49 protein-coding genes and 1 riboswitch (1 of these 50 only partly in view) are annotated in these 57174 nt (G+C 63.7%); of the genes, 21 read left to right on the forward strand and 28 right to left on the reverse strand.

Annotation, left to right across the window (positions count from 1 at the left end; genetic code table 11):
• On the reverse strand, positions 1–239 hold a 239-nt coding region (locus LPW39_RS21780), incomplete at its 3' end, for a hypothetical protein (RefSeq protein ID WP_230780355.1).
• Between the two features lie 147 nt (positions 240–386).
• Positions 387–527 carry a hypothetical protein gene (locus tag LPW39_RS21785; protein ID WP_230780358.1) on the reverse strand — a complete coding sequence of 47 codons (141 nt, stop codon included), beginning with the start codon at positions 525–527 and terminating at the stop codon, positions 387–389.
• Positions 528–737: 210 nt separating this feature from the next.
• Here LPW39_RS21785 and LPW39_RS21790 point away from each other — a divergent pair, with 210 nt between their 5' ends.
• Positions 738–980 carry a nitroreductase family protein gene (locus tag LPW39_RS21790; protein WP_230780361.1) on the forward strand — a complete coding sequence of 81 codons (243 nt, stop codon included), beginning with the start codon at positions 738–740 and terminating at the stop codon, positions 978–980.
• Positions 981–1074: 94 nt separating this feature from the next.
• Here LPW39_RS21790 and LPW39_RS21795 read toward each other — a convergent pair whose 3' ends face one another.
• The 8 genes from LPW39_RS21795 to glmS form a co-directional block, all read right to left on the reverse strand.
• Positions 1075–6828, reverse strand: coding sequence for a PilC/PilY family type IV pilus protein (locus tag LPW39_RS21795; RefSeq protein ID WP_230780364.1), 5754 nt, complete (start codon positions 6826–6828; stop codon positions 1075–1077).
• An 82-nt stretch (positions 6829–6910) separates the two neighbouring features.
• Positions 6911–7471: a pilus assembly PilX family protein gene (locus tag LPW39_RS21800; RefSeq protein ID WP_230780367.1), complete on the reverse strand. Its 561-nt coding sequence runs from the start codon at positions 7469–7471 to the stop codon at positions 6911–6913.
• 35 nt (positions 7472–7506) lie between these two features.
• On the reverse strand, positions 7507–8652 hold the full coding sequence (locus LPW39_RS21805; protein WP_269075920.1) for a PilW family protein: 1146 nt from the start codon (positions 8650–8652) through the stop codon (positions 7507–7509).
• A 26-nt stretch (positions 8653–8678) separates the two neighbouring features.
• A complete protein-coding gene (locus LPW39_RS21810; protein WP_230780373.1) occupies positions 8679–9146 on the reverse strand; it encodes a PilV family protein in 468 nt (155 codons plus the stop codon).
• A 71-nt stretch (positions 9147–9217) separates the two neighbouring features.
• Positions 9218–9730 (reverse strand): GspH/FimT family pseudopilin, encoded by a 513-nt coding sequence (locus LPW39_RS21815; RefSeq protein ID WP_230780376.1) that lies wholly within the window; start codon positions 9728–9730, stop codon positions 9218–9220.
• The gene (locus LPW39_RS23550; RefSeq protein WP_330166628.1) at positions 9730–10254 is read right to left on the reverse strand and encodes a type IV pilin protein; all 525 of its coding nucleotides are present in this window, start codon (positions 10252–10254) and stop codon (positions 9730–9732) included. Before LPW39_RS23550 ends, LPW39_RS21815 begins: the two co-directional genes overlap by 1 nt.
• Before the next feature lie 1249 nt (positions 10255–11503).
• Entirely contained in the window at positions 11504–11794 is a 291-nt protein-coding gene (locus tag LPW39_RS21830; protein WP_230780379.1) for a putative quinol monooxygenase, read from the reverse strand.
• A gap of 44 nt (positions 11795–11838) precedes the next feature.
• Entirely contained in the window at positions 11839–13728 is a 1890-nt protein-coding gene (gene glmS / locus LPW39_RS21835; protein ID WP_230780381.1) for a glutamine--fructose-6-phosphate transaminase (isomerizing), read from the reverse strand.
• A 124-nt stretch (positions 13729–13852) separates the two neighbouring features.
• Between glmS and LPW39_RS21840 the strand changes: the two genes are divergently transcribed.
• Together LPW39_RS21840 and LPW39_RS21845 are read left to right on the forward strand one after the other, a co-directional pair.
• Positions 13853–14374: an Lrp/AsnC family transcriptional regulator gene (locus LPW39_RS21840; RefSeq protein WP_230780383.1), complete on the forward strand. Its 522-nt coding sequence runs from the start codon at positions 13853–13855 to the stop codon at positions 14372–14374.
• A 337-nt stretch (positions 14375–14711) separates the two neighbouring features.
• Complete coding sequence (locus tag LPW39_RS21845; protein WP_230780386.1) at positions 14712–15806, forward strand: sensor domain-containing diguanylate cyclase; 1095 nt, start codon at positions 14712–14714, stop codon at positions 15804–15806.
• An 88-nt stretch (positions 15807–15894) separates the two neighbouring features.
• On the opposite strand, the gene glmU is transcribed toward LPW39_RS21845, so the two are convergent.
• Entirely contained in the window at positions 15895–17313 is a 1419-nt protein-coding gene (gene glmU, locus LPW39_RS21850) for a bifunctional UDP-N-acetylglucosamine diphosphorylase/glucosamine-1-phosphate N-acetyltransferase GlmU (protein ID WP_230780389.1), read from the reverse strand.
• 155 nt (positions 17314–17468) lie between these two features.
• Positions 17469–17891 carry a DUF2917 domain-containing protein gene (locus LPW39_RS21855; RefSeq protein ID WP_133857446.1) on the reverse strand — a complete coding sequence of 141 codons (423 nt, stop codon included), beginning with the start codon at positions 17889–17891 and terminating at the stop codon, positions 17469–17471.
• Positions 17892–18162: 271 nt separating this feature from the next.
• Here LPW39_RS21855 and LPW39_RS21860 point away from each other — a divergent pair, with 271 nt between their 5' ends.
• The 3 genes from LPW39_RS21860 to LPW39_RS21870 all read left to right on the forward strand — a co-directional run bounded on the left by LPW39_RS21860 (position 18163) and on the right by LPW39_RS21870 (position 21203).
• Positions 18163–19137, forward strand: coding sequence for a LysR substrate-binding domain-containing protein (locus LPW39_RS21860; protein WP_230780392.1), 975 nt, complete (start codon positions 18163–18165; stop codon positions 19135–19137).
• Complete coding sequence (locus tag LPW39_RS21865; protein ID WP_230780395.1) at positions 19134–20090, forward strand: DUF4240 domain-containing protein; 957 nt, start codon at positions 19134–19136, stop codon at positions 20088–20090. Before LPW39_RS21860 ends, LPW39_RS21865 begins: the two co-directional genes overlap by 4 nt.
• 129 nt (positions 20091–20219) lie before the next feature.
• On the forward strand, positions 20220–21203 hold the full coding sequence (locus tag LPW39_RS21870) for a Bug family tripartite tricarboxylate transporter substrate binding protein (protein ID WP_230780398.1): 984 nt from the start codon (positions 20220–20222) through the stop codon (positions 21201–21203).
• Between the two features lie 133 nt (positions 21204–21336).
• On the opposite strand, the gene tyrS is transcribed toward LPW39_RS21870, so the two are convergent.
• Complete coding sequence (gene tyrS / locus LPW39_RS21875) at positions 21337–22569, reverse strand: tyrosine--tRNA ligase (protein WP_230780401.1); 1233 nt, start codon at positions 22567–22569, stop codon at positions 21337–21339.
• 246 nt (positions 22570–22815) lie between these two features.
• Here tyrS and LPW39_RS21880 point away from each other — a divergent pair, with 246 nt between their 5' ends.
• A complete protein-coding gene (locus LPW39_RS21880) occupies positions 22816–24183 on the forward strand; it encodes a M23 family metallopeptidase (RefSeq protein ID WP_230780404.1) in 1368 nt (455 codons plus the stop codon).
• Positions 24184–24285: 102 nt separating this feature from the next.
• A complete protein-coding gene (locus LPW39_RS21885; RefSeq protein WP_230780406.1) occupies positions 24286–25398 on the forward strand; it encodes an anhydro-N-acetylmuramic acid kinase in 1113 nt (370 codons plus the stop codon).
• A gap of 3 nt (positions 25399–25401) precedes the next feature.
• Here LPW39_RS21885 and mdtD read toward each other — a convergent pair whose 3' ends face one another.
• From mdtD to rplM, 4 genes are all read right to left on the reverse strand, one after another.
• Complete coding sequence (gene mdtD, locus LPW39_RS21890; RefSeq protein ID WP_230780410.1) at positions 25402–26826, reverse strand: multidrug transporter subunit MdtD; 1425 nt, start codon at positions 26824–26826, stop codon at positions 25402–25404.
• Positions 26827–26924: 98 nt separating this feature from the next.
• Entirely contained in the window at positions 26925–27290 is a 366-nt protein-coding gene (gene erpA, locus LPW39_RS21895) for an iron-sulfur cluster insertion protein ErpA (protein ID WP_021026899.1), read from the reverse strand.
• A 192-nt stretch (positions 27291–27482) separates the two neighbouring features.
• Positions 27483–27875, reverse strand: a complete 393-nt coding sequence (gene rpsI, locus LPW39_RS21900; RefSeq protein ID WP_021026900.1) for a 30S ribosomal protein S9 — start codon at positions 27873–27875, stop codon at positions 27483–27485.
• A gap of 11 nt (positions 27876–27886) precedes the next feature.
• Entirely contained in the window at positions 27887–28315 is a 429-nt protein-coding gene (gene rplM, locus LPW39_RS21905; protein WP_230780412.1) for a 50S ribosomal protein L13, read from the reverse strand.
• A gap of 332 nt (positions 28316–28647) precedes the next feature.
• Here rplM and LPW39_RS21910 point away from each other — a divergent pair, with 332 nt between their 5' ends.
• A complete protein-coding gene (locus tag LPW39_RS21910; protein ID WP_230780414.1) occupies positions 28648–29535 on the forward strand; it encodes a 23S rRNA (adenine(2030)-N(6))-methyltransferase RlmJ in 888 nt (295 codons plus the stop codon).
• Positions 29536–29621: 86 nt separating this feature from the next.
• On the opposite strand, the gene LPW39_RS21915 is transcribed toward LPW39_RS21910, so the two are convergent.
• From LPW39_RS21915 to LPW39_RS21935, 5 genes are all read right to left on the reverse strand, one after another.
• Positions 29622–30464, reverse strand: a complete 843-nt coding sequence (locus tag LPW39_RS21915) for a septal ring lytic transglycosylase RlpA family protein (RefSeq protein WP_230780416.1) — start codon at positions 30462–30464, stop codon at positions 29622–29624.
• Between the two features lie 70 nt (positions 30465–30534).
• Complete coding sequence (gene metF / locus LPW39_RS21920) at positions 30535–31362, reverse strand: methylenetetrahydrofolate reductase [NAD(P)H] (RefSeq protein WP_230780418.1); 828 nt, start codon at positions 31360–31362, stop codon at positions 30535–30537.
• A gap of 161 nt (positions 31363–31523) precedes the next feature.
• Positions 31524–32726, reverse strand: coding sequence for a TlyA family RNA methyltransferase (locus LPW39_RS21925; protein ID WP_230780421.1), 1203 nt, complete (start codon positions 32724–32726; stop codon positions 31524–31526).
• A gap of 229 nt (positions 32727–32955) precedes the next feature.
• Complete coding sequence (gene ahcY / locus LPW39_RS21930; RefSeq protein ID WP_230780424.1) at positions 32956–34386, reverse strand: adenosylhomocysteinase; 1431 nt, start codon at positions 34384–34386, stop codon at positions 32956–32958.
• A gap of 74 nt (positions 34387–34460) precedes the next feature.
• Positions 34461–34559: riboswitch (S-adenosyl-L-homocysteine riboswitch) on the reverse strand.
• Positions 34560–34577: 18 nt separating this feature from the next.
• A complete protein-coding gene (locus LPW39_RS21935; RefSeq protein ID WP_230780438.1) occupies positions 34578–35282 on the reverse strand; it encodes a response regulator in 705 nt (234 codons plus the stop codon).
• Positions 35283–35394: 112 nt separating this feature from the next.
• Here LPW39_RS21935 and cobG point away from each other — a divergent pair, with 112 nt between their 5' ends.
• Genes cobG through cobJ form a run of 4 tightly spaced genes read left to right on the forward strand, consistent with a single transcriptional unit; the run spans position 35395 to position 38834 of the window.
• Positions 35395–36657: a precorrin-3B synthase gene (cobG, locus tag LPW39_RS21940; protein WP_269075921.1), complete on the forward strand. Its 1263-nt coding sequence runs from the start codon at positions 35395–35397 to the stop codon at positions 36655–36657.
• Entirely contained in the window at positions 36657–37286 is a 630-nt protein-coding gene (locus LPW39_RS21945; protein WP_230780444.1) for a precorrin-8X methylmutase, read from the forward strand. Before cobG ends, LPW39_RS21945 begins: the two co-directional genes overlap by 1 nt.
• A complete protein-coding gene (cobI, locus tag LPW39_RS21950; protein WP_230780447.1) occupies positions 37276–38037 on the forward strand; it encodes a precorrin-2 C(20)-methyltransferase in 762 nt (253 codons plus the stop codon). The genes LPW39_RS21945 and cobI overlap by 11 nt, the downstream gene beginning before the upstream one ends.
• Complete coding sequence (gene cobJ, locus LPW39_RS21955; RefSeq protein WP_230780450.1) at positions 38031–38834, forward strand: precorrin-3B C(17)-methyltransferase; 804 nt, start codon at positions 38031–38033, stop codon at positions 38832–38834. The genes cobI and cobJ overlap by 7 nt, the downstream gene beginning before the upstream one ends.
• On the opposite strand, the gene LPW39_RS21960 is transcribed toward cobJ, so the two are convergent.
• Positions 38804–39562: a cobalt-precorrin-6A reductase gene (locus LPW39_RS21960; protein ID WP_230780454.1), complete on the reverse strand. Its 759-nt coding sequence runs from the start codon at positions 39560–39562 to the stop codon at positions 38804–38806. The two genes, cobJ and LPW39_RS21960, sit on opposite strands and share 31 nt — an antisense overlap.
• Between LPW39_RS21960 and cbiE the strand changes: the two genes are divergently transcribed.
• From cbiE to cobF, 4 genes are read left to right on the forward strand one after another with little or no spacing between them, the layout of a single operon-like run.
• On the forward strand, positions 39561–40754 hold the full coding sequence (gene cbiE, locus LPW39_RS21965) for a precorrin-6y C5,15-methyltransferase (decarboxylating) subunit CbiE (RefSeq protein ID WP_230780457.1): 1194 nt from the start codon (positions 39561–39563) through the stop codon (positions 40752–40754). The genes LPW39_RS21960 and cbiE overlap by 2 nt on opposite strands.
• Entirely contained in the window at positions 40751–41230 is a 480-nt protein-coding gene (locus tag LPW39_RS21970) for a cobalamin biosynthesis protein (protein ID WP_230780473.1), read from the forward strand. The genes cbiE and LPW39_RS21970 overlap by 4 nt, the downstream gene beginning before the upstream one ends.
• On the forward strand, positions 41227–42075 hold the full coding sequence (cobM, locus tag LPW39_RS21975) for a precorrin-4 C(11)-methyltransferase (RefSeq protein ID WP_230780477.1): 849 nt from the start codon (positions 41227–41229) through the stop codon (positions 42073–42075). Before LPW39_RS21970 ends, cobM begins: the two co-directional genes overlap by 4 nt.
• A complete protein-coding gene (gene cobF / locus LPW39_RS21980; protein ID WP_230780480.1) occupies positions 42072–42911 on the forward strand; it encodes a precorrin-6A synthase (deacetylating) in 840 nt (279 codons plus the stop codon). Before cobM ends, cobF begins: the two co-directional genes overlap by 4 nt.
• On the opposite strand, the gene LPW39_RS21985 is transcribed toward cobF, so the two are convergent.
• From LPW39_RS21985 to kdpF, 5 genes are all read right to left on the reverse strand, one after another.
• Complete coding sequence (locus LPW39_RS21985) at positions 42893–45583, reverse strand: sensor histidine kinase (RefSeq protein ID WP_230780483.1); 2691 nt, start codon at positions 45581–45583, stop codon at positions 42893–42895. The two genes, cobF and LPW39_RS21985, sit on opposite strands and share 19 nt — an antisense overlap.
• A gap of 25 nt (positions 45584–45608) precedes the next feature.
• Positions 45609–47696, reverse strand: coding sequence for a potassium-transporting ATPase subunit KdpB (gene kdpB / locus LPW39_RS21990; RefSeq protein WP_230780499.1), 2088 nt, complete (start codon positions 47694–47696; stop codon positions 45609–45611).
• Positions 47693–48400, reverse strand: a complete 708-nt coding sequence (gene kdpC / locus LPW39_RS21995; RefSeq protein WP_230780502.1) for a potassium-transporting ATPase subunit KdpC — start codon at positions 48398–48400, stop codon at positions 47693–47695. Before kdpC ends, kdpB begins: the two co-directional genes overlap by 4 nt.
• An 80-nt stretch (positions 48401–48480) precedes the next feature.
• A complete protein-coding gene (gene kdpA, locus LPW39_RS22000; RefSeq protein ID WP_230780517.1) occupies positions 48481–50190 on the reverse strand; it encodes a potassium-transporting ATPase subunit KdpA in 1710 nt (569 codons plus the stop codon).
• 120 nt (positions 50191–50310) lie between these two features.
• The gene (gene kdpF, locus LPW39_RS22005) at positions 50311–50406 is read right to left on the reverse strand and encodes a K(+)-transporting ATPase subunit F (RefSeq protein WP_027010947.1); all 96 of its coding nucleotides are present in this window, start codon (positions 50404–50406) and stop codon (positions 50311–50313) included.
• Between the two features lie 245 nt (positions 50407–50651).
• Between kdpF and LPW39_RS22010 the strand changes: the two genes are divergently transcribed.
• The 4 genes from LPW39_RS22010 to LPW39_RS22025 all read left to right on the forward strand — a co-directional run.
• Positions 50652–51650 (forward strand): acyltransferase family protein, encoded by a 999-nt coding sequence (locus tag LPW39_RS22010; RefSeq protein WP_230780520.1) that lies wholly within the window; start codon positions 50652–50654, stop codon positions 51648–51650.
• Between the two features lie 216 nt (positions 51651–51866).
• A complete protein-coding gene (locus tag LPW39_RS22015; protein ID WP_230780523.1) occupies positions 51867–53492 on the forward strand; it encodes a peptide chain release factor 3 in 1626 nt (541 codons plus the stop codon).
• Between the two features lie 137 nt (positions 53493–53629).
• Positions 53630–55351: a hypothetical protein gene (locus LPW39_RS22020; RefSeq protein WP_230780525.1), complete on the forward strand. Its 1722-nt coding sequence runs from the start codon at positions 53630–53632 to the stop codon at positions 55349–55351.
• A 354-nt stretch (positions 55352–55705) separates the two neighbouring features.
• Positions 55706–57174, forward strand: partial view of a hypothetical protein gene (locus LPW39_RS22025; protein WP_230780528.1) — the 5' portion only. It continues 148 nt past the right edge of the window; only the first 1469 of its 1617 coding nucleotides appear in the window; the start codon lies at positions 55706–55708; the stop codon falls past the right edge of the window.

The raw sequence follows: 57174 nt of genomic DNA on the forward strand, positions 1-57174 counted from the left end.
TCGATGGAGACGTTCTCCAGCTTCTGGTCTGCCAGGCCATTGGTGATGACCATCTTGGCATCAAAGGCCTGGCGCTCCAGCGAGAGCTTTTGCTCGATGACAATTTTGACTTCTGCACACACAGCATCCGCTGCCTGCGCAAAGGCACTGCTGATCGAATACAGCAGCCCCAAAACTAAGATGCCCACCACCGTCGCCCAGCTGGTAAACAGCGGGCGGCCCCTCATGTTTTTATACATACCCTGTGTCCATCTTTAGTAGGCCCAGAGTTGCTAACGCCCTTCTGGCCCTCCGCCTCAATTGATGTTCATCAATGAATTCCCAAAATGTATGGATATTTATTGATAGTCTTATTGCATTTTGAGACGCATTTGAAAGAACACTGCTTACATGACGCTGACAGATAGTTTGGTAAACACAACAGAAGAACCGCCTAGGGCATCGGCGTAGTGGGCATGAAGCTCATCAATGCGTGCCATGCAGTAACTGCCCTGAATGGAGCCTTCCTTCGTTTTCTTATTCTTCATCAAGCACTGATGAGTGGAGCAAAAATACTATTTTTTCCAATTTCTGAACAATTGCACCATTGCCTGCTACCAGCGGTGACGAAATCGCCAGTCCGTATGGCTGTTTGTTTGTCATCGCACCACCTATTGGACCTCGGGTTTTGGACTGCCCCAGCGCACCGCCGATGCCTGGGTGGCCCCGGCCATCCAGGCCCATGAGGGAGATGCCCAATGCAGCGCGATGAAGCGTTGCGCTCGGCATCGCTGGCGGCGATGACCTTGATACTGGCAGCGCAAGGCGATCAGTTAGGGTCTTGCGCGATGGTGGGCTTTGATGCTGTGGCGTTGAACCGGGCGTTCGGCCTGGCGCAGGATGAGGTGCCAGTGGTGCTGGTCACCGTGGGCTACCCCGCCAAAAAACAAGGACCTCAGAAACCGCGCAAGGCGGTGCATGAGGTCCTTGAGATTGTTTGAGGCGGGCAGCAACACCGACAACATGCGAGCACAGCGCTGGGGCTGAATCGCAAGAACGGCGGCCATGAGAGACCGCCGCCCTTGCCCTTATGCCTTATTGCTTAACCAGCTCGCGCCAGCTGATGCGCTTGCCCAGCGGTTTGGGCGTTGCAACGGGGATCCGGATGTCGACCGGATTCTCCGGGACCTGGCTGGGAGAGACGTGGCTGGTGACATCGCCGTTTTGGTTGGCACTCAGGTCATTGCCCGAGATCAAGCCATCCACCGATTCACCGGCCATGGCCGTGCTGGTGTTCACAGCCTGGCCCGTTTGGAAGTCCAGGTAGTTGATCCAGCCCTTGCCACCTGCAACGCAAGGCTCGTTCGACGGCACATTGCTCGCGACCACCAAGGTGGTATTGGCCAGGCGCAGATCGACGTTGACGCGCTCGCCGGTATCGGGAAGGTCCACATACCAGCTCTTGGTGGCATCGTTGCACACAGCATCTGACAAGCTTGGCGCACATTGGAGCTTGCGCGTCAGCTTTCCACTGGGGTCTGTAACCTCGCTCAGCACTGACTGTTTCAGGCTGGCCCGGAACGAGGCGCCGCTGTTGCTGTAGCCATCGGCCACATCATCAATGCCATAGATGGTCTGCTGGCCCGTGGTAAGCAGGTCCCCCATGCCCAGCAGCTTGCCGGTAGCAACGAGAATACGTGGCAACGCGCTGGCATTGGGGCTTTGCACCAGTTCCAAACGGGTGGTGATGGGCTGCTCATTGCCGCCGCTGTCCTTCAGCTGCACGACCTTCTTGCCCTGGTAGTTGCCGCCGATCCACTGGTAACGCCAGATATTGCCCTTGATATCACCGCCATAGAACAAGGCGCTGGTGTTGTTACCACTCGGGTCTTTCATGAAGTTGTTGAGGTCTTTCATGCCTGCGCCATCAGGGTTGGTAATGGTCTGGATCACAGCACCTGTACCTGCATTGAGCACGTAGACATAGCCCTTGCCATCGGCGTTGTTGTAGCCCGAGGTGAGCAGCGCCACCCAGGTGCCGTCCGGCATCTTGGTGATCAGCGGTTTGCCATAGCTCTGGCCCATGGTGGACGCACTGACCTCCCACAGCCCCTTGGGTGATTCAGGGTCGGTGATGTCGAGCGCATAGTAGCCGTTGCCGCCCTTGTTGAAGCCGCCCACCAGGATGGTTTTCCAGGCACCATCGTGGAAGATATCGGCCATCACCGGCGATCCATCAACAAAATAGCGGTGGTTGCTGTCGTAGTTGTTGCTGGCCAGTGCGGCCATCGTGGGCATCACAGCCTGGGGTACAAAGGCCCAGGCCTCACGCGCAGCGGGGTAGACAAGCTTGCCGCCGATGGTCTCTTGCTTGGTCAGATCGGTATCCGCATAGAAGGCATGCAGCATGCCATCGTTGCCACCCACGTACACCATGGGCCGGCGGTCCTTTTGCGCCAGGCGGAAGGCGGCGTAGCCGGCATCGCGGTACTTGCGCTGAGGCTTGCTCACAAACAGTGGCTGCGAGCCGATGATGTCACCCAGGCGGCTTTCGCGGCTGCGGTAGAGCTTGGTGTCGTCGCCCTGCACATAGCCTTCCTTGCTGCGGTCGCCGCGCAGGAACTTCACCAGGTTCTCGCCCAGCGCTGCGGTCTTTTGGGTATCGCTCATCTGGCCATACTGCGACAGCAGACCTTGGGCAGCGGCGCCATTGAAATGGCTTTGCAGGCCGCCCAGCGCAGACCAACTGAAATCCTCCAAGGTCGCGCCATTCATGAAGAAAATGCGCCGGTCGTCACTGCTCAGATTGCGCGCATCGAGCTTGGTTTTGGCAGACCAATTGGGGATCAATGTGCGGGCACCCGAGCTCACATTGATTTCATAGGCCTGCACTTCTCCGGACCAACGGCCGCTGCGGTACAGCGCTCCGTAGGCAAAGTTGTTGCCTGTCTCGACCACAGCCGACGACACGGCAACGCCGGCGCCAGAGCCCACAGCAGCACGGATATCGGCAAACACCTGGCCCAGGCCCGACTTGATGGCCTGCGGGTCGTTGGCGCTGAAATAGAGTCCACGGCCATTGACAGCGGTATGCCAGAAGTCATCGATGGACTGGGGCTGCTCGTAGTTGGTAACACCGGGCGCTGGCCAGACCGGCCAGGTCTTGGTGCCGTTGCGCAGTCCGGCGAAGTCGCCTGCACCATTTTTGTAGTCCTTGTCGAACTTCAGCGTGCCGGAGACGCCCATGCCGATCACATAGGTCGCCATATGCTGCCAGGTGGCCTTGTCATCCTCGCCCCCGGTGCCCGCAGGCTTGACCAAGTTGGCCAGCTCGGGGCGCAGATCGGTGGCGTAGTAGTACTGCGCCACGTCCGCCAGCGAGTTGCGGCTGCCGCCAGAGACATTGCTTTGCTCCACCGTATCGCAGGGCAGCTTGGTGCAGGACTGGTGGCCAGCAGGCAGGCTGCTCCAGACTACCGTATTGGTGGGCAAGGGGCGACCGCCAGCAGGCAGGGTCATGCCGGCCGCTTCGGCTGCGCTGTAGCACTGTGCAGGCGATTCCAGATCGGTCACCGGTATGGTGACATTGGAAATCTGCTGTGGCGTGCCCTCCGTCGCGCCCAGCAAATTCACGCGGTGCGTGGTCGCTGTGCCAGAAAACACCTTCTTCTTGCCCAGCACTTGCGAGCAATTGGTGGTTGCACAGTCGGCTGGCTTCTCAGGGGTGAAGACGGGTGTATCACTCTCTACATTGCAGACCGTCACCTTGTGGGTCACTGGATCGTAGCCGGCCGCGCAGGCCTGGCCATGCGGCACGGTGATGGTCGTGGGTCCCTCTTGCTCGCAGATGGTTTCCACACCATTGGCTGCCGTGCCGGCCGTGCAGGCGGCATAGTCGGCCGCACTGCTGAGGTAGTCCACATGCTCCACCTTGGTGCAGGTGGTTGTGGTCCAGCCGTTGTCGCTGGACGGACCTGACTCCACGCAGCTGCCATAGGCCATGTCAGTGGTGGTGCTCTGGGGATTGCAATCGGTCACCGCGCCGCTTTGTGGGCAGCTTTGCACCGGCTGGTTGTACTGGTTGTTGGCCACGCATTGGGTGGTCACCCAGCCGTTGGCTGCCGAGGGACCAGGCGTGGTGCTGCAGCTGGTCGTTTCGACCGGGTCGGTGGTCTTGTTCTCACAGGTCACCAGAAAACAGCCATTCGCCGGCGATGGACCGGCTGCCGTACAGCTTTGCACGGCACCATTGGCCATCGAAGAAGGCGAGCCAGACGCAGGCGTACAGGTGCCGCCGCCGGAGTTGCATTCAGTGCCCGTCCAGTTGTTGGCTGCAGACGGAGCCTGTGGTGTGCAGCTGGCCGCGTAGCCCCAGTCGGAGTACCGCATCTCGCAGACGGTATTGCCGGTACAGCTGGCGGGGTTGACCGCTGCAGTGCCAAATGTGGTCGTGTATGGCGCTTCACATGTGACGATGGTGGGCGATGTGGACGCTACGCAGCTGCTCTGCGGCACGGCTGTGCTGGCGTACAGCTCGGCATTGCCACAGACCTGGTCCATCTTGGTGACGCCATTGGATAGATCAGCGGGGCAGGCATCCACAAACTGCGTGCTTGGTTTCTTGGCACTGCAGACGGTGTACACGTTGGCGCTGCTCACACCTGCGGAGCAGAAGTTGTTGGTGCTGGCCGTACCGTAGGCCTGCTTGGCCACACAGGTGGAGCGTTTGAAGTCCGGCGCCACCGGGCTGGCGTTGACGCACTGTGCATCGGTCACATAGGTGGTCACGCTGTGGCTGCTGTCGCAGCCGCTGAACAGCACCATATTGGCAGTCACGCCACTGGCAGCCAGATCGGGGTGGAGCACGCCACAGGCGGGTACCGGTCCGTTGATCGGCGCCACACTTGCATTGCCCTCACAGGAGATCGTGCCCTGCCCTGGAACAAACTGGCCGTTATTGCTGCAGATCGAGGCGCTGGCGGGCACGTCGGAGGTCTGGCACTCGACCTTGTAGTCACCATCCATGCCTGGCGAGCAGCTGGCGTTGACCAACTGCCACTGGTCATTGCCCACCAGATTGCAACCATAGGGTTCGCACACAGCCTTGTCGGTGGTCTTGAACGGGATCTCACCAATGGCCTGGTTGATATAGGAGTAGAAATAGCGCTTTTGCTCGACACGTTTGTACACGGCCTTGCCAAATGGTTCTTGCTTTTCGGTGGCCCAGGTGGTGATCAAGGCATTGCGGTACTGGCTCTGGGTGATGGAGTTCCAGGTGTACTTGTGCTTGTAGATGCGCTTGTAGACCATCTTGGTGGCAGCCACGTTCCAGTACGTACGCATGGCGTTGGTGTAGCCCAGCTTCTTCTCGGCCTTTTGCTCGGTCCACAAAGTGCTCTTGTAGAAACCCAGCACCGTGCCATAGGTCACCTGCTGCGTCTTCACGCTTTTCTTGGTGATTTTCTTGTACGTTGTCTCGGTCTTGGTGCCACCACCTGGAATGATGGTTTGCCAGCCCAGTCCGCAGGCGTTCCACGCGTAGCCGATAGAGGCATCACGGCGCAGCAGCGATCCGCTGGTCGAGCCGTCATAGATCGGGCGCGGGGTCAGGCCGTCTGGCCCGGTCAAAGGGCGGTTATAGGCTGGATCGCTGTCAGGGCCATCCTGTTGCCCGACCAAGGTGGTGCCATCCAGCTGCATGGGGCCCTTGGTTTCCTGGCCCACATTCCAATAACCGTCAGTGGTCACAATCGCATAGTGGCGCTGGCAGGCGGAGAGCACTGGGTCCGCAAAGGGCGCCATGGCCGTATTGATGCTGTCGCCCTTGTTGGCGTAATAGCGTCCCACCCGGGCCAGTGCTTCGCGGGTGGGAGAGCTGCCCCCGGTCTGGGCCGACTGAATGGTCTGGAACCAGGCTTGTTTTTCCGTGCTATCGAAATCCTTCACAGGCACGAACTTGAACGTGCTGGTGTCAGGCTTGGCGGCACTCAGGAAACCGACACGGAAGTTGTTATCCAGCGCGTTGAATGCCAGGCTGATGGAGGACTTGGCCATGTTGATACGCGTGCGGTAGAAGCTGTACCAGATGGCAAAGTTCTTTTGCTGCGCATCGGTGGTGATGCCTCGGCGAATCCAGTAACCATCAGGTGCGGTCGTGCTGCCGGTGTTGATATTGGCACTGGGCTGGTTGATCAACAGACTGCCGTTGTCAGCCTTGATCGCACTGTTGCTGACCTTGTTGCAGGCGCCAGCTGCCACATCGGCACCTTCGAACGAAGGCGTGACTCCGGTGACACGTGGCACCCATTCAAAGTAGTAGGCCGCTTGGGCAGGGTCGTTGTAGATGGCTTGCTGCTGCCAACGCGTGGAGATGTCATAGGCCTGGAAACTGGTCGCCAGGTTCACGACCCCTTTGGAATGGTTGTAGCCATCAATCCAGGCACTGGTAAAGCTGGGCTGGGCGTAGGCCGTTCCATCGGGCTGGGCTGGCAACTCGTACTTGACCGCAGGGTTGTAGTACAAGGTGTTGCACAACGAACTCTTGTAGCCCATGGGGAAGAAGGTCGCCGAGTAATTGGTCGGGTCCCAGTCATCTGGCATGTGGGTCCACTTCATCGAGTCCGAAGTGTCCATCAACAGCATCACATTGGGCTTGTCCTGGTTGGCGAAGGTGTTGACCGGCACATCGGCAATATCCACCGGGTTATGGGGTGTGTCGGCAATGGCCATGCCGCCGCCCACCGCACCAGCCACCAAGGCTGCGGCTCCCAACGCCCACAGCCGCCTGGGGCTCCATGTGTGCAGCCCGAGCTTGCGGCTCTCTCTATCTGCGAAAGCTATGTTTTTCATCTATTCGCACTCCTCTTGTTCGTCTGAAATTCTTCTGCCTGGTCCCACGCAGCAATGCCCGGATGTGCCATCCGGGCCAGCCTCAGTAGGTACTCATCTGCACATAGCTTTCGGTGTCTCGTGGGCCGGATACCTTGGCAGTGATGCGGTACATGGGCCGTTGCGTGCAACTGGAGACACTGCCCACGGATTCGCTGGAGCCTGAGCAGCCATCGCCCTGTGGCATCACGCAGCTTTGTCCGGCCGCATTGATGGCGCCAGCGCTTCGGCAAAGGCGGTGGATCAGATAGCGCACCTCATTGCCCAGCGCATCACTGGTGGCAGCAACCGCTGCATGGTCCCAATCCAGCGATGAAGCGGGCTGCTTGGGATCGACGCTGGCGTAATAGCCAAAACTGCTGTTATTGGCATCCAACGCACTGGTGCCGGTTGCAGACAAGGCCTCCAGCTTGGCGAGCCCCGTCTCCAGCCCCAGATCGGCGCCCGAGGTCGCTGCCTGCTTGAGTGCCAGACTGCCGGACACACCCGCGCCCAGGGTGCTGGTACGCACCAGGGCCAGGCCGGTGATGGTCATCACCAGCAGCACGACCAATGCCACCAGCAAGGTGACGCCTCGCTGGCCACTTGCCAAGGGGCGAACCATGGATCTGGAGCCATGACGAAATGGCAGGTGATTGGTCATTGTTGTTGCCCCCAAATCGTGTTGCGCAGCGGGATGGCGCTTTCATAGACGCGGTAGCGAAAGTGCTTCCACTCGTCATCGCTGCCCATGGGAAATGCTTTGCTGCCGTTGGCCCAGCGGGGCTCTGCAGCGGTCACCTCGTCGCGCTCATACTGCGAACTGCGCACCAGGATGGCGACGCGTACCGCCATCAACCGATCCATGTTGGCTACCGGTGAGGTCGACCCGGGATCCACGTTGAAGGAAGTCCATTCATCGTCTTTGTCGATCTTTCCGTTGCCATCCTTGTCAAAACCGTACTCGGCAACCATTTGCAGCACATCCTCAGCCACGGCAACGCCCTTGGTATCGGTCTCGTCCAGAAAGTTGTAGCGCATCAACTGGTTGTTCTGCACCCGCCATACGTTGCGTGTGGGCCGGTTGCCCAGGCTGAACAACCAGCCTTCACCCAGGCTGGTGGCGCCGCCATCGAGCATGTCGACATACGAGCCGCCATTGCGCTCGGGCACCACCGACGCACCGGTATAAAAGCTGGTGTAGGCGGTAGCCATATGGCGCACACTGGGGTCATCCTCGGCCACGCCCCCAGGCCCGGTGATGGACGAGCCCGCACCGGCGGTCACCTCCATCAACAGGCATTTGCTGGCATCGGTATCACTGGTTCCCACCACCACATCGCCGGCCTGAAAGCCCGCATTGCTGCGCTCCATCGTGAAAACGCCGCTGGCACTGGCGCTGTAGCGCGCGCCGATGAACATATTCGGCGACGAGCCGGTGAGCACACGCAACTCATTGCGGTCCACGATTTGCACCGGCAGCAGCGGGAATGTGTACTGGGCAGGGTCGCGGCCTGTCCGTTTGAAAGCCTGCACGGTACAACCCAGATAGGCGGGATCCATGCCAGCAAAGCCCAGACCCGCAGAGCGGATGTCGCGCTCAATCGCAAACAGCGCCAATGCGCCTGCGGTCTGCGCCTGGCTCACTGCGGCGGTGGTACGGCGGCGCCCTTCCGATGTAGAAAACAGATGGTAGATGGCCAGCAAAGTCAGCAGGCCGATGGCCAAGCCGATCATGAGCTCGATGAGCGTGAAACCCTGCGCTCGCCCGCGCGGCAGCGGTCTTCGTGGTGCTTGACCCCTCATGGCAATAACCCTCCCTGTCGACTTTTTTAGTGCACAAATGCCTGTATTTCGTAGATACGCTTGGCGGCATCATCGGGCCCCTGCCAGCACAGCCGCACCGTCACCTGGTTGAGATTTCCGTCTGTATTCACGACGACCTGCTGACCGCTTTCGACGGCCCCCGGCAGGCCCAGGACATGGTTGGTCGGGTCACCCCGAGCTGCCTTGAGCACCTTGCCCAACTCCGAACTCTCGCTGATCCCGGTACCGCTGTAGCTACAGCGCTCTGTGCCGTCTGCTTGGTGCTCAAAAGCCTTGAGAGACTGCGCAAGCGCAGCGGGTGAGCTGCGGTCCACGTTCAGCGATACCAGCTGGATGATCTGCTCTGCATACATGCCAGCTTCCGTGCGGTACTGCGCCTGGCCGCTCAGCGCCATGGATTTGGCAGTCAGGCCTGCGATGCCCAAAATTCCCAGCATCAGCAGCAGGATCGAGACCATGGCTTCGATCAGCATGATCCCGTGTTGAGAGCGGCTGCCCAGATGCTGCACGGCTACCCGCCGACGCCGTGCCTGTGACGAGGCGTTCAGCATTTGCGGTTGTCTCCATCGGTGGTGATGGCTGGATCGCAGAGCCGCACTTGGCCCCCTGGCGATATCACCACCTGCAAGCAGCGTTGTGGGCCATTGGCCAGACATTGGGCAACATCGGCCGGCATGAACTTGACGGTGTTGGCCGCCGAGGCATTGCCCAGGCCATTGAAAGTCACCTCGGTTGCGGAAGCGGTGACCGAGAGCATCGCAGCCGACTCCGGAGCCTTGGTCACAATAACTCCGCCTGCAGCGATGGACCAGCCCTGGTTGGCATTGGTCAGACTGATGGTCACATCGGTATTGCGGCGCACTGCCTCCGAACGTGCCTGTTGCGCGCCGTCGTAGTAGGCCTGTGCCGCAGCACGAATCTTGGTGTCCAACAGATAGACACGGATGCTGGGCATCACCATCAGCAGCAAAAATGCCAGAACGCCGATGGCGACCAGCAACTCCAGCAAGGTAAAGCCATGCTCGCGCCGCGAAGTCATCGCCAGAAAGTGCAGCATCAGCAGCTCCCATCCTTGCGTGCCGACCAGCAATTGCTGCCCGCCGTCCAACCTGCCGGTGTACTGGTCGTGGCACGCTGGCCCTGCTGATTCAGCGTAAACGCAAACCCGGACATACTGCCCTGACCTTCGGCAGTCACGGTATATGTGGTTTTACCCAATGTGCACTTATATTTAAATCGAATGGTTTCGGCGGGAGCAGGAGCAAGGCCCCCGACGCCACAGGCGTTCTCATAAGTCCGGTTATCCTGAAAATACTGCTCCAGTTTTCCACCCATATCCGCCAGCGGCACCAAGCCATCCACAATTTGCCCGCGCTTGACATATTCCTGGTAATTTGGAAGCGCAATAGCTGAAAGGATGGCAATAATCGCCACCACAATCATGACTTCGATCAACGTAAAACCCATTTGCACAGCGCTTAGCACTTGGCCACCACGTTGGAGCGGTGCTTGTGCGAAACCCCACAGCCCGTTCGCATCCGCAGCGGAATAGCCAAGACGGCAAAGACTTTTTTGAACCATGATCGAAAGGAACTTGTTATTAAATTAATAGTTAATGCGGCAATAGCGTTGTTCAACTTTTTGTGCATCAGCGCAGAAACCAATCCAACACGGCCTCGTCCATTACCAACCACTACGCAGTTGGGTTCATCTGCACCCTGAAACGCTTATCAGCACCTCCCGTGCTTTCATAAGGTGGGTCAGCACCGGCCCGCCGCATCCTCCTGCTTGGGCTCATCTCGTCTAATACCTCAGAGTTGCTGCCCACTCCCCAGCCGGGCAGCTCCCCAAAACCCTGCGCGTATTCACTAAAAACTGCGCGGCAGACTAGACAAAATTAGGAATTATTTTTTCCTATTACTTCTTATTTTCAATGAATGGAATCTGCAGGCGGAGTGTAACTTTGAGCCGTACAATCTGATCAGGCCAATTGTTAACATAGTTTTTCTCACTCGCTACGTATCGCCTATACCACTATTTCTATGAAAAAGACGAAGGTTTGACCTGGCGCAAAGCAGCACTTTGGCGCCCTCCTGGCAGTACAGTTTCTGAGTCCGAACCCAGCGACTTGGATCGACGTAGTGACGATGCTGCGCCGCCCGGGCATCGCGCCGCTGCAGCTGTGGGGTTCGCCTTGCTCAACCAGACCTTTATTCCCTGGGGTGCGGCACGCCCGGTCTGCCTCGGCGCCTGCGCCTCCTGGGTCTGCAGACGGCACTGCTCGCGGCTTTCTACGTGCCCAGCCTTCTTCGTTAGCGAGGTGGGTGTGCGCCCCCACCAGGCAGAAGCTTCGCCAACGCGCCATTGCCCACCCACCCTGAGGCATGGTCACTGCATGGAAGGCTTGCTCTTTTTGAGACGATCGCGGAGATGCTGAATCCATCGGCATCGGGCATTGTGTAAGGCCTGGCCCCTGGCCTCTATACAGCCTTGGGATCCCGATGTCATGGCGCTCACGCCTGCGCTGGCAGGCGCGCTGGGGTCTTTGCCAATACTGAATACGCTGGCAACCGCCTGTTGGCCACTGGCGCGGCGGTGCATGCGCCCGGACGGGCGCTGGGCGTCTTCTCAGCGCTGCACATGTCGATGGCAGCCATGCTCAGCCAGGGGGCTTCGCAAGAGCGGCCTGCCTACCGGCTCCTGCTGGCGTTTGCGCTGACGGCATTCGCAATGGTGACCTGTTATCGCTGGCTCGGCACCTTGCACACACAGCACCAGCCCGGCACAACCGGGTCCGTGGCGCGTGTGATGGGCAACACCGCTGGCTAGGCTAGCCCTGCGCCTGCCATTCGACAAATTCCAGTTTCTGGGATGCGCACAAGCGGTTCAGCGCCGCTACGCCCACTACAAAGTGCGCTTGCTTCTCATGCGCGGCCAACGCCTGGCGGTCGGACCACACTTCAAAGAGATACACCAGCTCCTTGCCCACCGCAATGTCATAGCGCAGGCAGCCAGCCTCCTGCCTGCTGGCCTGCGCCAGAGTCGCAAGCGTCGAGACGACGTCTGGCAAACGGCCTGCATGAGGTTGCAGCGTGACGATCAAGTTCAGGGGTTCAGCCATACCTGGGCTCCTTGGGATGCAATGGGCAACGATGCCGGTACGTCTTATTCGACCGTGACGGATTTGGCCAGGTTGCGCGGCTTGTCCACATCGGTGCCACGTGCCACGGCCGTGTGGTACGACAGCAGCTGCAGCGGCACCACATGCAGGATGGGGCTGAGCACGCCGTAGTGCTCAGGCATGCGGATCACGTGCATTCCTTCGGCGTTCTCAATATTGGTGTTGGCATCGGCCAGCACATAGAGCACACCACCGCGCGCACGCACTTCCTGCATATTGCTCTTGAGCTTTTCCAGCAGCTCGTCGTTGGGCGCGACGGTGACGACGGGCATCTCGCTGTCCACCAGCGCCAGCGGACCGTGCTTGAGCTCGCCGGCCGGATAGGCTTCGGCGTGGATGTAGCTGATCTCCTTGAGCTTGAGCGCACCTTCCAGCGCGATCGGGTAGTGGATGCCACGGCCCAGGAAGAGCGCGTTTTCCTTGCGCGCAAAGTCCTCGGCCCAGCTCACCACCTGGGGCTCCAGCGCCAGCACCGCTTGCAGGGCCAGCGGCAGGTGGCGCATTTTTTCCAGGTAGGCGTCGGACTGGGCTTCGGTGATATGGCCCTTGCTCTGGCCCAGGGCCAGGGTCAGCAGGAAGAGGCCCGCCAGCTGGGTGGTAAAGGCCTTGGTGGAGGCCACACCGATTTCCATGCCCGCGCGGGTGATGTAGCTCAGCTTGCACTCGCGCACCATGGCGCTGGTGGCCACGTTGCAGATGGTCAGGGTGTTCGTCATGCCCAGGCTTTGGGCATGGCGCAAAGCGGCCAGGGTGTCGGCCGTCTCGCCTGACTGGCTGATGGTGACCACCAGGGCCCGGGGGTTGGGCACGCTCTTGCGGTAACGGTATTCACTGGCCACTTCCACATTGCAGCGGATGCCTGCCAGGCCTTCGATCCAGTACTTGGCGGTGCAACCGCTGTAGTAGCTGGTGCCGCAGGCCAGGATCAGCACCTCGTCGATGTCCTTGAACACGCGCCAGGCGGCATCGCCATCGATGCCGTCAAACAACTCGGGCACCACGCCTTGCACACCTTCCAGGGTGTCGGCAATCGCGCGCGGCTGCTCGAAGATCTCTTTTTGCATGTAGTGGCGGTAAGGGCCCAGCTCCACGGCGCCGCTGTGCGCATGCACGGTTTTGACTGGGCGGTCGGCGGCCTCCAGCGTCTTGCCGCTGTGGTCCACCACCCAATAGCGGCCAATTTGCAGATCCACCATGTCGCCTTCGGCGAGGTAGACGATCTGGTCGGTCACGCCGGCCAGGGCCATCGCGTCGCTGGCCAGGAAGTTCTCGTTGTTGCCCACGCCCAGGATCAGCGGCGAGCCGGCACGCGCGCCGACCACGCGGTGAGGTTCGTCCTTGTGCATCACGGCAATCGCATAGGCACCGCGCAGGGACTTGATCGCCTGCTGCAGCGCTGTGAACAGGTCGCCGTCGTAGTGGCTGTCCACCAGGTGGGCGATCACTTCGGTATCGGTCTGGCTCAAGAACTGGTAGCCCTTGGCCTGCAGTTCATGGCGCAGCGCTTCGTGGTTCTCGATGATGCCGTTGTGCACCAGGGCTACGCGGCCGGCGGCCTGCACATCGGCCACACCGGGGCCGGCGCTGAAATGCGGATGGGCATTGTGCACGGCTGGCGCGCCATGCGTGGCCCAGCGCGTATGGGCGATGCCGGTGGCGCCCTGCACCTGTTCGCTGGCCACCTGCTCCATCAGCTCGGCCACGCGGGCCGTACTGCGGGCGCGGCGCAGACCGCCGGGCTGGCGGCCGTCTAGGCTGGCCTCATGCACGGCCACGCCGCAGGAGTCATAGCCACGGTACTCCAGCCGCTGCAGGCCCTGCACCAGCACCGGGACGATATTGCGCGTAGAAACCGCACCAACAATGCCGCACATAGCTTTCACTCCTTGATCAACAATGGCAGCAGTGTAGACAGGTCAGTGTTTTATTTTCTTTCTATTTTTTCTGAATTTTGAAATAATATTTCTCAATAAATATCTATTGAAATAAAATTTCAAAATGAATGATGATTTGAACGACTTCACACTGGATATCATCGACTTGCAGCTGCTCGACGCCTTGCAAAAGGATGCGTCGGTCAGCAACCAGGCGCTGGCGGACAAGGTACATGTCTCGCCACCCACCTGCCTGCGGCGCATCAAGCGGCTGCGCGAGATGGGCCTGATTGCCGCCGAGGTGGCCCTGCTTTCGCACGATGTGCTGGCCAAAGTGCAGGGCTTTGGCCTGTTCGCGCTGGTCGAAGTGAGCCTGGAACGCCAGGGCGCTGAAGCGCTGGACGCCTTTGAGGCCTTCGTGGTGCAGAACGAGCAAGTGCAGCAGTGCTGGCGGGTCAGCCCCGGGCCGGATTTTGTGCTGGTGGTCTACGCGCACGACATGCCTGGCTACCTGGCACTGACGCAAAAGCTGTTCACTGCGCAGAGCAATGTGCGCAATGTAAAAACCTACTTTGCCACCAAGCGCAGCAAGTTCATCACCCGCATTCCCTTGCCCAAGGGACCGCATTTGTCGCACCACAGCTAAAGCCTTCTTACGCCTTGAAGCGTGGCTGGCAGTGCCAGCGACCTGTGGAGACCTGTGGAGACCTGTGAATACCCACTTGGTAAAACAGGCATTGCTTCACCGCCTTGCCTCAGGGCCTCACACATCTGCCATGGGTGGCAGCGATGTGCATGACCACTCTGGGCAAACCGCTGTGGACGAAAACATTCACCATATGCCATACGCCCGAAGGCGCTTGCCTCGGCACGGGTCCGGCCCCATACTTGCGCTACGAGTATCAATCAGTAACAGCATGGAGCATTGTCTGCCAGAGCTGTAAGAGTTACTCATCGGGTAAGAGAGGCTATTCATGGTGCATATGAAATTAGACAGCACCCAGCAGCGCAGTGACTGGGGCCGCATTGTCTTCCTGGCATCCTGTGCACTGGCTGCTGCAAGCGCCTTGTGGCAGCGCAACGCACCTTGGCCGGTGTGGCTGGCTATCGTGCTGCCATTGGTGGCCTGGCCACTGCTGGCCCGCTGGCGCACCCGCCGCACAGGCGGCTCCGACATCAACGATGTGGTCTTGTCCTTTGTCGACGGCATGGTGATCGGCGTCTGGGTCGCGCTGGTGCACTTCCACCTGCTCACCAGCGCCCTCATGCTGATGCTGCTGATCCATTGCACCTATGCGATGCAAAGCCTGCGCCATGCGATGCTGGCCGTCGTCGGCACCTTTGCAGGCCTGGCCGTCACCGGCCTGCTCACCTCGTTCAGCGTGCAGCACCACACCAGCACCTTCACCATCGTCGGCAGCCTGCTGGCCGTCGCCGTCTACCTGGCGATGCAAGGCATTGCCACCGGCCACCTGCTGCGCAGCCTGGCGCACAAAGAGCAGATGCTGATGGTGATGCGCCGCGTCGATGCGATGACCGGCTTTTTTGGCCGCATGTACTGGCAGGATCTGGCGACCCGTTTGTTCGCCTATGCCAAGCAAAAAGACATTCCCGCTTTCCTGATCGTTGTGGATGTGGATAACTTCCGCGAGCTCAACAGCCGCCATGGCGAAACCGCTGGCGACGAGGTCATCATCGCGGTGGCCAACACCTTGCGCACCTGCGTGCGCCCGGGCGATGCCACCTGCCGCTTTGGTGGTGATTCCTTTGCCGTGCTGCTGTCCGGCGTGAACCTGGACATCGCCAACCAGATTGCCGACCGCATCCACAGCCAGGCCCTCAACCGCCGCCTGCGCGATTGGCCCGATGTGCAGATCAGCGTCAGCATCGGCATTGCCAGCCTGGCCAAGTACCACCAGTCGGTAGATGACTGGATCCACCAGGCCGAGGCCGCACTGGAGCAGGCGCGCGGCGCACCCCGCAGCTACGGCAGCTATGCCGAGCTGGAACCCATCTCCGCCGCCCACCTGGCAGAACTGGCCAGCATGCCTGGCCCCGGAGCCCCCGCAGGCGCCTGACCACAGCCTTCATCCCTCAGGCGCCGGGGGTGGTGGCTCTTCTGCCGACGCCAGCCGCCTGTGCCTATACACCCAGGCGCTCTGTGGCTCAAGACTTCTTCTGCGGCCGGTCCCAGTTGGCAATGCTGACCTGCTTGCCGCGCGCCACGCTCAAGGCGCCCGGCGGCGTGCTCTTGGTGATGGTGGAGCCGCCGCCCACGGTGCCGCCAGCACCAATGGTCACCGGGGCCACCAGCACGCAGTTGCTGCCCACATGCACATCGGCTTCGATGACGGTGCGGTGTTTGTTGGCACCGTCATAGTTGGCGGTGATGCTGCCCGCGCCGTAGTTGACCCGTTCGCCCAGCTCGGCATCGCCCAGGTAGGCCAGGTGGTTGGCCTTGGCGCCATCGGCCAGGCGCGAGTTCTTGACCTCGACAAAATTGCCGATGTGCACCTGCTTGCCCAGCTGGGCACCGGGGCGCAGGCGGGCAAAGGGCCCGACCAGCGCGCCCTCGCCCACCTGGGCGCCAGCTGCTTCACCATCGATATGGGTAAACGGGTGGATGACCGCATCGGCCGCGATCTCGGCATTGCTGATGTGGCAGTAGGCGCCAATGCGCGCGCCATCGCCAATGCGCACCTGGCCGCCAAAGATGCAGCCCACATCGATCTCCACATCCTGGCCGCAAAGCAGCTGCGCCTTGCCGCCACGCGCATCGTCGCGCAGGTCAAAACGGGCCGGGTCGGCCATGCGCACACCCAGGGCCATCAGCGCCTGGGCCTGGCGCATCTGGTGGGCACGCTCGAGCTCGGCCAGTTGCTGGGGGCTGTTGATGCCGGCCACCTGCAGCACATCGGCGATGCAATGGCCTTCGACGGCCACGCCATCGGCAACGGCCATCGCCACAATGTCGGTCAGGTAGTACTCGCCCTGGGCGTTGTTGTTGTTCAGCCGGGCCAGCCAGGGCTTGAGCCGGCGTACCGGCACGGCCATGATGCCGCTGTAGATCTCGGTGATCGCACGCTCCTGCGCATTCGCATCCTTTTGCTCGACGATGCGCTGCACCGTGCCTTCGGCGTTGCGCACGATGCGACCGTAGCCTGTGGGGTCGGGCATGTTGACGGTGAGCAGGGCCACGCGGTCGCTGCCTGCCGCACCGAGCAGGCCTTGCAAGGTGTCTGCCTGCGTCAGCGGCACATCACCGGACAGCACAATCGCCATCCCATCGTCGGCCAGCAGCGGCACCGCCTGCTGCACGGCGTGGCCCGTGCCCAGCTGCGGCTCCTGGCGCGCAAAGGCCAACTGCGTGCTGCCCGCGCTGCTCTGGCCGATCGCCGCCTCCACCTGCTCGGCGCCGTGGCCGGTGATCACCACCGCCGAGCGTGCCTGCAGCTGTGCAGCGGTATCGAGCACATGCTGCAGCAACGCACGCCCGGCCAGCTTCTGCAGAACCTTGGGGTGGCGGCTTTTCATGCGCGTGCCCTTGCCAGCGGCCATGATGATGATGTCGAGTGGAGCGGTCATGGTGGATCAGCGAAGCGGCGCCGGGCACCGCCTCTAAAAGACAAAACCATGTGATTATCGCGCGCTCTCCGGCCCAGGACCCGTTGGGGCGCAAGCGGCTTCGGGCAAAAAAACAGCCTGCACGGGGCAGGCTGTTGTTGGAGAAGGCGCAGCGTTTAGATGTTGTAGAGCATGCTGCCGTCGGTCTTACCCCATTGGAAGCGGGTGAACCAGCGTGCGGGCTGCTCGTCCAGGTTGGGCTGGCCGCCCTGGTTCTTGGGGAAGTGGTAGACCAGCGGATCCTGGCGCTTGCTCTCGATGACCACCGATTGGCCGGCCTTGAGCACCACGGTGTGGCCGGCATGCAGAACCAGGTCACCCGCTTGCAGGCTGGCTTCGTTGCTCAGCCCCAGGCCCAGGGTGATCCAGGCGGTGCCTTCGGAGATGCGCAGCACGACATCGCGCTGGGGCACAAAGCTGACGGCCTTGCCGGTGGGCAGAATGCGCATCTCGGCAGCGGCCGACGCAGCGCGGCTGGCACGCGCAGGGCGCGCAGCGATGGAGCCAGCAGACAGAACATGAGATGCAGACATTGCCATGGTGATTTCCTTCACAGGGCCCTGGTGTCCATGCGACCCTAGGGTTTACCCGATATGCGTATCTTGCGCCTGGGCAGCGCCTGCGTCCAATGAATAAAAGAGGGCCGATCGATGCAGCAACGGCATTAATGGTTTACCCTAGGTTTTAGGCTTTCTGCAGCCCCGGGGCCACGCCAAGCCAGCGGCAGCTATCGAAGCAGGAGCATGATGCCAACCTGCCCCGGGGATACACCCTGGTGCAGTGTGTACTTCTTGCTACAGTGCCTCCACCATGCCAGACCTGCCTCTGCCGCCTTCCCTGCTCCGCACCCGGCCCATCGCCGTGGGCCATCTGCGCGCCTTTCTGGCGGTGGCCCGCTACCTGAACTTTCGCGCCGCTGCCGAGGAGTTGGCGCTGACCCAGTCGGCCGTCAGCCGCCAGATCCAGGCGCTGGAAGACGAGGTCGGCATTGCACTGTTTCTGCGCCATACCCGCGCGGTCGAGCTGACCAGTGCGGGCGCCCAGCTGCAGCGCGCAGTCTCGCCAGCTATTGAGCGCATAGACTCGGCCGTGCGCCTGATCCGCCAGACCAGCGGCCGCAAGAGCGTGGCCATCACCACCTGGGCCAGCTTTGCGTCGATGTGGCTGATCCCGCGCATGGAGGCCTTCCAGCGCGACAACCCCGAGATCGACATCCGAATCGATGCCACAGACAACGTGCTCGACCTGGAAACCTCGGATGTGGACCTGGCGCTGCGTTACAGCCTGCCCCAGCACGCCACCGCCAACGCGCAGCGCCTGTTTGGCGAGCAACTGGCCGTCGTCGCCAGCCCCTGGCTGCTGCAAAGCCACCCGCGCATCAGCCAGCCCGCCGATGTGGCCCGCCATACCCTCATTGAGGCAGGCGACGCCCACCGCCTGCAGCACCTGGACTGGCTAACCTGGGAGCGCTGGCTGGAGCTGCATGGCTGCGGCAATCTGCAACCCAAACGCTGGCTCTACCTCAACTACGCGCACCAGATCGCGCAGGCCGCCCTGACCGGCCAGGGCCTGGCACTGGCACGCATGCCGCTGGTGGCCGATGCACTGGCCAATGGCGACCTGGTCGAGGTACTGCCCGAGTTCCGCATGGATTCCCCCCTCGCCTACTGGCTGATCATTGGCCCGCGCAGCCAGCAACGCCCCGAAGTCACCGCCTTTTGCGCCTGGCTGCAATTGCAGGCCGCCGCTACGCGCACGGCGATTGGAGACCGACCAGAGCCATGAGCGAGGAGCGCAAAGCGCCGCACATCAAACAGCACTTTCGGCGCGAGGGCAAGCTGATGCTATGGTGGCTGTTGGGAGGGCCAGTGATCTTGGTGGCGTTGGCCGCCTTGCTGGCGCCCTATGTACTGAACCACCTCAAAACCTCACCCGACAGCGAAAGCGCCATGACCGAACCACAATTTTGGACATTGATTGAACAGGCCAAAGGCCCAGGTGGCGATGCGGAGCACGCACAGCGCCTTGCGCAGTTGCTGGCACAGCGCCCACCGCAAGATATTGTCGATTTTCAAATGCAGCTTGAGCGGCTGCGTCGAAAGGCGGATCTAGGGGATGTCTGGGCTGCCGGGCTGCTGCTCAACCAGGGCCATGGGACGGACAGTGGCTTTGAATACTTTCGCCTATGGCTGATCGGGCAAGGGCAAGCCGTGTACGAGCACGCATTGACCGACGCCGACTCGCTGGCTGAACTGGCAGAGGTTGTTGCCAGCCATCCCGATGAGGGAGCCGAGTGGGAAGCCTACGGCACTGCCCCTTATTACGCCTACCAGGCAGTGACAGGAAAAGACCTTTTTGACGCGCTGCCCACGCGTCCACCAAAGGGCATGCCAAAAACCACCTGGAATTGGCAGGACTACAGCGACCTGGTGCTGGAGCAGCGCCTGCCACGCCTGTGGGCAAGATTTGGCAAGGACAAGCAGGACTCAGACCTGGCCGTACAAGCCGCCATCGACGCCTACCAAAGCCCGGAATCGCTTCCAGTCGCGAGCCTGGGCACCGTTTCGCTGGGCGATGTTCTGGTTCACAAGCGCTATGGGCCGGCCCGTGTCAAAACCTTGTTTACCGAAGACGGGCTGCACGTCAATGCCATCATGGTCTTTGACGACCAAGAGCGCACTATGCAGCTGGGGCCGACCGAGCCTGGCAATGCGCTCTGGTCCCGGCCCGCCTCTTGATACACCTGACGTATCAACCCCAAGCAAATCGCACATAGACAGGCCTGAGCACCCTCCCTACAGTCAAAGCGGCTGCCTGCGCGTTCCATACCCGCAGGCAGCCACCTATAACGACACAAGGAGACAGCCATGTTCAACCCTCGCTTTGGCCGCCGCCGGGCGCTGGCGCTGTGTGCGGCGCTGCTCGCTGGCGCGGCCAGCCCGGCGCTGCAGGCCCAGGACTTTCCCAGCAAGCCCATCAAATTCATCGTGCCCTTTGGGCCGGGCAGCGGCACCGATACCTCGGCGCGCTACTACGCCAAAAAGCTGCAGCAGCTCAGCGGCCAGCCGGTGGTGGTGGAGAACCGGCCCGGCGGCAATGGCTTCATAGCGGTCAAGCAGGCCTTGTCGGCCCCGGCGGATGGCTACACGGTATTTATCGGCAGCAACTCCACCCTGGCGGTGAACACGGCGCTGTTCAAAGCGCTGCCCTATGACCCGCAAAAGGACTTTGCGCCGCTGACGATGATGATGCGCGCGCCGGCCATCGTCGTGGCGCCGGGCGATGCCGATACCAAGCAGCTCAAGGATCTGGTGGCCAAGGCCCAGTCCAACCCCGGCAAGATCAACTTTGGTGCGGGCTCGGCCGGCTACCAGCTGATGGGTGAGCTGTTCAACGATGTGGCCAAGGTGCAGACCGTGCATGTGCCCTTCAAGGGCGCGGGCGAGGTCGCCACCGCCGTGGCCGGCCATACGGTGGATTACGCCTTTGCCGAGGCCACCTCGGTGCAGGAGTTGATCAAGGCCGGGCGGCTGACGGGCCTGGCCGTCGCCTCTGACAGCCGCGTGGCCGCGCTGCCCAACGTGCCCACTGCCCGCGAAGCCGGCCTGCCCGGCATCGAGGCCTACACCTGGGTGGGCGCGATGGTCAGCAGCAAGACGCCGGCGGACACCAGTGCCAAGCTGGCAGCCTGGTTCATGCAGATTGCGGCCGAGCCCGAAACCCAGCAGTTTTATGCCAACCTGGGCGCCACGGCGATGAGCGGCGGCCCGGCGCAGATGCGCCAGTTCCAGGCCGATGAGATTGCGCTGTGGAAGCGCATTGCGACCCAGGCCAAGATGGAGCTGCAGTAGGTCTCCGCGCTGACTGGCGCCTGCCAGCAGCCGTCAAAAGAAGCATTCAGAAAAAAGAGCCGCTCCCCCATAAAGGGAAGCGGCTCTTGGATCGAACAGCCAGCCGGGCCAGACCAGCCCGGCAAACCCAGCCTTAGGCCAAGGTGACCCGGGCAAACTTACGCTTGCCCACTTGCACGACAAAGGTGCCGGCGGGCAGCTTCAGGCCCTTGTCCTCGATGACCACGCCATCCACCCGCACACCGCCGCCGTCGATCAGGCGGTTGGCTTCACTGGTGGAAGGGGCCAGGTTGGCCTGCTTGAGCAGCGCGCCAATGCCCAGCGGTGCGCCGCTCAGCGCGACGTCGGGGATGTCGTCCGGAATGCCGCCCTTGCTGCGGTTGATGAAATCCTGCTCGGCCGCATCGGCCGCTGCGGCGCTGTGGAAGCGTGCAGTGATTTCCTTGGCCAGCAGCACCTTGGCGTCCTTGGGGTTGCGGCCGCCTTCGATTTCCAGCTTGAGCGCGGCGATTTCCGGCAGGCTCATGAAGGACAGCAGGGTGAACCAGTCCCACATCAGGTCGTCCGAGATCGACAGCACCTTGGCAAACATGGTGTTGGCGTCTTCGGTGATGCCGATGTAGTTGTTCTTGGACTTGGACATCTTGTGCACGCCGTCCAGGCCCACCAGCAGCGGCATGGTCAGCACGCACTGCGATTCCTGGCCGTATTCGGCCTGCAGATGGCGGCCCATCATCAGGTTGAACTTCTGGTCGGTGCCACCCAGCTCCAGGTCGCTCTTGAGCGCCACCGAGTCGTAGCCCTGCAGCAGCGGGTACAGGAACTCGTGCAGGCTGATGGAGCTGCCTTCGTTGAAGCGGGTGTGGAAGTCGTTGCGCTCCATCATGCGCGCGACGGTGTACTTGGCCGACAGCTCGATCATGCCGCGTGCCCCCAGCTTGTCGCACCACTCGCTGTTGTAGCGCAGCTCGGTCTTGCTCGGGTCGAGCACCTTGTAGGCCTGCTCTTTATAGGTCTCGGCATTCACCTGGATCTGCGCAGCAGTCAGCGGCGGCCGGGTGCTGTTGCGGCCCGAGGGGTCGCCAATCAGGGTGGTGAAATCGCCGATCAGGAAGATCACGGTGTGGCCCAGGTCCTGCAGCTGGCGCATCTTGTTGAGCACCACTGTATGGCCGATGTGGATATCCGGGGCTGTTGGGTCCAGGCCCAACTTGATGCGCAGGGGCACGCCCGTCGCCTCGGATTTGGCCAGTTTTTTGACCCATTCCTCCTGTGGCAGTAGCTCATCCACCCCACGCAGACTTACCTGCAAAGCCTCTTGCACACGGTCGGTAACAGGGTAAGTTGTAACAGTCGATTGATTCATATGGGGTTTCTCAGGTTGCCAGCAAAGCCGAGGGCGTTATACTGCGTCCCTTGCGTTGCAGCGTTTTATTCTAGCCGCGTCTGTCAGACGATGTCCCAAGGGGACTTCATCCAGATCCGCGAACGCTGCGCAATTAGTTTTTTTCGTGCCTTCTTGTTAAGAACACCCTACCGCGCCCCTAGACGCGGTTTGTTTTGGCTCCGTAAACGCAGCCGGCAAGCTGGCATCCATAACCGGGATGGAACATTGAACAACGGATTCATCACTGCTGGCAGCCTCGTCATTCGCCAGTTGGTCAATACCGCCCAAGCACACCCCAAGCGTCTCGCTGCAGCACTGGCCGTCATGTTGATGACCGGTGGCGGCGCCGCTTTTGCGGTCGCTGAGCTGGGCCCCAATCCGTCCGACATGCCTGTGCAGACCGTGGAATACCCCGTCGAGTCGCTGGCTTCGGACATTTCGATCGCAGACCTGGTCGACGGACCAGGTTTTTCGTTGTACCGCACCGACGAAGTGCGCAGCAACGATACGCCAGAGTCCCTGTTGCGCCGCCTGGGCGTGGCGGACCCGGCTGCTGCAGCCTTCATCCGCAGCGATGCCAAGGCGCGCAGCGCCATCATTGGCAAGGCCGGCCGCCAGATCACCGCCGAAACCACCCAAAGCCATGAGCTGACCACCCTCACGGTGCGCTGGGCGGGTGACAGCAGCGATGTGTTCCAGCGCTTCAGCATCCGCAAGGCCGATGGCAAGTTCGACACCCTGACCGAATTCCTGCCGCTGACCCATGGCACGCGCCTGTCGGGCGGCATCATCCGCAGCTCGCTGTATGCGGCCACCGATGCCGCCAGCCTGCCCGACAACGTCTCGAACCAGATGGTCGAGGTGTTTGCCGACAAGATCGATTTCCGCCGCGCGCTGCGCGCTGGTGACCGCTTCTCACTGGTCTACGAAACTCTGGAAGCCGATGGCGAAGTGCTGGGCACCGGCCGCCTGCTGAGCGCCGAGTTCCGCAACAACGGCAAGACCCATGAGGCGCTGTGGTTCCAGGACTCGCCCAAGGACAAGGGCGCGTACTACAACTTCGCCGGTGAAAGCGGCGAGCGCAGCTACATCAGCTCGCCCGTCAAGTACACCCGCGTATCCAGCGCCTTTGCGATGCGCGTACACCCCATCCACAAGACCTGGTCCGCCCACAAGGGTACCGACCTGGCGGCCCCGCAAGGCACGCCCGTGCGCACCGTCGGTGATGGCCTGGTGACCTTTGCCGGCGTGCAAAACGGCTACGGCAATGTGATCTACATCGACCATGGCAACAAGCACGAAACCGTCTACGCCCACCTGAGCCGCATCGCCGTCAAGCAAGGCGCACGTGTCAGCAAGGGCGATGAGATCGGAGCCGTCGGCCAGACCGGCTGGGCCACCGGCCCGCATCTGCACTTTGAGTTCCGCGTTGCCGGTGAGCAGCGTGACCCGCTGGCCATGGTGGCCGAGAGCGAAACCAGCAAGCCAATCAGCCGCCAGGCCCGCGCCAAGTTTGACAACCTGGCCAACAGCATGCGTCTGGCCCTGAATGACCAGATGCTGATGCTCGAAACCAGCAGCACCAACCAGTAAGTCAATAAGCCAGTAAGCAGCGCGTAACAGCCGCTGCCACCGCCCCCAGGCCCCCACAATCTTGGTATTGTTGGGGCCTTTGCTTTTGCAGGCTTAACAACCATGACTGAACGCTTTATTGGCCTGATGTCCGGCACCTCGCTGGACGGGGTGGATGGTGTGATTGCCCAGTGGCAGGACGGCCGCATGGAGGTGCTGCAGTACGCCAGCACCGGCTTTGCCCCCGAGCTGCGCGCCGAGCTGCTGGCGCTCAACAGCGCCGGCGAGCATGAGCTGCACCGCGCCGCATTGGCCGGCAATGCGCTGGCACGCAGCTATGCGCAGGTGGTCGATCGGCTGCTGGCACGCAGCCAGCTGCAGCCCGTCGATATCACCGCCATCGGCGCCCATGGCCAGACCGTGCGCCACCAGCCGGGCCTCTGGGATGCCACCGGCTACACCTTGCAGCTCAACAACCCGGCGCTGCTGGCGGAGCTGAGCGGCATTGCCGTGGTGGCCGATTTCCGCAGCCGCGATGTGGCCGCTGGCGGCCAGGGTGCGCCGCTGGTGCCGGCCTTCCACCACAGCGTGTTTGGCGGTGCGGGCAGTCTGCGCTGGGTGCTCAACATCGGCGGCATCTCCAACATCAGCCGCCTGGAAGGCGATGACATCCGGGGCTGGGACTGCGGCCCTGGCAATGCGTTGATGGACCACTGGTGCCAGTTGAACACTGGCAACCCCTATGACGATGGCGGCAGCTGGGCGGCCAGCGGCCAGGTCATTCCGGATTTGCTGGCGGCCTTTATGGAGGAGCCCTTCTTCCAGCTGCCACCGCCCAAAAGCACCGGGCGCGACCTGTTCAACCCCGCCTGGCTGGCCCCCTTGCTGGAGCGCCATGCGCCGGGCGCCGCGCCTGCCGATGTGCAGGCCAGCCTGACCGCCTTTACCGCACTGGCCATTGCGCAAGACATGCAGCGCCATGGCGCGGCCGAGGGCCAGACCTTGATCGTCTGCGGCGGCGGCGCGCTCAACCAGAACCTGATGCAGCGCCTGGCCGATCTGCTGCCTGGCATGGCGGTGGACAGCTCGGCGGCGCATGGACTGCCACCGCTGCAGGTAGAGGCCAGCGCCTTTGCCTGGCTGGCCCGCCAATGCTGGCAGAGCCTGCCCGGCAACCTGCCGGCGGTGACCGGGGCACGCGGGCCCCGGGTGCTGGGTGCGATCTATCCGCGCTAGTGGTTAAGCATCCCCGCCATCGGGCGCCGGCTTGACCGGTTCATCCTTGTCGAGCTGGCTGAACACCAAGGTGGCGGCCAAGGTCATCAAGGCCACCGTCAGAAAGGTCGCGTGGATGGCGCGCAGCGACTTGTCCGGGTCGGTGATCCAGCGGTCGGCATAGCCCGACAGCAGCGCGCCGGCCAAGGCCACGCCAATGCCCATGGCCAGCATCTGCACCATCGACAAGAGGCTGTTGCCGCTGCTGGCAAATTCGCCATCCAGGTCCTTCAGGGTGACGGAGTTCATCGCCGAGAACTGCATGGAGTTGAAGCCGCCAAACACAAACAGCTGCAGCAGCAGCAACCCGGGCGGCTGCTGCGCGCTGGTCAACGCAAAGCTGGCCAGCATGAAGGCGACCATCACCGAGTTGACCTGCAGCACGCGGCGGTAGCCAAAGTGCTGCACCGTCTGCACCGCAAAGCGCTTGACCAGCATGCTGCCCATGACGGTGGCCAGCATCATCATGCCGGCATTCATCGGCGCCATGCCCAGACCCACCTGCAGCAGCAGCGGGATCAGAAACGGCGCAGCCCCCGTGCCAAAGCGGGCAAACAGATTGCCCAGCAGGCCCACGCGCAGCGAACGCACGCGGAACAGCATAGGAGGGAAAAGCGGCTCGGGCACGCGCATTGCATGCATCCAGTAGCTGGCCAGGCTGGCCAGACCAAACACCATCAGCACCACCACCATCGCCATGCCCAGGCCCATGCCGGACATGCCATCCAAGGCCACCGAAATGGCCACCATGCCGAATGACAGCAGCGCATAGCCCAGGCCGTCAAACTTGCGCGGCACCGACCAGGTGGTCTCGGGCATCCAGCGGCGCGCGGCCCAGACGCCGAACAGGCCCACCGGCACATTGATCCAGAAAATCCAGTTCCAGGTGGCGACCTCGACCAGCCAGCCGCCCAGGGTCGGGCCCAGCAAGGGGCCGATCTGGCCGGGGATGGCGATAAAACTCATCGCGCGGATGAAATCCCCTTTCGGGTGGCTGCGCAACACCGCCAGGCGCCCCACCGGCAGCATCATCGCCCCACCCACGCCCTGCACCACGCGTGCAGCAATCAGAAAGCCCAGGCTGGGCGAGAGCGCGCACAGCACCGAGCCCAGCACAAAAAGCGCAATCGCCCACATGAAGACGCGGCGCGTGCCAAAGCGGTCGGCAATCCAGCCGGAAGCCGGAATCAGCATGGCCGTGGTGAGCGAGTAGGCCACGATGACCGACTGCATCTTCAGCGGGCTTTGGCCTAGCGAATGGGCCATCGCCGGCAGCGCGATGTTCAGGATCGTGGCATCGAGCGACTGCAGAAAAAAGGCAATCGCCACCAGCCAGAGCAGGCGCTCCTTGTGGGGCGCGACGGGGCGAGGGGTCAGTTCAGCGGACATGGGCAAAACAAAAGCCGCTGGTCAACAGCGGCTTGTGGCAAGGGGATGGAGCAGAGGGCAAGCAGCAGAGCCATGCCTTCCATCACGGGCTGCGCGGCTTATACCGAGAAGCTCGATCCGCAACCGCAGGTGGTCGTGGCGTTCGGGTTCTTGATCACGAACTGTGCGCCCTGCAGGTCTTCCTTGTAATCGATCTCGGCGCCCAGCAGGTACTGGTAGCTCATCGCATCGATCAGCAGCGACACGCCATTCTTGGTCATGGTCGTGTCGTCATCATTGGCAATCTCGTCAAAGGTAAAGCCATACTGGAAGCCCGAGCAGCCGCCGCCTTGCACGAACACGCGCAGCTTCAGATCCGGATTGCCTTCCTCGGCAATCAGATCGGCCACCTTGGCCGCAGCGCTGTCGGTAAAGACAATCGGGGTGGGCATTTCCGTCATGGTGTTTTCTGCAACTTCGCTCATGGGAGACGACTCCTGTCTTATTTGATGTACTGCAAAGAATGGTACTCCAATCGCCACCTTCACGCAGCCCGCCCGCCGGGTGACGCCAATTGCAGTGTGGGAATACCCCGATCGATTCCCAGAACGTGTTGACGGTCTCATCTGCCATAAAAAAACCGCCCCGAGGGGCGGTTCTTGGCAAGTAGCCAGCAATTAACGCTTGGAGAACTGCTTTGCGCGGCGTGCAGAGTGCAGACCGACCTTCTTACGCTCGACTTCACGTGCGTCACGGGTCACGAAGCCAGCTTGGCTCAGTTGCGACTTCAGTGCTGCGTCGTAATCGATCAGAGCGCGGGTGATGCCGTGGCGGGTTGCACCGGCTTGGCCGGATTCACCGCCGCCGTGCACGTTGACCTGGATGTCGAAGGTTTCGACATTGCCGGTCAGCACCAGGGGCTGCTTTGCAATCATGATCGAGGTTTCGCGGCCGAAATATTGTTGAATGTCCTTGCCATTCACAACAATCTTGCCGGAGCCCTTCTTCAGAAACACACGGGCGACGCTGGATTTGCGACGGCCGGTGCCATTGTTCCAATCACCAATCATCTCGGGACTCCTTAGATTTCCAGCACTTTAGGCTGTTGGGCGGTGTGAGGATGCTCATCACCACCGTAGACCTTCAGCTTCTTGATCATGGCGTAGCCCAGAGGACCCTTGGGCAGCATGCCCTTGACAGCCTTCTCGAGCGCACGGCCAGGGAACTTGGCTTGCAGGTCGCGGAAGTTGGTGGCAGTGATGCCGCCGGGGAAGCCCGAATGACGGTAGTACACCTTGTCCGTGTTCTTGGTACCAGTGACCTTGAGCTTGGAGGCGTTGATGATGACGATGTAGTCACCGGTATCAACGTGAGGTGTGTAAATGGCTTTGTGTTTGCCGCGCAGACGGAGTGCCACTTCGCTGGCGACACGTCCGAGCACCTTATCGGTGGCGTCAATCACAAACCACTCGTGTTGCACCTCAGCGGGTTTTGCGCTGAATGTAGACATGAGTTTTCTCTTTCAATAGAGGGTTTGGCGAATCCTTTTCCGCGGTCGGTGCTTCTTCTAGACGCAACTCTCGTCACGCAGGAAGCCTCTTAGGCGGTACTCCCTCACATGCAGTGCCTGGGCACTGCATGCAAAGTCTTCGCCGCGGGATTCATAAAAATCGCTGCGAAGCTCTCCATTATAAAAGTTTTTCCGTAAGACGTAAAGTGCCTCCTTACATCCCGCAAACGGGTTCGATTCCGGCATTTTTTCCATGTTTTTGGGGCCTTTAGCAGCTGCCGCATGCCCCTTTGGCGCCGTAGCACGGCGCATATCGCTACCATTGGCGCCCTATGTTCAGTTACCGCCACGCCTTCCATGCCGGCAATCACGCCGATGTGCTCAAGCACACCATCCTGATTGCCTCCCTGCAATACATGACGCAAAAAGAGGCGGCATTGGTTGCGCTGGACACCCATGCCGGGGCGGGCCTGTACCGCCTGGACGGCGACTACGCGACGACCAGTGCCGAGGCCGATGAAGGCATTCGCCGCCTCGAAGGTGCCAAGGACTTGTGCCCCATGCTGCAGGACTATGTGGACATGGTCAAAGCCTTCAACACCAGCAACACCTACAAGGTCTACCCGGGCTCGCCCTTCATCGCGCAGCGCCTGCTGGGCGACCGCGACAAGCTCAAGCTGTTCGAGCTGCACCCCACCGACTGCCGTTCGCTGAGCGGCAACATCGCGCAGCTGAAGGCCGGCCGCCAGGTCCAGGTGCTGCTGGAAGACGGTTTTGAGGGCGTGAAGAAGTTTCTGCCCCCGCCATCGCGCCGCGCCTTTTTGCTCTGCGACCCCAGCTACGAGATGAAGACCGACTACGGCCGTGTGCTCGACATGGTGGCCGACAGCATGCAGCGCTTCCCCACTGGCACCTATGCGGTCTGGTACCCGATCATTCCGCGCCAGGAAGCCCATGACCTGCCGCGCCGCCTCAAGACCCTGGCCAACAAGTTTGGCAAGAGCTGGCTCAATGCCGAGCTGACGGTCAAGAACAGCAAGATCACCACCGCCATGCGCCAGGGTGAGGAAAAGCGCCCCGGCCTGCCCGCCAGCGGCATGTTCCTGATCAACCCACCCTTCACCCTGAAGGACCAGCTCAAGACCGCCCTGCCCCAGATGGCCGAGCTGCTGCAGCAAGACAGCAATGCCGGCTATGTGCTGGAGAGCGGCGGCAAGTAAGCACTGCCAGCCCGGCCACCCGCCATCGCAAAACGCAGGCCATCCATCGGATGGGCCTGCGTTTTTTGTTGCTGTGTGCTGAGGTTTTACTTTTTGCGCCGTGCAGGCGCTGCCTTGGCAGGCTTGGCCCGGGCCTTGTTGGCCGGTACCACGGCCTGCACACGGCCACGGTGCTGCACCGCCGCCTTGGCTGCCGGCTGGCCGCGCGCACCATTACCGGCCAACGCACCGCTGCCGCGCCGCCCGGCCAGCACAAACGATGGGCAGTCGTCGTCATCGTCATCCAGGGTCCACAGCTCCACCGGCTTGATGCCCAGGCCCAGCATGCCCAGCTCCTGGGCAGCGCCCTGGCTCAGGTCGATGATGCGGTCGCCGGCATAGGGGCCCCGGTCATTGATGCGCACCACCACCGCCTTGCCGGTGACCATGCTGCGCACACAGACCTGGGTGCCAAAAGGCAGGGTCTTGTGTGCTGCCGTCAGGCCCTCTTTGTCAAAGCGCTCGCCATTGGCCGTTTTACGGCCATGGAACTGGCCGCCATACCAGGAGGCCATGCCTTGCTGGTCGGCAGAGCGGTAAGGGTCTTGCTTGAGGGCGGGTGGAATATCGGGCACATCCCAGGGGCGGGACAGCCCATCGATGCTGCTGAGCGGCGCCGACGGCGGCAGCACCAGGCCCAGGCCACGGCGCTCACCGGACAGCGCGGCCAGCTCTTCTGGGGCCGTCGACGTAATCGCAGTCTCTGCCGCTGAGCGTTCTGGTGGCGCTGGAAGTGCTTTGGGCTCCGCCAATGGCTGGTTCTCACCGCTGGTTGGCGCCGGCTCCATCCCCTCCGTATCGCTGGGCACATGCACGCAGCCACCCGCGAGCGCGGCCAGGCTGACAGCGGCCAGCCAGCCTCGGCATCGCGATCGTGTGGATGAGGGCAACAGCAACTCCTGGTCTTTCCGCGTTCGGCACATTCGGGGCCACCGCGCTGCAAGACCACAGCGCTGTTGGTTACAGCCCCAGCCGGTCGCAGATCGCCAGTGTGGCTGCGCTTTGGTTCATGGTGTAGAAGTGCAGACCGACGGCACCACGGCGGCGCAGGTCCTCGCACATCTGGGTCACCACATCCAGGCCAAAGGCACGGATGCTGGCAACATCATCTCCATAGCCTTGCAGTCGCAGACGAATCCAGCGCGGGATCTCGGCACCGCAGGCATCCGAAAAGCGCATCAGCTGCGTCGATCCGGTGATCGGCATAATACCCGGGATGACCGGCAGGTCCACACCGCGTTTTTGTAAATCTTCTTGAAATCTGCAAAAGGCATCCGCGTTGAAGAAGTACTGCGTGATGGCTGAATCTGCCCCGGCTTTCACCTTGGCCAGAAAGGCCTGCAGGTCCGCTTCCGGGCTGCGCGCTTGCGGATGCATCTCCGGATAGGCAGCCACTTCGATGTGGAAATGCGGGCCGAATTCGTCGCGGATAAACGTCACCAGATCGCTGGCGTAGTGGAACTCACCACCCAGACCGTAGCCGCTGGGCAGGTCGCCGCGCAATGCCACCAGGCGCTTGACGCCCATGTCCTTGAGCTGCTGCAGTTGCGCGCGCACCGTTTGTTTGGTGGCACCCACGCACGAGAAATGCGATGCCGCATCCACGCCCTCGTCGAGGATGGCCTTGACCACGCCAAAAGTACCCTCTTGCGTGGAGCCGCCCGCGCCATAAGTTACCGAGCAAAACTGGGGCTTGCGCGCATACAGCGCCTGGCGCACGACGCGCAGCTTGTCAGCGCCTTCGGGCGTCTTGGGCGGAAAAAATTCAAAACTGATCGGAAAAGACATCAGCGTCTCCAGAGTCATCAATGAAAGAGGCGCTCATACAGCCCAGCAAACCGAAGGTTTGCGGTTGAGACTTGGCGTCCCCGACTAGGCGCCTCGCCGCAGGCAGTACCGTAGTACGACAAGGCGAGGCAACGACGTATCAAGGGCTGTATGAGTGACTCTCAACGTTCGTTGCGCTTTTTCTGCTTCGAGCGCGCGGGCCCCGGCTGGCCAAAACTGGCCGCTTCCGGGTCCACATACAGCTCCTGCAGATCACGCTTGGCACGCATATCGGCACGCGATGGGCGCTTGGCAGCGGCCTTTTTCGCAGGCGCTGCCGGGGCGTCCGCACCGGCATCGGCTGCTGCAGGCACGGGCGCCTTGATGACCGCGCCTTGCTGGGCATGCACAAAGAACTCATGGTTGCCGTCGCCGCCATCGATGGCCGAATCCATCCATTGCTTGACCTCCAGGCCCAGCTCGGCGAGGCAGGCGCGGATGCGCTGTTCCACCTCGGCATACAAGGCCTTGTCGCGCACAATGCCGCCCTTGCCAATCTGGCCGGGCTGCAACTCGAACTGGGGCTTGACCAGCATCAGCAGCTGGCCGCCGGGCTTGAGCACGCTGACCACCGCTGGCAGCACCAGGGTCAGCGAGATGAAGGACAGATCGCCGGTGACAAAGTCAAACTCGGGGCGGATATCGATGTTCTCGGTGCCGGCGCGGCGGCGGCGCTCGACGGGGGCCGTGCCCTCCGCCTTGGCGCGCTGCTTGGCACTGCGCTCAGCCTTGAAGTCCTCGATCTCCTGCTCTTTGGCGTCCTGGCTGTCGTCGTATTCCTCATCGACCTGGCCGCCATTGCGCATCCAGGCATAAGGGGCCACCGGCTGGGTGTCGTTGTCCTCTTCTTCCAGCACGATCTCGGTCAAGGCCAGATCGCAGGCCGCTTCCAGCGATTCAGGCGTCAGCGCGCGGGCATTGAAGCCCTCGACACAGACCACACGCTCATCGGCGCGCAGGCGCTCGTGCAACTGGCCCGTGCCCACATCGACACCGATCACCTGCCGGGCACCCGCCTGCAGCAGGCAGTCGGTAAAGCCACCGGTGCTCTGGCCCACGTCCAGGCAGCGCAGGTCCTTGACCACCAGGCCGGTCGCCGCCAAGGCGCCTTCCAGCTTGAGGCCGCCGCGCGAGATGTACTTGGCTTCCGAGTCATCGAGCAGCTCCACATCGGCGCCTGCTGGAATCTCGTCACCGTTCTTGGCCACCTTGATCCAGGGGGCCAGCGAGGTGGTGCGCCACTGCACACCCGCAGCAATCAGGCGCTGCGCCTGCGAGCGGGTCGACGCCAGGCCCGTTTCCACCAAAAACACATCTGCGCGCATGCGCGTTCCTTCAATCAAAACGACCGGCTGGCCCGCCAGGCGGAGCAGCCCGTCTTCACAACAAATGCCCAACAGGGCTGCAGCGCCAGGCGGCACCGAAGAGTGTCACCTAGCGCTGACCCAGAGGCGCTAAGACGGCCCATGAGACGAGGCGCAAAGCCGCAGGCAGTACAAGCGTACGACAAGGCGAAGCAACGACGTATCAGGGGCCGTATTAGCGGCTCCTGGCTTAGTAGCGGTAGGTTTCGGGCTTGTAAGGGCCTTCCTTCTTCACGCCGATGTAGTCCGCTTGCGCCTGGGTCAGCTCGGTCAGCTGGGCGCCAACCTTCTTCAGGTGCAGGCGTGCGACCTTCTCGTCCAGCACCTTGGGCAGCACATAGACCTTGCCCACTTCGTAGGCGTCGGGGCGGGTGAACAGCTCGATCTGCGCCAGGGTCTGGTTGGCAAAGGAGTTGGACATCACAAAGCTGGGGTGGCCGGTGGCGCAACCCAGGTTCACCAGGCGGCCCTTGGCCAGCAGGATGATCTTCTTGCCATCGGGGAAGGTGATGTGGTCGACTTGCGGCTTGATCTCTTCCCACTCGTACTTCTCGATCGATGCGACATCGATTTCGTTGTCGAAGTGACCGATGTTGCAGACGATGGCCTCGTCCTTCATCGCGACCATGTGCTCGTGGCGGATGATGTCCTTGTTGCCGGTAGTGGTCACGAAGATGTCGCACTTGTCAGCGGCGTACTCCATGGTCACGACCTTGTAGCCTTCCATCGCGGCTTGCAGGGCGTTGATCGGGTCGATCTCGGTCACCCAGACTTGTGCGCGCAGGGCGGTCAGCGCCTGGGCGCAGCCCTTGCCCACGTCACCGTAGCCAGCAACCACGGCCACCTTGCCGGCGATCATCACATCGGTCGCGCGCTTGATGCCGTCCACCAGCGATTCGCGGCAGCCGTAGAGGTTGTCGAACTTGGACTTGGTCACCGAGTCGTTGACGTTGATCGCGCGGAACAGCAGCGAGCCGTTGGCCGACATCTCGTTCAGGCGGTGCACGCCGGTGGTGGTCTCTTCGGTCACGCCCAGGATCTGGGCCGACTTGCGGCTGTACCAGGTTGGATCGACGGCCAGCTTGGCCTTGATCGCAGCAAACACGATCTTCTCTTCTTCGCTGCCGGGGTTGGCCAGCACGGAGATGTCCTTCTCGGCCTTCTTGCCCAGGTGCATCAGCATGGTGGCATCTCCGCCGTCGTCCAGGATCATGTTCGGGCCTTCGCCTTCAGTGTCCTTGGCGCCGAATTCAAAGATCGCGTGGGTGTAGTCCCAGTAGTCCTTGAGCGACTCGCCCTTGATCGCGTACACGGGCACGCCGGTTTCGGCGATGGCGGCAGCGGCGTGGTCCTGGGTCGAGAAGATGTTGCACGAGGCCCAGCGCACTTGGGCGCCCAGCGCCGTCAGCGTCTCGATCAGCACGGCGGTCTGGATGGTCATGTGCAGCGAGCCGGTGATGCGCGCGCCCTTGAGGGGCTGGGCAGCAGCGAACTCTTCACGCACGGCCATCAGGCCAGGCATTTCGGTTTCGGCGATCTTGATTTCCTTGCGGCCCCAAGCGGCCAGGGAAATGTCGGTAATCGCAGAGTCAGCGGGATTGAAGCGAACAGCAGCGTTCATGGTTTTCTCCAAAAATTGAATGAAAAACCACGTTCCGCGGAAGAAGGGGAAAGACCATCTCACCGCACAGAAAGCGTGGGTGAGCGTCGTTGCGAGATGAAATCCGAGCCTCACGCCCCGTGGTGGTCTGGCGCCTGGCCAGACTGGGAAACGCTGCAACGCTCCTCGGATGGAGTGCGATTATAAGGGCATCAGCCCTGTAACCCCACCAGGCGGTAGCCCACTTGCAGCTCGGTGAGCAGATGCCGGGGCTGGGCCGGCTCGGCCTCGATCTTCTGGCGCAGGTTGGCCATGTGCACGCGCAGGTAGTGCGGCCGGTCCAGGTACTCCGGCCCCCATACCTGCAGCAGCAGCTGGCGATGCGTCAGCACCCGGCCCTGGCCGGCAATCAGGGCCGCCAGCAGCCGGAACTCGATAGGGGTCAGGTGCACGGCGGCGCCCGCCTGGCGCACCTCATGCGTGGCCAGGTCTACCTCCACATCGCCAAAACGCGCCGTGCTGCCGGGCTTGTCGCCCCCGCTGCGCTGGCCCCGGCGCAGCATCACGCGCAGCCGCGCCAGCAACTCGGGCACGCCAAAGGGCTTGCTCAGGTAGTCGTCGGCACCGGCATCCAGTGCAGCCACCTTTTCCTCTTCCTGGTCGCGGGCCGAGAGCACCAGCACCGGCAGCCCGCTCCAGCCGCGCAGCTCGGTGATCAAGGTCTTGCCATCGGCATCGGGCAGGCCCAGGTCCAGCACCAGCGCATCGGGCTGCCGGCTGGCCGCTTCGATCAGGCCGCGCCGGGCGCTGTCGGCTTCAAAGACCTGCCAGCCTTCGTCCTCCATGGCCAGCCGCACAAAGCGGCGGATATTGGGATCGTCGTCCACCAGGAGGATGCGGGGGGCTGCTAGCGTCATGCGCCCGATTGTGACAAAAAACCAGGGTGGTTTGCGCCTGCGTACCGAGAGGAAGCGAGCACTTCGCTACACTTCAGCACCCTGGCACTGCCGCTGCACTGCCGCCTGCCCCATGTTTGCCGCTCCACCCTCCCCCCCTCCACAGACCCAAGGCTGGTGCCCTGGTGCCTGGCAGCCCATGGCCTCTGGCGATGGGCTGGTGGTGCGGGTGCGCCCGCCGCTGGGCCGGCTGTCGGCCGCGCAGGCGCTGCGTTTGGCCGAGCTGGCAGCGCAGCATGGCGCCGGCCTGCTGGAGCTCACCAGCCGCGCCAATATCCAGCTGCGCGGCGTGACCCCCGACCAGCACGGCAGCCTGCTCGGTGCGCTGGCCGCCCAAGGCCTGCTGGACCCGGACGCGCGCCAGGAGCAACTGCGCAACCTGGTCATCGACCCACTGAGCCAGCCCACTGACGGTTTGCTGGCATTGGCCGAGGCCTTGCAGCAGGCACTGGTAGCCGATACCGCGCTGGATGGCCTGCCCGCCAAATTTGGCTTCTCGCTGGCCAGTGGCCGCCATGGCGGGCTGGCCGAGGTAGCCGCCGATGTGAAGATCGTGCGCGATGGCACCCAGGGCTGGCGGCTGCAGGTGCCCGGCCAGCCCATCGCCTGGCAGGCGGACAGCGCACCCCTCACCGTGCAAGCCGCGCTGGTACTGGCCCGCTGGTGCGCCGCCCAGGCCCGCGCACGGCGTGCAGCTGGCGAGCACCCGGGCCGCTTGCCCCAGCTACTGCGCCAGCCAGGCGAGTTACCGCCACTGGTCCTGCCCACAGGCCTGCGCCAAGTACCCCCTTATCTGCCTGCCGATGGCAGCCCAAACCCGGGCTGGCAGCGCGGCCTGGGCCTTTTGGTGGCCGCGCCGCTGGGCCGGGTCGCTGCTGATGCATTGGCGCGCCTGGCCCGCAGCGGCATCCGCGGCCTGCGGCTGACCCCCTGGCGCATGCTGCTGGTCGAAGGCCTGGCGTCTTCCGACAGCGCGGTGCTGGAGGCTACAGGCCTGGGCGACCCCGAGCACTGGATCCGCGATCCGCAAGATGCCCGCCTGCGTGTGTCGGCCTGCAGTGGCGCGCCCGGCTGCCGCCAGGCGCTGGCGCCTACGCAGGATCTGGCCTTGGCGCTGGCCCCCCATGTGCCCGAAGGCGCGCACCTGCATGTCTCGGGCTGCGCGAAGGGCTGTGCACTCCAGTTGCCGTCCACCGTTACCTTGGTGGCGCAAGCGGGCGAGCAGGAGCCCGTGTTTGGCCGCGCCCGCCATGCGCTGGCCCGGGCCGTCACCGATTCCCGCTGGAGCGCGCGCAGTCTGCGCGACAATCCCGGGCTGTTGTTTGAAGAAATCTAATGGTTCATACCTACGAAACCAATGGCGCCGAGATCTATCGGCAGTCTTTCGCCACCATTCGCCGCGAGGCCGATCTGCAGCGCTTCACCCCGGGTGAGGAGCGCGTAACGGTACGCATGATCCATGCCGCCGGCATGGTGGAGCTGGCCGGGCATGTGCAGTTCTCCGCCGGTGTCGTGGCCGCCGGCCAGCGCGCGCTGGAGGCTGGCGCCCCCGTGCTCTGCGATGTGCGCATGGTCAGCGAAGGCATTACCCGCTCGCGCCTGCCCGCAGGCAACCCGGTGATCTGCACCCTGCATGAACCCGGCGTGGCCGAGCTGGCGCAGAAGATGAACAACACCCGCAGCGCGGCGGCACTGGAGCTATGGCGCCCGCACCTGGCTGGTGCCGTGGTGGCGATTGGCAATGCGCCGACCGCCCTCTTCCACCTGCTCAATATGCTGCAGGACCCGAGCTGCCCCCGCCCAGCGGCCATCATCGGCTGCCCGGTGGGGTTTATTGGCGCGGCTGAATCCAAGCAGGCGCTGATGCAGGACCTGCCCGTGCCGTCGATGATTGTGCGCGGCCGCCTGGGTGGCTCGGCGATGACCGTGGCCGCCGTCAATGCCATGGCCAGCCATGTTGAATAAGAGCAGCCTGGCCGCCCCGGGCCTCATCTGCGTGGGCCTGGGCCCGGGCGACCCGGAGTTGATGAGCATCAAGGCCGACCGCCTGGTGCGCGGCGCCCGCCATGTGGCCTTTTTCCGCAAAAAAGGCCGGCCCGGCAAGGCCCGCCAGCTGGTCGAAGGCATGCTCAGCCCCCAGGCCACCGAGTACCCGATGGAGTACCCGGTGACCACCGAGATTCCGGTGGACAGCCCCGCCTATGTGCAGCAGCTCGCCCAGTTCTACGATGACTGGTGCCTGCGCCTGGCCGCGCTGGCCAAGCAGGAACAGGTCGTCGTGCTCTGCGAGGGCGACCCGTTTCTCTACGGCTCCTTCATGCACCTCTACACCCGGCTGCGTGCGCGCGGCGACGTGGACCTGCAGGTGGTGCCTGGCATCCCCGGCATGGTGGGCTGCTGGCATGCCACCGGTGAGCCCATCACCTGGGGCGACGATGTCCTGAGCGTAATGACCGGCACCCTGTCGGAAGACGAGCTGGTGCGCCGCATGGACACGGCCGATGCGCTGGTGGTGATGAAGGTGGGCCGCAACCTGCCGCGCATCCGCCGCGCGCTAGCCCGTGCAGGCCGGGCCGATGCCGCCTGGCTGGTGCAGAACGGCACCACCGACCAGCAGCAGGTCGCGCGCCTCAGCGAGGTCGGCGACGAGGTCTGCCCCTACTTTGCGATCGTGCTGGTGCATGGCCAGGGCCGCCGCCCGGAGGCCGCATGGTGAGCAACGGCCAGCTGACCATTGCCGGCCTGGGCCCTGGCGACCTGGACCAGATCACGCCCGCCGTGCTGCAGGCCTTGCGGGCGGCCGACGCGGTTGTGGGCTACTTCCCCTATGTGGCGCGTGCGCAGGCCTTGCTGGCGCAGAGCGCGCCGGCTGGCAGCCGCCAGCCGCAATGGCTGGCCTCGGACAACCGGGTGGAGCTGGAACGCGCCCAGCAGGCGCTGGAACTGGCAGCCCAAGGCCAGAAGGTGGTCGTGGTCTCCTCCGGTGATCCGGGCGTGTTCGCGATGGCATCGGCGGTGTTTGAAGCGCTGGAGCGCGCACAAGGCGCGCAGGCCGAACGCTGGCTGGCGCTGGATGTGCAGGTGCTGCCCGGTGTTACCGCCATGCTGGCGGCAGCCGCCCGCGCAGGCGCGCCGCTGGGCCATGATTTTTGCTGCATCAATCTGTCGGACAACCTCAAGCCCTGGCCGGTGATTGCCCGCCGGGTGGAACTGGCAGCCGAGGCCGATTTTGCGATGGCCTTTTACAACCCGCGCTCGCACAGCCGACCCGAAGGCTTCAACCGCCTATTGGCCTTGCTGCGCGCGCATTGCGAGCCCGAGCGCCTGCTGGTGTTTGCCCGCGCCGTCTCCACACCGGAGGAATCGCTGCAGGTCTGCAGCCTGGCCGAGGCCCAGCCCGAGATGGCCGATATGCGCACCGTCGTGCTGGTGGGCAATCGCCTCACCCGCCGTGTGGGGCGCTACACCTATACGCCACGCTACTACGGTGCAGTGGACGGCAAGGCGCCATGACGGAGCCAATGCATGACCGCCGCCACGCTATCGGTGCGCGGCCGCAGCGGCAGTGCCGGGCGCTGCACCATCAGCACCGGCAGGCCCAGCGCACGGGCGGCATCGATCTTGCCGCGCGTGGCCGAGCCGCCGGCATTCTTGGCCACCAGCCAGGCGATGCCGTGCTGCTGCAGCAAGGCCATGTCGTCCGCCATGCTGAAGGGCCCACGGCCCAGCACCACGGTATGCCGGGGCAGCGGCAAGCTGCCGGCCTGTGGTTCATCGACCAGGCGCAGCAAGTAATGGTGCTGCGGGTAGGCGGCAAAGGCATCGAGCTGTTTGCGCCCCACGGCCAGAAACACCCGGCTCGCCGCCTGGGGCAGCGCGCTGGCGGCATCGGCCATGCTGGCCACATCGGTCCAGCGGTCGCCGGGCTGCGCCTGCCAGGGCGCGCGCTCCAGCGCCAGCAAGGGCGTGCCGGTGGCTTCGCAGGCCGCGCAGGCGTTGCGGCTCATCTGCGCAGCAAAGGGATGGGTGGCATCCAGCACATGGCTGATGCCCTGGGCGCGGATAAAGTCCGCCAGGCCCTGGGCCCCGCCAAAGCCGCCGCTGCGCGTGGGCAGTGGCTGGGCCAGTGGTTGCTGGGTGACCCCGGCATACGAGAAGCAGGCCCGCACACCCGCCTGGTGCAGGGCCTGGGCCAACTCGCTGGCGCCGCTGGTGCCGCCCAGCAGGAGAACATGCGTCATGACTGATCCCTGGTTGACGTTGATAGGTTTGAACGAGGATGGATTGTCAGGCCTCAGCGCTGCGGCCCAGCTGGCATTGGACCAGGCCGAGCTGGTATTTGGCGGCCCCCGCCATCTGCAGCTGGCCGCCATCGATGCGCGTGGCCGCCCCTGGCCCCAGCCTTTTGATGTGGCCCCGGTGCTGGCCGCACGCGGCCGCCGGGTGGTGGTGCTGGCCTCGGGAGACCCCTTCTGGCATGGCGTGGGCGGCAGCCTGGCCGCGCACCTGCAGCCTGATGAGTGGCGCTGCCATGCCCAGCCCTCGACTTTTTCACTGGTTGCCGCCCGCCTGGGCTGGCGGCTGGAAGCCTGCGACTGCCTGGGCCTGCATGCCAGCCCCATCGCGCAGCTGCTGCCCCGCCTGGCGCCTGGCCGCCAGCTGATCACCCTGCTGCGCGATGGCGACGCCGTGCGGCAGCTGGCCGATTGGCTGCGCAAGGAAGGCTGGGGCCAGAGCCCCTTGTGGGTGATGGAGGCCGTGGGCGGCCCGCGCGAGCGCCGCCGCATGCTGCGCGCCGATGAGGCCGCCGCTGCGTTGCAGGCCGAGCCGGCGCAGGCACCCGTGACCGTGGCCTTGATCGCCCAAGGTGGCCCTGCCTTGCCGGCCGTGCCCGGCAGGCCGGACGGCTGGTATGCCCACGATGGCCAGATCACCAAGGCACCCGCGCGTGCGCTGACCCTGGCCACCTTGGCCCCCCGGCCGGGCGAGCGGCTTTGGGACATCGGCGGCGGCTCGGGCTCGGTGGCCGTGGAATGGTGCCTGGCCGGAGGCCTGGCCATCAGCATTGAGCAGCATGCCGCGCGCGTGGCCAATATCCGCCGCAATGCCGAGCGCTTTGGCCTGCAGGCCCGCATGCAGGTGGTGCACGGCCTGGCGCCCGAGGCCTTGCAAGACCTGCCCGCGCCCCAGGCCATCTTTGTTGGCGGCGGTTTTGACACCGCGCTGTTTGCCGCGCTGCGGGCGCATATGCCGGCAGGCTGCCGCCTGGTGGTGAATGCCGTGACCCTGGAAACCCAGGCGCTCTTGGTGCAGCTGCATGGCGAGCTGGGCGGCCAGCTGCTGCAGCTGGAGCTGTCCAGCGCCGCCGCGCTGGGCCGCATGCGCAGCTGGAAGGCCGCACGCCCGCTGGTGCAGTGGAGCTGGCAGGCATGACGGCAGCAGCGCCGCACCGCTGCGTGGTGCTGGGCATGGGTTTGCGTGCCCAGGCCCAGGCGGCAGACCTGCAGGCGCTGTGGCTGCAGGCCCGGCAGGACCAGCCCGCGCTGGCCCATTTTTGCGCCGTGGCGGTGCTGCAAGGCAAGGAGCAGCGGCCGGCGCTGCAGCAGTGGGCCGCGCAACTGCCGTTTGCGGTGGCGATAGTCGCAGTGGCCGAGCAGGCCCTGCCCGCGCAAGCGGTGGTGACGCAGTCGCCCCGTTTGCTGGCGCGTTACGGCACCGGCAGCGTGGCCGAGGCCGTGGCCCTGTCTGCGGCCGCACCCGCACCCCGCTTGCTGCTGGCCCGCCTGGTGGCAGGCGATGGCAGCGCCACCCTGGCCGCCGCACTGCGCGAGCGCGGCACCACCCCCTATTGTTGTCTGGCAGCGGGCCTGCGCCCGGCTGATCCACAAACCCAAGGAGTTACGGTATGACCGTGCATTTCATCGGCGCCGGCCCCGGCGCTGCCGACCTGATCACCGTGCGCGGCCGCGACCTGATGGCCAGTTGCCCTGTCTGCCTCTATGCAGGCTCGCTGATCCCGCGCGAGCTGCTGGCCCATTGCCCGCCCGGCGCGCGCATCGTCAACACCGCCTCGATGAGCCTGGACGAGATCATTGAAGAAATCCGCGCCGCCGATGCGCAGGGCCAGGATGTGGCGCGCCTGCATTCGGGCGATCTGTCGGTCTGGTCGGCCATGGGCGAGCAGCTGCGCCGCCTGCGCGCGCTGGGCATTGCCTACAGCGTGACGCCGGGCGTGCCCTCGTTTGCCGCGGCTGCCGCCACCCTCGGGGCCGAGCTGACCTTGCCGGGCCTGTGCCAATCGGTGGTGCTGACGCGCACCTCCGGCCGCGCCACCGCCATGCCCGAGGGCGAGCAGCTGGCCGCCTTCGCCGCCACCGGCGCGGTGCTGGCGATCCACCTGTCCATCCATGTGGCCGAGAAGGTGCAGAGCGAGCTGCTGCCGCACTATGGCGCGGACTGCCCGGCTGCCATCGTCTGGCGCGCCAGCTGGCCCGATGAAACCGTTGTGCGCACCACCGTGGGCCTACTGGCCCAGGCCGTCGCCACGAGCATGGAGCGCACTGCCATCATCCTGGTGGGCCGCAGCATCAGCGCCGAGGACTTTGGCGAGAGCCGCCTTTACGCCACCGACTACGACCGCCGCTACCGGCCCCAGGGCACCGAGCCGCGCTTTCCGGCGCCGCAGGCGGCGGTGGATACTGCCACCGACCGGCCGCTCGCAGCGGCGCCAGCGGACAGCGAAGGCCAGGCATGAGCAGCAGCTTGCCGCCGGTCGCGCTGAGCCTGATCGGCATCGGCACCGGCAACCCCGACCACCTGACCCGCCAGGCCATTGCCGCGATGAATGCGGCCGACCTGCTGCTGCTGCCGCACAAGGGCGAGGACAAGGCCGAGCTGGCAGCGCTGCGCCGGTCGCTGTGCGACGCCGTGCTGCAGCAGCCCGCGCCGCAGACCGCCGGCTTTGACATGCCCGAGCGCCGCAGCCAGGGCGATGACTACCTGAACCAGGTCGATGAATGGCATGCCACCATCACCCTGCGCTGGCAAGCCGCGATTGCGCAGGCGCTGGAGAACGGCCTGGTGCCGCGTGCGGATAACGGCGTGCTACAGGTGGCGCTGCTGGTCTGGGGCGATCCATCGCTCTACGACAGCACCTTGCGCATCGCTGCGCGCATGCAGCCCGCGCCAGTGCAGGTCACGGTCATCGCCGGCATCACCTCGATGCAGGCGCTCACCGCCGCGCATGCAATCGCCGTCAATGACATTGGCCAGCCCTTTACCGTGACCACCGGCCGCCAGTTGCGCGAGCAAGGCTGGCCGGCCGGGGTGGACACGCTGGTGGTGATGCTGGACGGCCAGTGCAGCTTCAACAGCCTGCCAGCCGCGCAGGCCCGCGATGTCTACATCTGGTGGGGCGCCTACCTGGGCATGGCCCAGCAGTGCCTGGATCATGGCCCGCTGGCCGAGGCGGCCGAGCGCATTGTGGCCACTCGCGCTGCTGCCCGCGACCAGCATGGCTGGATCATGGATATCTACCTGCTGCGCCGCCTGCCCGGCGCTGCACCCTCCGGTCAATCCAGCGCCGGCTGAGGCAGCACCGGCAGCGCCAGGCTGAACACGGCCCCCGGCCCGGGCTCGGCCGCAGCGGCATGCAAGCTGCCGCCATGGGCCTGCACAATGCGCTGCGCCAGCGCCAGCCCCAGGCCAATGCCGGAGATGCTGGATTCGGCATGGCCCCGGCTGAAGGGCGCAAACAGCTGCTCGGGCGCCAGGTGCGCCGGCAGGCCCGGCCCGCTGTCCTGTACCCGCAGCAGCAGCTGCTCGCGCTCGACCTGCGCCGTCACCCGCACGGCGGTGCCCACGGGCGTGTACTTGCTGGCGTTGTCCAGCAGGTTGACCAGCACCCGCTCTATCATCGCGGCATCGATCCACAGCAGCGGCAAATCGGCCGGCAGCTGCAGCTGCACCGGGTGCTCGGCCAGGCGCCCGCCCAACTGGCGCAAGGCGCTGCCGACCAGCTCATCGACGGGGATCCAGGCGCGCTGCAGGTGCACGCCATCCTGCTGCAGCCGGGCCATCGCCAGCAGGTTGTCCACCAGCTGCTGCAAGGCCTGGGCCTGGTTGCGGATCTGCGCCAGCATGTCCTGCGCGGGGCCGGGCGGTGCATGGGGCAGGCCCGCCTGGGCAGCGCCCAGGATGCTGGTGAGGGGCGTGCGCAGGTCATGCGATACCGACGACAGCAGGGTATTGCGCATGCGCTCGCCCTCCATCGCCACCTGGGTCTGCTGGGCCACCTCGACAAAGTGCACCCGCTCCAGCGCCAGCGCGATCTGGCTGGCACAGGCGTCCAGCAGGTGGCGTTCCTCGGGCACCTTGAGGCGATCGGGCGTGCGCAGCTGCAGCACCAGCACGCCGCGCGCCCGCACCGGCGCCATCAGCGGCACGTAGAGCGCGTCCGATGCCGCCAGGGTGTCCGTGCCCCGGCCGGCCATCTGGCTGTGCTCCATGCTCCAGCGGCCGACACTGCTGTCTATCGCCGCCTCGCTGCCGGGCGCTACCTGCAACTGCTCTTGCGCATCGGGCAGCAGCAAGCCCGTGCGGGCATCGAACACCCCCGATACCGTCGTCAGCGCCGTCTGCACAACCTGCGCCTGCGTCAGTGCGCCCGACAGATCACGGGCCAGGCGCGCCAGCGCACCGGCGCGGCGCTCGCGCTCTGCCGCCACCCGGGCCTCATGCCGCAGCCGCGCCATCAGCTGGCCGCAAACCAGCGCAACGCCCAGCATCAGGCAGAAGGTGAAGATGTACTGCGTGTCATTGACGCCGAAGGAGTTGCGCGGCGGCACAAAGCAAAAATCAAACAGCAGCACCGACAACAGCGCCGCCCAGGCGCCCGGCCCCCGGCCCCAGCGCAAGGCCGACAGCACGACCACCAGCAAAAACAGCATCACCACATTGGCGGGGTCAAACACCTGCAGCAGCGCCTGCGCCAGCAGCGCGGCAGCGCCGCAGGCCAGGCTGGCGCCCAGGTAGCCGCGCCAGGGCCAGGGCGCCTCACGCGCCGGCGCAGGTTCGGGCCGGTTGCGTGGCCGGGGCACGGAGAGCAGCAGCACATCCAGGCCCGGGTCCAACCGGGCAATCTGCTCGGGCAGGCGCGACGAGGCCCAGGGCCACCAGCGCCGCGCCGCCGGCGGCACGCGGGCCAGCACCAGGTGGCTGGCATTGCGCTCACGCGCAAAGTCGACCAGCGCAGCCGCCACCTGCGCACCGGGGATGGTGGCGGTATCGGCCCCCAAGCGCGCAGCCAGCGCCAGGGTTTTGAGCACGGCCTGCTGTGACTGCGCTGAGCGGTGCTGGCGCGCCGGTGCATCGACATACACCACCATCCAGTCGGCCTCCAGCCGCCGGGCCAGCCGTGCCACCTGGCGCACCAGCGCGTCGTCCCCAGCCTGGCCGCTGACGGCAACCAGCAGGCGCTCACGCGTCGGCCAGACATCGCCGATGGCGCGCTCGCGCCGGTAGTCGCGCATGTCCTCATCGACCCGGTCGGCCGTGCGGCGCAAGGCCAGCTCGCGCAGGGCCAGCAGGTTGCCCAGGCGGAAGAAATGGTGCGAGGCCCGCTCGGCCTGCTCCAGCGGGTAGATCTTGCCGGCCTTGAGGCGCTTGAGCAGCTCCTCGGGCGGCAGGTCGACAACGATGACCTCGCTGGCATCGTCAAAGATATGGTCGGGCACGGTCTCATGCACCTGGATGCCGACAATGCCGCCCACTACATCGTTGAGGCTCTCCAGGTGCTGGACATTCAGCGTGGTCCAGACGTCGATGCCGGCATCGAGCAGCTCCTGCACATCCTGCCAGCGCTTGGGGTGGCGCGAGCCCGGCGCATTGCTGTGGGCCAGCTCGTCCAGCAGCAGCACTTGCGGGTGGCGTGCCAGCGCGGCATCCAGGTCAAAAGCCTCGCGCTGGCGGCCCTGGTGGGCCAGCATGCGGCGGGGCAGCAGCTCCAGGCCATGCAGCTGCTGCACGGTCTCGGCCCGGTCATGGGTTTCCACCAGGCCCACCAGCACCTGGCGGCCGGCCTGGCGCTCGCGCTGCGCGGCCGCCAGCATCGCATAGGTCTTGCCCACCCCGGCATTGGAGCCAAAGTAGATGCGCAGCTTGCCCCGGGCGGCCTGCTGCTGGTCGGCCTTGAGCTGGGCAACCAGCGCGTCCGGGTCGGGCCGTGCGGCGGCTGCGCTGGGGGTGTTGCTGGGGTTGGGCATGGTGGCGCTATTGTGGGGCAAGCCCTTAGACCAAGCCAGTGGCGGTCAGCAGCATGTCGATCAGCTTGATGCCGGCAAACGGCACCAGCAAGCCTCCCAGACCGTAGATCAGCAGATTGCGGCGCAGCAAGGCAGCCGCTCCCACGGCCCGGTAGCGCACGCCGCGCAAGGCCAGCGGCACCAGCGCGATGATGATCAGCGCATTGAAGATGACAGCGCTCAGAATGGCCGAATCGGCACTGTGCAAGCCCATGATGTTGAGCGATGCCAGTTGCGGGTAGGTGGCAACAAAGGCGGCCGGGATGATGGCAAAGTACTTGGCGACATCGTTGGCAATGCTGAAGGTGGTGAGCGCGCCGCGCGTCATCAGCATCTGCTTGCCGGTCTCCACCACCTCGATGAGCTTGGTGGGGTTGCTGTCCAGGTCGACCATGTTGGCGGCTTCCTTGGCGGCCTGGGTGCCACTGTTCATCGCGACCGCGACATCGGCCTGGGCCAGCGCGGGGGCATCATTGGTGCCATCGCCCGTCATGGCCACCAGGCGGCCAGCGGCCTGGTGGCTGCGGATCAGCTGCAGCTTGTCCTCAGGCCGGGCCTCGGCCAGGTAGTCATCCACGCCGGCCTCGGCGGCGATGGCGGCGGCCGTCAGGGGGTTGTCGCCGGTCACCATCACGGTCTGGATGCCCATGCGGCGCAGCTGCGCAAAGCGCTCGCGCATGCCGGGTTTGACAACGTCCTTGAGCTCGATGATGCCCAGCACCTGGGCGCCCTCGGCAACGACCAGCGGCGTGCTGCCCTTGCGCGAGACGCTCTCCACCGCCAGCTGCACGGCCTGCGGAAACTGCCCGCCCAGCGACTCGACATGGCGGCGCAGCGCATCGGCCGCGCCTTTGCGCAGGCTGCGCAGGCCAGTGGGGCCGGCCAGGTCCAGGCCGCTCATGCGGGTCTGGGCGGTAAAGGGCACCGGCTGGGCCTGGGCGGGGTCGAGCGCTGCAGGGTTCAGGCCATGGCGCTCATGGGCCAGGGCCACCACGCTGCGGCCTTCCGGGGTGTCATCGGCCATCGACGACAGCAGCGCGGCCTCGGCCAGCAGCGCCGCGCTCACGCCAGGCGCTGGCAAGAACTCGCTGGCCTGGCGGTTGCCCAGGGTGATGGTGCCGGTCTTGTCCAGCAGCAGCACGTCCACATCGCCTGCGGCCTCGACCGCGCGGCCCGAGGTGGCAATCACATTGGCCTGCATCATGCGGCCCATGCCGGCCACGCCAATGGCCGACAACAGGCCACCGATGGTGGTCGGGATCAGGCAGACCAGCAGCGCCACCAGCACGGCGATGCCGACGGCATTGCCGCTGCCCGATTGCGCCACCGCAAACACCGAGAACGGCCAGAGCGTGACGATGACCATCAGAAACACCAGGGTGAGCCCCACCAGCAGGATGCCCAGCGCCAGCTCGTTGGGGGTCTTCTGGCGCTTGGCCGATTCGACCATGGAGATCATGCGGTCCAGAAACGACTCGCCCGGGTTCACCGTGACCTCGACCACCAGCCAGTCCGACAGCACACGCGTGCCACCGGTCACCGACGAGAAATCGCCGCCGGCCTCGCGCACCACGGGGGCCGATTCACCGGTGATGGCGCTCTCATCGACCGAGGCCACGCCTTCGACCACGGTGCCGTCGAGCGCGATCACATCGCCGGCCTCCACCAGCAGGAACGTGCCCTTGGTCAGGCTGCTGGCTGGCTGGGCCGTCCAGGCGGCGCCATGCTGCGCCTGCTGCAGCACCTTGGCCACCGTGTCGCGCTTCATGCCGCGCAGGCTTGCGGCCTGCGCGCGGCTGCGGCCTTCGGCCAGCGCCTCGGCAAAGTTGGCAAACAGCACGGTGAACCACAGCCAACCGGCAATGGCCAAGGTAAAGCCGCTGTTGGCCTGGGCCATGAACAGCGCTTGCAGCCACAGCAAGCTGGTGAGCCAGGCGCCCAGGTAGACCACAAACATGACCGGGTTGGTCCATTGCAGGCGGGGCGAGAGTTTGCGCAGCGCATCCCAGGCAGCGGCCTGCAGCAGTGCCAGATCGCCCAGGCCGGCGGATGCCGTCAGTTTTTTCGTGTTCATGGTTGGCTCCGGGTTGGCAGTGCATCCAGCGCCATATTGAGCGCCAGCACGTTCACGCGCGGCTCACCAAGCAGGTAGCCGGTGCGCTGCTGCGTGGCCTGGTCCAGCAACTGCTGCACCTGGGCGGGGGGCAATTGCCGCTCGCGCGCCACACGGGCCAGTTGCAGCTGGGCATTGGCGACCGAGATATGCGGATCCAGGCCCGAAGCCGATGCGGTGACCGCATCGACCGGCACGGCCGCATCGGCCGCCAGGCCGTTGGTGCTGCGGTACTGCGCCACACGTTCGGCCACGCTATCGGCCAGCCCCTGGCTGCTGACGCCCTGGTTGCTGGCCCCCGATAGGCCAGCGTTGTAAGGCGCAGCGATGCTGGCCCCGTCCTGCTTGGGGTCAGGCGCCGTCGTGGCGCTGGGCCGGCCATGGAAGTAGCGGGCGCTGTCAAAGTACTGGCCGATCAGGTCCGAGCCCACGATCTGGCCATCGCGCAGCACCAGCGAGCCATTGGCGGCATGGGGCAGCAGGGCCTGGGCGACGCCGGTGGTCGCCAGCGGGTAGGCCACGCCGCACAGCAGCAGCACCAGCACGGCGGCGCGGGCACTGCTGCCCAGGGTGCGGCCCCAGCCTGGGGCGGCGGGGGCGGCGGGGGCGGCGGCCTGCTGCGCATGCAGCGCTGGCAGGCGTTTATCGGAATCAAGGCTTGTCATGTTTTTCTCCTGCGGGCACGGCCTGGCCGTGCCCCGGTTCGCGTCACATCAGTTGCAAGTTCGGTTCAAAAAGTGGGGGCTCAGGGGTAAAACTGCCCCGCCAGCATCTGCAGGTGCTCGACGACCGGCCCCAGCGCCAGCGCTGGCAGAAAGGTGAGGCCACCGACGACCAGCACCACAAACACCAGCAATCCGGTGAACAGCGGCGTGGCGGTGGGGAAGGTGCCGGCACCGGCGGGCACGCTGGCCTTGCTGGCCATGCTGCCGGCCACAGCCAGCAGCGGCAGCAGGGTCAGGTAGCGTCCCATCAGCATCGCCAGGCCCAGCGTGGTGTTGAAGAAGGGCGTGTTGGCATTGAGGCCCGCAAAGGCCGAGCCGTTGTTGGCGGTGGCCGAGGCGTAGGCGTACAAGATTTCCGAGAAGCCATGCGGGCCCCGGTTGTTCAGGCTGTCGGCGGCACCCGGCCAGAGCATGGCCAGCGCCGTCCAGCCCAGAATGCAGGCGGGGTGGGCCAGCACCGACAGCATCACCAGCTTGATCTCGCGCACCTCGATCTTCTTGCCCAGGAACTCGGGCGTGCGCCCGATCATCATGCCGGCCAGGAACACCGTCAGGATGGCGTACTGCAGCAGGTTGATAAGGCCCACGCCATCGCCGCCAAACACACAGTTGAGCATCATCAGCGCTAGGGGCGTGATGCTGCCCAGCGGCGTGAGCGAGTCATGCATGGCATTGACCGAGCCGGTCGTGGCCGCCGTGGTGGCCGTGACGAACAACGCGGTATCGGTGATGCCAAAGCGCAGCTCCTTGCCTTCCATATTGCCGCCCGATTGGGTGGCGTTCCACTGCTGGTCGGCACCGGCGCGGGCCAGCAGGTTGCTGCCGTTTTGCTCGCCCGTCCAGACCAGGGCCAGAAAGCCCAGGAAGATGACCAGGCTCGCCCCAAAGAACACCCAGCCCTGGCGGCGCTTGAGCAGCATCGCGCCCAGCGCATAGGTCATGCCGGCAGGGATCAGCAGCATCGCCAGGATGTGCAGCATATTGGTCAGCGGTGTGGGGTTTTCGAACGGATGGGCCGCATTCATGCTGAAGAACCCGCCGCCATTCGTGCCCAGGTGCTTGATGCTCTCGAGGCTGGCGACCGGGCCCATCAGCAACTGCTGGGTGCGGCCACCATCGATGGTGTGGGCCAGCACCTCGGTGCCCAGGGTTTGCGGCACGCCCTGCCAGACATAGACCAAGGCCAGCAGCAGCGACAGCGGTAGCAGCACGCGCCAGAGCATGCGCACAAAGTCCACCCAGTAGTTGCCAATGTCCTGGCTGCCTGCACGGGCCAGCCCGCGCACAAAACCGGCAGCTGCTGCCAGGCCGGCAGCGGAGCCTGCAAACATCAGCCCGGTGATCACGACCATCTGCGTGGCATTGCTCAGGCTGTTCTCGCCCGCATAGGCCTGCCAGTTGGTGTTGGTGATGAAGGACGCGGCGGTGTTGAACGCCAGGTCCGGCGTCTGCGCGGCGTTCTGCAGCGGGTTGAGCGGCAGGCTGCCCTGCAACCGCAGCAGCAGGTAGCCCAGCAGCATCAGCAGGCCGTTGCTGAGCACCAGCACCGCGCCGTAGCGCTGCCAGCCCATGCGCTCTTGCGGATCCACGCCGATGGCGGCGTAGGTCCAGCGCTCCAGCCGGCTGTCGTGCGCACTGGTAAAGCAGCGTGCCAACCACCACCCCATGGGGATGGTGAGCAGCACCAGCACCGCCACGAAGGCGGCATATTCGATCCAGACTAAACCCATGTCAGCCCCCGCTCAGATGCGCACCAAGGCGCGAACAAAGCCCAGCAGGCCCACAAAGCAGGCCAGCGTGAGGCCGACGAATACGAGGTCTTGCAGCATGTACATGGCCCTCTCCCTTTTTCAGAATTTTTCGGGCCGCAACAGCGCGTAACCCAGATAGACAAACAGCGCAGCACTGACCAGCGCGGCCAGCACCTCCACTCCATGGATCCACATGGTTTTCTCCTCATACGCCGGTACTAGGCCACCCAATGCGGCCGGGCGCGGCGTGGTGTAGCACAGGCAAAACGCCTGCAGTGGGGCCAATGTAGGTTTGGGCGCATCAAGCAGGCGCTGAGAATGCGAAAGGGGATATCAAGATGGCATCAAGATGCCGTCGCGCAGAAGCGATAAGCAGCCGTCCAGGCCATGTATAGTGGTGCCGCGCTTGACCCCTCCCCTTATGCCTACGCCCTCCGTCCATGCCCCATCGCAGCAACTCTTTTGACATTCTTCGCATCTGCGCGGCGCTGGGCGTGATCTTTTGCCACCACTACTACATCAGCGGCCGCGAGGGCCCTGCCTGGATGAATGTGGGCATGATTGGCGGCGTGTCGGTGATGACGTTTTTCACGATCAGCGGCTACCTGGTGACCACCAGCTGGCTGCGTGAGCCGCAGGTGTTCAAGTTCTGCGCCAAGCGCCTGCTGCGCCTGTGGCCCGGCATGATTGCGGCGGTGCTGCTGAACATCTACGTGTTTGGCGTGGTGTTTACCGATCTGCCTGCTCGCACATTTTTGACCCATGCCCAGACCTTGGAGTACTTCAAGAACCTGCTGCTCTACCGCGCCTACGTCAACCTGCCCGAGGTGTTTTCCAGCAACCCGCTGAACAACTTGATGAACGGGCCGCTGTGGACCATTCCGATCGAGACCATGTGCTATGCCGCGTTGGCCGTAGCCGGCGTGGTGGGCGTTTTTCGCTACCGCTGGCTGGCGAGCCTGGTGCTGGTGGCCTACATCCTGCTGTTCATTGCGCGCTACAACGCCGACTTCACCGGCACGATGATGCATTGGTGGGAGTACCCGGCCTACTTTGCCTGCGGCGCGCTGATCGCACTGCACCGGGACCGTTTCCTGGCCCATGGCGCCGCCATCACGTTCGGGCTGATTCCCGTGGCCTTGTTTTTCTGGCTGACGGGCTTGCAACATACGTCGGGCCTGGTGGTACTGCCGGCCTTGCTGATCTTTCTGGGCAGCTGCAGTTCGGCTTTCTCCGGCGCGGTCAGCCGCCTGGGTGATCCTTCCTATGGTGTCTACCTGTCGGGCTGCCCCATCGCCCAGGCGGTGTTTGCCTTGTGGCCGGGCATGAACTTCTATGCCAGCATGGGACTGTCGATGCTGCTGTCGATGCTGCTGGGCTATGCGCTGTGGCATTCGATTGAATCGCCTGCCTTGCGCCTGAAGCGCTATTTGCGCTAGGGACCGGCTGCAAAACTCCCTGCCGTGGTCTGAACACGGTCCCGGGCGATCCGGGCCCATCCCAGTTGGCGAGGGTTCTGCAGAGGAGCCCAAGCCTCACCCCCACATGCCCGGATAAATGCTTTCCGTTAAAATGCCCGCAGTCCCAGCCAGCACCTGCTGGCTTTGTTTTTTGGCAGCCCGGTCCCGGGCCTGCGCTCATTGCTCTTCCGTACTGTGTCCTACGCTCCCGAAACCCAACGCCGCCGCACCTTTGCGATCATCTCCCACCCGGACGCGGGTAAGACCACCCTGACCGAAAAGCTGCTGCTGTTCTCCGGTGCGATCCAGATCGCGGGCGCCGTGAAGGGCCGCAAGGCCTCGCGCCACGCGACCTCGGACTGGATGGAGATTGAAAAGCAACGTGGTATTTCGGTGGCCTCGTCGGTGATGCAGATGAGCTACCGCGACCATGTCATCAACCTGCTCGACACCCCCGGCCACAAGGACTTCTCGGAAGACACCTACCGGGTGCTGACGGCCGTGGACTCGGCGCTGATGGTGATCGATGCGGCCAACGGTGTGGAATCGCAGACCCGCCGCCTGATCGAGGTCTGCCGCCAGCGCGATACGCCCATCATCACCTTCGTCAACAAGATGGACCGCGAAGTGCGCGATCCGCTGGACATCATGGACGAGGTCGAGCGCGAGCTGGGCATGCCCTGCTGCCCCATCACCTGGCCCGTCGGCCAGGGCAAGAGCTTTGGCGGCATCATCAACCTGCTGACCCAAAGCATGACCGTGTTTGCGCCAGGCAGCGACCGCGGCCCCAAGGATTTTGAAGTCATCCCGCTGAGCGAGAGCGACAAGCTGCGCAGCCGCTTTGGCCAGGCCTTTGACGATGCGCTCGACTCGATGGAGCTGGCCCAGGGCGCCTCCGCCGAATGGAACCATGCCGACTTTCTGGCCGGCAAGCTGACCCCGGTGTTCTTCGGCTCGGGTGTGAACAACTTCGGTGTGATGGAAGTGCTCGACGCGGTGGTGGATATGTCGCCACCGCCCGGCCCCCGCATCGCCTACACCGAGGTCAACCGCAACCGCGAAGAGAAAACCATCCATCCGGAAGACAGCAGCTTCTCGGGCGTGGTGTTCAAGGTGCAGGCCAATATGGACAGCAACCACCGCGACCGCATCGCCTTTGTGCGCGTGGCTTCGGGCAAGTACACCCCCGGCATGAAGATGAAGGTGCAGCGTACCGCCAAGGAACTGCGCCCCACCAGCGTGGTGACCTTCATGAGCCAGCGCCGCGAAGCCGTGGACGAGGCCTATGCCGGCGACATCATCGGCTTTACCACGCACGGCGGCGTACAGCTGGGCGACACCATCACCGATGGACCCAACCTGCAGTTCACCGGCCTGCCGTTCTTCGCGCCAGAAATGTTCATGACCGTGGTGCTGAAGAACCCGCTGCGCACCAAGCAGCTGCAGCAGGGCCTGATGCAGCTGGGCGAAGAAGGCGCCATCCAGGTCTTCAAGCCCGATGCCGGCGGCAACATGCTGCTGGGCGCCGTCGGCCAGCTTCAGTTTGAAGTGGTGCAGCACCGCCTGAAGACCGAATACGACTGCGAAGTGCGGCTGGAAGGCTGCCAGTACACGGGCGCCCGCTGGATCACCGCCGACACCCCCGCCGAACTGCGCGAATTTGAACACGCCTACCCGCTGCGCCTGGCCCATGACGCGGCCAACACCCTGGCGTATCTGTGCACCAGCCCGTATGACGTGCGCCTGGCGCAGGAGCGTTTTCCGAAGATCCACTTCCATCCGCTGCGCGAGCATGCGGGGTTGGAATTGCAGACCTCCTGATCGCGCCGGTACCAGATACCGATGGCCCACCGCCACGCCAGCCCCCAACTGCCTTTGCAAGCCGATGTCACCCGGCATAGCGACTTGCAGGCCTTGGAGGGTGGCCAACGGGGGGCGATAAGCCTGCCCCGATCGCGATGGCGCTGATCGGCTTTGTCCTTGGCCAGTACGCGCAACTGCTGGCTTTCATTGCCGCTTGCTGGGGGCTTGGCACCTTCCTCTGGCCCGCCTCCGATCTGCCCACACGCCAGCCTTTGCGCATCGCGCTGGGTATGGGTTTGGTCATTTGTGCGCTGCAGGGGCTGGCCATTGCAGGCTTGCTCAACACCGCATCGGTGCTGCTCGTCATCGGCTGCGGGTTGGTCGCTGCTGCGCTGCAAATCCGTCAGATGGCCTGGCCCCTGTATGCGTTGGGATGGCCGCTGCTGCTCTTGCTGCTGGCCACGTTGCCCACCTTGTTCGCCCCGCTGCGCCCGCCCCTGGCCTGGGATGCGCTGATGTACCACCTGCCCCATGCGCGGGAGTGGGCGCTGACCGGACATCTGGGTGTGCACGAATGGCTGCGCTACCCCTGGTTCCCCTACAACTTTGACCTGCTGTTTGCAGCCGCCCTGGTGCTGGGCAACGATGTGCTGCCACAGCTGATCCATGCAAGCACGGGCTGGGTAACAGCCTGGTTGCTCTACCGGCTGGCCATGCAATACCTGCCTGCACCTGCTGGCGCCGCAGCTGCTCTGGCCACCGTGACCTGGCTGGTCACCAGCCGCAGCCACTACAGCGCCGCCTATGTGGACATGGCCGTGGCGATGTTCCTGACCGCTGCGTTCACCGCCATGCTGGCCAGCATCGGGCCCGCAGGCCGACGAGCGGTATGGCTGGCAGCCTTCCTGTTAGGCGTAGCCGCTGGCAGCAAGTACCAGGTGCTGGGGCTGCTGCCTCTGTTTGGGGCTGCGCTGCTGTGGCGCCACCGCTTGCAAGGCCCTGGCTGGTGCATCCGCAGCGAATGGCCCGCCTGGCTGTGTGCCGCCCTGGCCTTTGCGCTGCCATGTATTTACTGGTATGCCCGCAATGCCCTGCTCACGGGAGATCCCGTCAACCCGCTGGGCGGGCGCCTGCTGGGTTTCACGGACTGGAATCTGGACGACTACCTCTGGCAGCTGCAGGACCTGCGCAACCATGCAGCTTGGCCGCATTGGGCACTGTGGCCCGCGTTGGCCGCGCCCCTGCTGCCATCCCTGCGACGCATTCCGGCGCTGCGCGCGGCTTGGCTGGTGGCCGCCTATATGGCCCTGGTCTGGCTGCTGAGTTCCCGCTATCCGCGCTATCTGCTGCCCGCCTACCCACTCATAAGCTGGCTGTCGGCAGCTGTTTGCGTGCAACTCTTGCACCAACTGCCTGCCAAGCCAGGCCAACGCCTGACCGCCGCATTGGTAGCTTTACTGGTGCTGACACTGGGATTCATCGGTGCACGAAGTATCGCCAAATCATGGCCGCTGATCGCCCCCACCGAGGCCGCACGCGATGCCGTGCTGCAGAAGCAGGTCGCTGGCTACCAAGTCTGGCGGTACCTGCAGGAACACCCCGAGACCAAGCTGTACCAGATGGGCCTGGAAGACAGCCTGTACTATGCGCCACGTGCGACATGGGGCGATATCTTCGGCCCATGGCGCTACCGCGACTACCAAAATCTGGCTCCGCAGCCGCTGCACCACAAACTGAGGTCCGAAGGCTTTACGGCGCTTGTGATCCACACTGGTCGGGTGCCGACTGTGGCACAACAGCCTGAATTTTTGCAATATTTTGAATTAATGCTGGTCCACGGCGAGATCTACCTGTATGGTTTAAGACCATGCATTTAAGCATGCGTCTATACCAAGCATTAAATCCACTTGGATTAGTCGGCCGTTTGACTCGAAGAATAGATTTGCAGCATTAACTTATCTATTTTTCAAGCCAAATCCAGATGCAAGAACATCCAGTCTTAGTCTATGCACTTATGCAGGCCCCATTCAAATTATCACCGAGCATCTAACTAAAAAATAAGACTAGCGACTAGACAAAGAGCAATTAAATCCCATCCAAATAACCGGCGTTCGCTCCAAATATTTACAGCTTCTAAATATTCAGCCTCATTTATGAACAATCGGATAAATCCCACAACCATTTTTTGGATATGCATAACAGCCATTGGCTTACTATCGCTCTGGATCCGAATGGCTTTTCCGATTCACGCAGTCAGTTGGGCATCATACGATGACCTTCTATTTGTAAGGCAGGCTGCAGACATAGGCCTAGGAAATTGGCTGGGCGACTACAACAACCTCACACTCTCAAAAGGTATTGGCTATTCATTATTCATGTTGGTCAACCATGCGACGGGCCTACCTCTCAAGTTCAGCGAACACGCTTTTTATCTAGCAGTCTCTGTATACTTTTCTGTCACCATTGCTCAGCTATATCGCTCGCGTGTTGCGGCCCTCGTATGCTTTTTCTTGCTGGCGTTTATACCCACGGCCTGGGTGGCGGGAGCTGGAGGTCGTGTCGTGCGCGAAGGTCTATATATTTCTCAGACACTCCTGATACTGACATTGGCGATACGATGCTGGGTTTTCCACCATAGCCTCTCAGCGGCAAGCCAACTACGCAGGCAATGGCGACAGCTGGTAGCGCTGGGATTGGTCTCCGGTTGGTTCTGGATCACCCGTGAAGAGGGCATATGGCTTGCCCCGTCCATGCTGCTGCTAATGGGCTATTGGCTACTGCGCCAAGTAGATTGGCGCACTCAGCGGCGTCCTATTCTGGCATTTTTAGCGCTTCCTTTGGTTGCGGCCTCTATGGTTGTCATGGCCGTCAATACCGTAAACTACGCGGTCTATGGTACTTTCCGTAACAACGATTTCCGCTCCAACGACTTCCAAGCGGGCTACGGTGCATTGACCCGAATTCGCCACGACAACTGGCAGCGTTATGTCCTATTCCCTAAAGATGCCCGTGAGAGGGCTTATGAAATGAGTTCCGCTGCGCGCGAGCTCAAGCCATTTTTCGAAGGAGGTGGCGCCCAACCTTGGCTAGCTGCGGGATGCGACCAAACACAAACATCGCATTGTCCCGAAATTCTTTCTGGATGGTTCATGTGGGCACTTCGTGATGCTGTCGCCCACGCAGGGCACTATAACAGCGCTCGGGATTCCAGAGCTTTTTACCGCCGACTATCCGCCGAGATTGAGGAAGGCTGCAGACAGCACGCAGGTGTCTGTTTGCCAATGCGCAAAACCCTGCTGCCCCCTTGGCATGAGGGCTATTTCACCGATACGCTGAAGGCTTCCTGGGCCGTTTTCCGGACGCTTGCCACATTGGGAAAATTCCCAGCCTACATTCAGGCTAGTGAGGGTGAGACGAAATATTTAGCATTATTTGATGCAGTGACAAACGGGCCTTTGGCACCCACCGCGAACTCCCTGGGCCCCTGGGGCGAACACACCCTCAAGTCACCGAGAGATGAACTACGTATGCAGTGGGCGCAGAATCTGACAACTGCAATTATCCCCTTCTCTACGTATGGCCTGCCCTTAGCATTTATCGCCTGGCTCTTATGGTCCGCCGTCGCAGGTCTAAAACTGATTAGCAGACATGCAATACCGTCTCCGGGTTGGTGGGTCGCCTCTGCTATTGCAGGCGGGAT

The sequence above is a fragment of the Comamonas koreensis genome (assembly GCF_021026195.1).
Lineage (GTDB): Bacteria > Pseudomonadota > Gammaproteobacteria > Burkholderiales > Burkholderiaceae_C > Comamonas > Comamonas koreensis.

Coding starts and splice junctions, on each gene's coding strand:
- LPW39_RS21785 (WP_230780358.1), bottom strand. CDS start 527: ATGAAGAATAAGAAAACGAAGGAAGGCTCCATTCAGGGCAGTTACTGC.
- LPW39_RS21790 (WP_230780361.1), top strand. CDS start 738: ATGCAGCGCGATGAAGCGTTGCGCTCGGCATCGCTGGCGGCGATGACC.
- LPW39_RS21795 (WP_230780364.1), bottom strand. CDS start 6,828: ATGAAAAACATAGCTTTCGCAGATAGAGAGAGCCGCAAGCTCGGGCTG.
- LPW39_RS21800 (WP_230780367.1), bottom strand. CDS start 7,471: ATGGTTCGCCCCTTGGCAAGTGGCCAGCGAGGCGTCACCTTGCTGGTG.
- LPW39_RS21805 (WP_269075920.1), bottom strand. CDS start 8,652: ATGAGGGGTCAAGCACCACGAAGACCGCTGCCGCGCGGGCGAGCGCAG.
- LPW39_RS21810 (WP_230780373.1), bottom strand. CDS start 9,146: ATGCTGATCGAAGCCATGGTCTCGATCCTGCTGCTGATGCTGGGAATT.
- LPW39_RS21815 (WP_230780376.1), bottom strand. CDS start 9,730: ATGCTGCACTTTCTGGCGATGACTTCGCGGCGCGAGCATGGCTTTACC.
- LPW39_RS23550 (WP_330166628.1), bottom strand. CDS start 10,254: ATGGTTCAAAAAAGTCTTTGCCGTCTTGGCTATTCCGCTGCGGATGCG.
- LPW39_RS21830 (WP_230780379.1), bottom strand. CDS start 11,794: ATGGCTGAACCCCTGAACTTGATCGTCACGCTGCAACCTCATGCAGGC.
- glmS (WP_230780381.1), bottom strand. CDS start 13,728: ATGTGCGGCATTGTTGGTGCGGTTTCTACGCGCAATATCGTCCCGGTG.
- LPW39_RS21840 (WP_230780383.1), top strand. CDS start 13,853: ATGAATGATGATTTGAACGACTTCACACTGGATATCATCGACTTGCAG.
- LPW39_RS21845 (WP_230780386.1), top strand. CDS start 14,712: ATGAAATTAGACAGCACCCAGCAGCGCAGTGACTGGGGCCGCATTGTC.
- glmU (WP_230780389.1), bottom strand. CDS start 17,313: ATGACCGCTCCACTCGACATCATCATCATGGCCGCTGGCAAGGGCACG.
- LPW39_RS21855 (WP_133857446.1), bottom strand. CDS start 17,891: ATGGCAATGTCTGCATCTCATGTTCTGTCTGCTGGCTCCATCGCTGCG.
- LPW39_RS21860 (WP_230780392.1), top strand. CDS start 18,163: ATGCCAGACCTGCCTCTGCCGCCTTCCCTGCTCCGCACCCGGCCCATC.
- LPW39_RS21865 (WP_230780395.1), top strand. CDS start 19,134: ATGAGCGAGGAGCGCAAAGCGCCGCACATCAAACAGCACTTTCGGCGC.
- LPW39_RS21870 (WP_230780398.1), top strand. CDS start 20,220: ATGTTCAACCCTCGCTTTGGCCGCCGCCGGGCGCTGGCGCTGTGTGCG.
- tyrS (WP_230780401.1), bottom strand. CDS start 22,569: ATGAATCAATCGACTGTTACAACTTACCCTGTTACCGACCGTGTGCAA.
- LPW39_RS21885 (WP_230780406.1), top strand. CDS start 24,286: ATGACTGAACGCTTTATTGGCCTGATGTCCGGCACCTCGCTGGACGGG.
- mdtD (WP_230780410.1), bottom strand. CDS start 26,826: ATGTCCGCTGAACTGACCCCTCGCCCCGTCGCGCCCCACAAGGAGCGC.
- erpA (WP_021026899.1), bottom strand. CDS start 27,290: ATGAGCGAAGTTGCAGAAAACACCATGACGGAAATGCCCACCCCGATT.
- rpsI (WP_021026900.1), bottom strand. CDS start 27,875: ATGATTGGTGATTGGAACAATGGCACCGGCCGTCGCAAATCCAGCGTC.
- rplM (WP_230780412.1), bottom strand. CDS start 28,315: ATGTCTACATTCAGCGCAAAACCCGCTGAGGTGCAACACGAGTGGTTT.
- LPW39_RS21910 (WP_230780414.1), top strand. CDS start 28,648: ATGTTCAGTTACCGCCACGCCTTCCATGCCGGCAATCACGCCGATGTG.
- metF (WP_230780418.1), bottom strand. CDS start 31,362: ATGTCTTTTCCGATCAGTTTTGAATTTTTTCCGCCCAAGACGCCCGAA.
- LPW39_RS21925 (WP_230780421.1), bottom strand. CDS start 32,726: ATGCGCGCAGATGTGTTTTTGGTGGAAACGGGCCTGGCGTCGACCCGC.
- ahcY (WP_230780424.1), bottom strand. CDS start 34,386: ATGAACGCTGCTGTTCGCTTCAATCCCGCTGACTCTGCGATTACCGAC.
- LPW39_RS21935 (WP_230780438.1), bottom strand. CDS start 35,282: ATGACGCTAGCAGCCCCCCGCATCCTCCTGGTGGACGACGATCCCAAT.
- cobG (WP_269075921.1), top strand. CDS start 35,395: ATGTTTGCCGCTCCACCCTCCCCCCCTCCACAGACCCAAGGCTGGTGC.
- LPW39_RS21945 (WP_230780444.1), top strand. CDS start 36,657: ATGGTTCATACCTACGAAACCAATGGCGCCGAGATCTATCGGCAGTCT.
- cobI (WP_230780447.1), top strand. CDS start 37,276: ATGTTGAATAAGAGCAGCCTGGCCGCCCCGGGCCTCATCTGCGTGGGC.
- cobJ (WP_230780450.1), top strand. CDS start 38,031: ATGGTGAGCAACGGCCAGCTGACCATTGCCGGCCTGGGCCCTGGCGAC.
- cbiE (WP_230780457.1), top strand. CDS start 39,561: ATGACTGATCCCTGGTTGACGTTGATAGGTTTGAACGAGGATGGATTG.
- LPW39_RS21960 (WP_230780454.1), bottom strand. CDS start 39,562: ATGACGCATGTTCTCCTGCTGGGCGGCACCAGCGGCGCCAGCGAGTTG.
- LPW39_RS21970 (WP_230780473.1), top strand. CDS start 40,751: ATGACGGCAGCAGCGCCGCACCGCTGCGTGGTGCTGGGCATGGGTTTG.
- cobM (WP_230780477.1), top strand. CDS start 41,227: ATGACCGTGCATTTCATCGGCGCCGGCCCCGGCGCTGCCGACCTGATC.
- cobF (WP_230780480.1), top strand. CDS start 42,072: ATGAGCAGCAGCTTGCCGCCGGTCGCGCTGAGCCTGATCGGCATCGGC.
- LPW39_RS21985 (WP_230780483.1), bottom strand. CDS start 45,583: ATGCCCAACCCCAGCAACACCCCCAGCGCAGCCGCCGCACGGCCCGAC.
- kdpB (WP_230780499.1), bottom strand. CDS start 47,696: ATGAACACGAAAAAACTGACGGCATCCGCCGGCCTGGGCGATCTGGCA.
- kdpC (WP_230780502.1), bottom strand. CDS start 48,400: ATGACAAGCCTTGATTCCGATAAACGCCTGCCAGCGCTGCATGCGCAG.
- kdpA (WP_230780517.1), bottom strand. CDS start 50,190: ATGGGTTTAGTCTGGATCGAATATGCCGCCTTCGTGGCGGTGCTGGTG.
- kdpF (WP_027010947.1), bottom strand. CDS start 50,406: ATGTGGATCCATGGAGTGGAGGTGCTGGCCGCGCTGGTCAGTGCTGCG.
- LPW39_RS22010 (WP_230780520.1), top strand. CDS start 50,652: ATGCCCCATCGCAGCAACTCTTTTGACATTCTTCGCATCTGCGCGGCG.
- LPW39_RS22020 (WP_230780525.1), top strand. CDS start 53,630: ATGGCGCTGATCGGCTTTGTCCTTGGCCAGTACGCGCAACTGCTGGCT.